The organism is Trichocoleus desertorum AS-A10 (assembly GCF_039962155.1).
Taxonomy (GTDB): Bacteria; Cyanobacteriota; Cyanobacteriia; order FACHB-46; family FACHB-46; genus Trichocoleus.
The window spans coordinates 57,672-110,989 of record NZ_JAMPKN010000017.1 but is presented as its reverse complement, the minus strand read 5'-3'; the positions used below and the strand labels follow the sequence as shown (position 1 = coordinate 110,989).

The following is a 53,318-nucleotide window of genomic DNA, read 5'->3' as shown; positions in this document are numbered from 1 at the left end:
AGAGATGTCCTAGCGAAGCAGTTCTGAACTGCTTCGCTTCCCACCCTACTAGCGATCGCTTCCTATAAGCAATTCAAATATTACCCAATCCATTTGAATATATTATGAATTGGATTGCATTGCTTCTTGAGGGTAAGGGCGATCGCACCTTCGTAGAGTCCTTGTGACTGGCTCTGTATATGGATTTCAGCCTTTTTGGTTATTGGTTGGCATAGGCCGATCGCCTTTTTATTCCAATCCGATTCATTAGATATCCATATCAAATTATAGAAATATCCAATCTAATTATCCATATTCATTTGGATTTGTTATGGATTAGCTTATCCAATTCGTTCTAAAAGATATGGATATAAGCAATCCAAATCAATTGAGTTGGCTGTCAATTTGTGTTGGTAAGGTTAGCTAAATTGTTTGTAGGATTGGGTTTGCAGTACTTAACTTATTTAGTCCGATCGCCCATCCGATCGCTTAACTTATTGGTTTGAGTTGCATAAACTATGGATTGTATATTGATTTTGAATATGGATTGAAATAGAATGAATATGTAATCTAAAAAGGTAGCTACTTCAACCAATTGAATTGGATGGTTTGCCGATGAGGGGTAGTTCCATGCTATCAAGTCCCACGCTCTTTAAATCTGCTGTGAGTTTCTCTCCTTTTGTCTCTTTATTGGTTGCTTTGGTTGAGATGGCGATCGCTAATCTCAGCCTCTTCTATTGTTCTGGCAGTCAGCATTTGACCTTTCAACAGGCGATCGCAAACTTCAATCTCTTCTCTTGTTCTAGAAACCAACGCTTAACCCTTAAGTAGGCGATCGCACCCTCTACAAGCTTCTGTCCTTCTCCTGGGCAGCTACCAACTACTAAGACGATCGCAAACTTCAATCTCTTCTCCTTTTCCACGAAGCAGTCATCAACTACTAAGCGGGCGATCGCTGGCCTTATATTCCTCTGTCTCCCTACTAGCCCACAGTTCGTCCTTGAGCAAGCGATCGCCGCTGTAGTAGGGCAAGGTTATCTCTTTAGGTTCCTGGCTCTCTGTGCTCCTGATAGACGAGTCTTCTGACATCACTTCTGACCGCTCTTTAGGAGATGGTGTCTGTCTCCTTTTCTATCCCTGTCAAATAACAAGCAATGCAATCTGGAGAACGGATATGGGTAAACGTGCTTGGCTCTCTAACTTGATTGATAATGACTATCTCCCAGCGATCGCTCTGCTATCTGATTCTCCTCGGGGCAGGACTAAGGCTCAACAACTGGTTACTCGCATGCGGCAAGAGTGGTCCGATCGCGGGGCTCTAGCTCTCAACCAACAGCAGAGTTTGATGGACCAAACTCGTAGGGCAATTAAAGACCACTTCGGAGAGGACCATTTCTCGCTCGACTATATCAAGTTCTCGACGGAGGAATACACTCAGCTCAATGATGAAAAGCAGCGATCGGTCTCAGAACGCAATGAGGATGTGAAGCCGTTGCACAACCCTGATGGCATCGTGGCCACCGCTGTGCGCTTGCTGGAGTCACCAGAGTGGTCAGAGGTGGCTGCGGCTTTGGCAGTACTAACGGGCAGGCGATCGAGTGAGCTACTCTCGACGGCTAAGTTTGAACCCAAGACGCGCTGGAGTGTGGTCTTTACGGGGGCACTTAAACGTGGGGGAGAAACGCAAACACTCAGTTTTGAGATTCCCACGCTGACCACCTCGGAGAAGGTCTGCCAGGCTTTAGCCAAGATTAGACGTGAATTACCGGAGACGCAGGAGCTACCCGCCAAAGAGGTGAATGCTCGCTTTGGTCCCGCTGTCGCGGCGGCGTGCGATCGCCACTTCTCGGACCTCGTCCCTCCCAGAGCCGGGGGCAACCTCTACACTCACTTGTTCCGTGCGGTCTACGCTACGATCGCTACCTTTTGGTATTGTCCTCCCAAAGTAGACCCAGTGGAGTTTAGAGCGGCAATTCAAGGTCACTATGCGGTCCTGGATGAACACAATCCAGAACTCAGGCGATCGCTCGCTGCTTCTCGTCACTACGCGGATTTTGAGATTGCGGACTCAGTCATTGCTCAGTACGCGGGCAAACGCAAGGGCATTAAGCTGGGCTTGGGTGGTATTCAGCCGATTGCTCCGTTTCAGGATAGAGCGAATGACACTCAAATCGGGGAACGGCGGCGTCAGCAACGCACGAGCCTGCGTATCTGGAAAGATGACCAAGCCGCGATCGCCTCCATTCTCGAACACTTTGACGGCAAACTCCAACCTGACAAGATGTCCGCTTGGGTGGCTTGGTCTCTCCAGCAGTTGACCACGAAAGCTACAGCGGCTGAACTAGAAGAGACGGCAGTTGATGAGGCAATGGAGGTGGAACTCGTCGAGGCGATCGCGACCACTGCAACAGAAGAGAGCGCCGATGAAACAGAAACGATAGAGACGATCACCACGACCTCTGAAACCACTGAGGTTGCACCGGAACCGATAGAGGAGAGCGAAGTTAGTGAACCAATCCAATCTACTAAATCCATAAGCAATTTATCTTTGGAGCAGCCCGTAGCAAATGGATTGGAATCTAAACTCGACAAGCTCATTGATGTCATGGCTCAGTTTGTTCAGTTTCAACTTCAGGCTCAACAGAAGGTTGGTCAGGAGGATAGTCCTCCGCACGCGATCGCTCAAGCAGAGTCAACTAGAGTGGCGGCAGCACCCGAGATAGAGGCAATATCTCAACCCGCGATCGCTCGAGCAGGGACAACTACACTCCCAGCACCAGTACCAGAGCAAGTTCCAATAGCCCAACCCGCGATCGCTAACCTGGATATGGATACTGCGGAGGAAGCTACTGGTGAAAGAAAGCCTCGTAAATACAGAACTGGCGAAGCTGATGCGATCGTCAACCAGGCGATCGATGCAATCATGGCTCACAACAATCTACCCAACCAGCTTCATGACCTCAAGTGGGCTATCACCATTAATGGATTGAAGAACTTCAGCACCAACCAAAGAGTGATTGAACGCATTATGCAGGAACGGAAGGACGAGCTTGATAAGCATCATCAACTCCACCAACTTCTCCCAGGCCACAACAACCGTCACAAAAGAAAACGAAAAATCGGCGATGTCGTCAGGGTTTAGCGATCGCTCTTTACCGCTTTTGAGCTTGAGGTTCTCTTATAACTCTGAAACCTAACCTCTCTCACGCGATCGCCCTCACCAAAATAGCGTATGAACCCATCTGCTTGCAGTGACTCTGGGTTGAAAGTGCGATCGCCACACGTCACAATTTGGACAACTGACCAACGAAGAAGATGAGTGGGAGGCTTGAGGTTGCTTGGCTATTGCTGAGCGATCGCGCGATTGAGACGAATGCTGGGTAACGCTCAGGGGACTGCTAGACCAAATCGCCTATGCCGCTCACCCCAGCTATCATAGAGCTCTGCCTTAGCTAAAAGAGCAAATTTCTCCTCTATGCAGATCATTGAACACAATCCTGACAGGCTCGTTTTGTTCTTTCGACGTTCGTTCCTCCTAGGTTTGCTGCTGGGTGCCAGCTGCACTTTCATCGGTCTTTTTTTCTGCCTATTTGGCTTCATCTTGCTGCAACAAGCTGAGGGAGGGGTCTGGATTTTGCCTACTGGCATGGGTAGCTTGGCAGTGATTACAGGATTTTTCTGGGTCTTCCTATTTCCTACACGCACCACTTTGATCTTTGATAAATCTCAGAACTGCGTCGTGCGCGAGCAGAGTCGCTTCCCAGGTCAAGCCCCAAAACAAACCCTGAAGCTGCCCCTCGATTGTATTGTTGGAGTGTTGCTAGGGAGTTCTAGCGGAGAGACAACGACTTATTATCCAGAGTTGATTCTCGATTTAGTTTACTGGCGGATTTGGTTAAACTCGGATGGTTCTTATCAGACAGCGGTCAAGATCTCCAAAACCATTGCTCAGTTTCTTAATGTGAACTACTTTCCTAAGGAGTCGAAAGCACCTTTAACTAGTTTTGAACAACGCTGGTTAAAGGCTGCAAAGCCGTCCCAGAGCTGGCAGTATCTCGAGGATGAGGTTGAGCGACTTCAACGTCACTTAAGCGAGAATCCCGAAGACGGAGCAGCCCATCAGGAGTTAGGAATTCTACTTCACTCCAAGACGACGTTCGGGACTCTACCTGGCTCACGGCGACAGGAAATACTTTTCCATCTCGAAGCAGCGCAAAAGTTATTTGAGGTGCAGCAGAAACCAGAGCAGGCCGCGATCGCGAGCAAGCTCCAAATGCTTGTGAACGCGACGGCCTAATGTCCTTAGGTAAGAGTTAGCTGTCTCACTCTTGATTTCGCCGGCAAGTTCTAGCTCACTACCCTGCTTCAGCTCATTCAATTGAAAGTTTTAACTGAAACGAAGTTGAGTAGACTGAGCGCCCCTTTGCCCCCTCCGACTCCTCACCAAATCCGATTGCCTACTCAGCCCTCAGCCCAAAATCAGGAATTTTCTGACGCTCAAAGCTGGGCCTAGGTTCTGCGTTACCAGAGCGATCGCCCCTCTACTTCACCAGAGCGATCGCCCTCAAAGACAGTTTCTTGACTGTCCATTCTAAGAAGGAAGTTCAAAGCCGCTGTTTTACACTGAAGCCACTTGCCAGAAGGGAAAGGGGTTAAACTTTGATGCAATTTTGGTTGGCTATCTTGTTAGGGGCCATTTGCGGATCGATCGTTGGAGCTGTGGTCTGGGCTTACCTTGTTGCAGTCTCAGCCGCTGTCTGGGCTAAAACCGATGCTCATTCTGGCTATATACCTGAACCATCCGCTGATAAGGTACCGTTTTCTCTTGAAACAGCTGGTCTCATCGGTTCCATTGTGGCCCCTCTATTGAGCACTTATTTGATTTGGATCGGGATGCCACTCTCTTATGTCGTCATTGGCAGTGTGCTCCTAGCGGCCTGGAGCGTTGTGCTTTGTCCTGACTTCGGAGACCCGCGCTCTTCTTGGTTTATTCCCTCTGCTTTTTATCTTCCCTGGTTGCCGTTATGTACCGTTCTGGTAAGCATCAGAGAGCTGAAATCCAAAATTGCCAAAGGGCTGTAAAGCCACAGATATAGTCTGGTGAAAAGGGTTTCATACTGCAAAGGAATAATTCCTATGAAATCCTTTTCACCAAATATTTACAAGCTTTTGTTCTGTGCCTAAGTTGACTCACAATTGCCGTATGCTCCAACGTAGAAACCATAAGCAAGAATATAGCGTCGTCATCTTTTGGAGCGCGACGGCTGGCATTATAGGAATGTATGTTGGTCAGTTTTTAGCCGATCGCTACATTTCTACTCTTATTCCTGATATCTACCTTGGAGTCGTCGGTTATTATGCGCAGGGCAGATGGCCTGGGCTGTGGGTTGGGGAAATCCTTGGTTGTTGGTTAGGGCTTGAGACCAATCGCTATTCGTACCCCATCAGAACAACTATTTACTTAGCGGTGATACTACCACTTGTCTTTGCGGCCATAGCTTGGATATGGCAGGTAGTTGGCGGTTCCTTAGAATGGTGGACAATACCTCTATTTGTGTTGTCTCAGACGATACTCCTAGTAGCTCCACCCTTCTTAGCTCGATATTTTTCTAATCTGACTTCAAGAGGGGGTTAGTTATCAGACTAGCTGTAGCTCCCGCTGAACGCAGCAAACTCTTTAACTTCGACCAGCAGTTTTCGATGGGTGAGAAGTCAGGAGAATAGGGAGGTAAATAAAGCTCAAAGTCACTCGGAACCGTGCTGCGAGTTGTCGTTGAGAAATGTTGTCTTCAGCGTAGGTATCAATAATCTTTTGCCATAGCTAAGCGAGTATGCTTTCATTGCCCCTGAAACACTGAGAAGTCTCTACACTTTACCCGTACCTCACTGGATTAGGAAACGCTATAAATTGTCATTGATGCAGGGGGATAGCAAGTCTCGTTAACGAGGCAAAACTTAAAGAATCAAGAAAGCGATCGCCCCTCAGTCCCTTTTCACCGCGCCAAACCCTATCGCCCTACCCAGCACTCAGCTCAAAGTCAGAAATTTTCTGAATCTCAAAGCTTGGCCTAGTTTTTGCGCCACCAGAGCGATCGCCTGTTTGCACTTCACCACAGCGACCACCGCTGGTAGTTGCACGGAATCAGGACCTTTTTACTTTCAGTTAGTAGCAATGGCAAGCGTGAGTAGAAGCTGCCCTTCATTCAACGTGGCTCGAATCATAATTTGCTCGTCATCGTGTATCTCGACTTGCAAGGGGGTTGATTTTAATCGGTTTGGCTTCATGACATCATGCTCTCGAACAACAACGCAGTAGGCTCCTGCTCGTAAGCGGACATAAACGCTGTTGGGAGGGGCTAGGTGTGCGAACTTTGCTCCAGTGCCATAAATATTCTGGTTGATATAAACCTTGTAATCCGAGAGTTGCAAAGAGCCATCACCAAGAACGATGATTGTGCTGCGATTTCTGAGATCCCACTCTTGATCGAACTTGTTCCAGAACTCAGCGATCGCCTCACGGTTGTACAGCATATAGGTGCATCACCTAGTAATGAAAACTAGTGTAGCTGAGCCGCGATCGCCCCTCTTCAGCACCCAGCTCTCTGCTACCTTTGCCTCAACTGGCCTGATGGGAAGAGTAGCAATCAATGCTCACGGCCCACGAATTCAGTGAACAAAGCAATTTACGATCGCCGGACTGGAAAATTTCACGGGGGCGATCGCCGTTTTATTGCCGTGCCAAAGTTTTGCGGTTAGTCGATGCGGAGGCAACTCGGCTAGAGACTCGACTGAGCGATCATGCTCGACTGCCGACGCAAGACAAAATTAGCGTGGCAGAGTTTCAATTGAGGATAGCTGAGGATGTCAAGCTCTCTCACCTGAGAATGGCGGCGTTTGTGGCGGGTGGAGAGAAGCAGCTTAATGCGCGTCACTTTGGCACTGCCGGTCAGAAGTTGAGGCGGCAATACAAACATTTGCAAGGGTTTGGAGATGCTGTTGCTCAAGGTGAGCTGAGCGAGAAGCAAATCCTTGCACGTGCCAAGTCCTACGGCGTGAGCGCTAGAACTGCCTTCTTTAAGTCGGAGAAGCTGACCCGTGTGAGCTACGGCGCGAGGGAGGCAAAGCGCAGCCTAGACATTCAATCTCGTCACTGCTCTTCCTGCCTGGGTCACTCAACCGGGGGCTTGTGGTTTCGCATTGATCAGGTTGTTGCGCCGGGAGTTGACTGCGAGTGTCAGAGCCGCTGTCGTTGTCGAATTGTTAGGGAGTCGAACCCAAAGGCAGCAATGCTGCGGGTAGCCCAGTCCGTCCCAGAAGTAATTCTATTTTAGGCGCGATCGCCCACCCTCATAGGTTCGTGTGTAAACCCAGCCTCAACCCACCAACTGCGATCACATAAAGTATCAATAACTAATAATAGTTATGCTGCAAGCTTCTGTGGGGAACCAAACTGTTGCAAGGCCGCAGCCAAATTATCTTTGGAGAGCCAGTAGGTTCTGTTTGTATGGGCATTGAAGCAAGCTATAGGCGTATAACCCCTGATGAGTTTGAGAACCTGCATAATGATGCTGTCTATGCCAGTATCTATTTTGGGGATGATCTCGAAACTGATGAAGAGATTCATGCCTACTTTAAAGCCTTAAGATCCAGTGGCTGCTATCTAGAGCTTGATAAATACTGGCGATCGCTTCACTTTTTATTTACGGGTGATGTCCCCTTTGCCAGTAGAAACAAGAATAAGACTGTATTACATCACGTATTTATGGGTGGTACACCCACGGCTTGGGAAGCGACCTATGGGATGGTTCGTTATCTGCCTATTAATGAAGTTATCAAAATAGCTGAGGCATTAGAGTGCATGCCCGAAGAGACGTTAAAGTTACGTGTAGGAACCTTGCTTGGCTCTTATGAGGGTAGAACTTATAGAGACTGTAAATTATTTTGTGTAAGCGGTCAAAATAACATCCAATGACAGGAGACCGCCCATGAAAGAATCCCATCCTTCTGCTGCCAAAGTCGACCAGTTACTCGATGAACTGCTGCAAGATTACTCCGGACCCGAAGCCGTTCTTGGAGAACAAGGGTTGCTGAAGCAGCTCACCAAACGTCTAGTGGAAAAGGCCCTGCAGGCAGAACTCACTCATCATCTCCAACACCAGCACAACTCCCACATTGCTGAAGCAGAGCCACCCAAGGAGCGCCGCAATTCTCGCAATGGCTTCTCCAAGAAGACGGTGCAAGCCGAACTCGGCACCCTCGAACTTCAGGTGCCCCGGGATCGCTTCAGCCAGTTCGAACCTGTTCTAGTCAGAAAAGGACAACGACGCATCAGCGGGTTGGATGACAAAATCCTCGCCCTCTATGCTCGAGGATTGAGCACAAGGGATATCCAAGCCCAGTTGGAAGAGCTCTATGGGGTGGAAATTTCTGCCACCTTGATTAGTCAGGTCACCGATGCGGTCGCTGAAGAGGTGCGGCAATGGCAAGCCCGACCCTTGGACAAAGTCTATCCCATCGTCTGGTTAGATGCCCTCTATGTCAAAGTCCGTTCCGAAGGACGAGTTAGGTCTCAGGCTGTTTACCTCGTCTTGGGAGTCAACCTCGAAGGGCACAAGGAACTGCTGGGGATGTGGATGTCCCCAGCAGAAGGAGCTAAGTTCTGGCTCTCGGTGCTGACGGAATTGAAAAACCGAGGAGTGGAAGATATCTTTATCGCTTGTGTTGATGGTCTGGTGGGATTTCCAGAAGCCATCAAGACTGTTTATCCTCGTGCTCGGGTCTAGTTGTGCATCGTCCATCTGCTGCGTAACTCGCTCAAGTATGTGCCCTGGAAGTTGCAGCGCGAAGCCGTAGCCGACCTCAAACCCATCTACCAAGCCGCCACGGTTGCTGAAGCGGAGTCAGCCCTCGAAACCTTTGCCCAGAAGTGGGACGAGCATTATCCCTCTATCACTCAGTTGTGGTTGCGGCACTGGGAGCACATCATTCCGTTGTTTGACTATCCGGCAGATATTCGACGAGTGATTTACACTACCAATGCCATTGAGTCACTCAATCGTTCTTTGCGTAAGGTGCTCAAGACCAAGGGGCATTTCCCCAGTGATGAGTCTGTCTTCAAGTTGCTCTACCTGGCCCTGACTAATATTGCCAAGCGATGGACGATGCCGATCCCCAACTGGAAACAAGCACTCTCGCGCTTTGCCATCGAGTTCCCAGACCGCCTATCCCACTGATCCCAACTCTGGCTTACACAAAATTCTTGACACTCTCAACTTATGGAACCGCACCTTCTCAATCTCTGTACCCAGTTAATTGGGTTCTTCAAAAGTGCCGCGCAAGCAGGCGATATCGTACTTTTATCGTTTGACTAACTGGTTCTTACCAAGGCAGTGGACGTACACACATCGCTAGTATCGGGTTCCACCAGATTATTGTTGATGACCAAAGTTGCTATCAAGCCCAATTATTGAGCGGCATCCCCTGAAGTCAAGCATTCTGGAAGACATCTCAGCAAGAAATTCTAAGAAATGAAGGGGTGATCGCACCACCCAGTAATTGCCCCTTAGCCGTGCGGTCGCCTTTCATCTAAGGTGCCCAATCGTGCCCCATGCAGATTCCTTGAAGTACCGTTGTTGCTGCGGTGGTTGCTGGAGCGATCGCGCCTTTCATCAAATTCAATCTAATCCGGTTCTGGGCATCTTAGGCGGAAGGGTGAAGAAAATTAGCCTGAAGCAATGCTGACCACAGATGCTCATGCCGCAGCTGGGGTCAGAATGTAGATTACCTTGCGTAAGGCCAATACGAAGGGAAAGCAGGAGATACGGTAAATCCCCGTGCACTCGATTCTAAAGGGCTACCTGGAAGCGTACCAGGCCGAGGCAGGTAAACAGTAACTCTTCCCCGGACGCCACGGGCGGGGCCACATTAACCCCAAGTCAGCCGGTGAGATTCTGCGGGAGACGTGCGATCGCCGGCTTGATGTAAGATTCCCTCTCTCTCAGCCTCTTCTCCCGAATGCCAATCCCAACTTAGCCCATAAGGAGTCCTACGATCAGAGGCTGCGATCGCTTCACCAAAAAAGCGTATGAACCCATAAAGCGCGAAACACGACAGATACCAACCCTAGAACAACCAACCACTGGTTTTATGAGGCACTGGCGGGGATCGTTTCACTAAAACAGCGTAAGAGCCCAGATAGCACGGAACGCGACAGTAAAGTTTAGGGGCTGAGGTAATCCAGTAGCCTTTCTTTAGTTTGTCAGCTCAGCAACTCCCAGAAAAATACCAGCAGTAACAACAACTACAAGTGAGAGAATAAGTATCTGCCCTGAGCGAGCTAGCGCTTTATTTTTCTCTAGAGCTATTCGAGAAATAACATGATATTGCTCAATTAGTAAATCATGTTGATACCGAATAGATGGCCAGTCTGACCTCAAGTCAAGTAGGCTCATTTTAGCTACATCTATGAAATTAAGAGGATTACCTTGTCCTATAAGGTTAACTCTATCTTTTTTAAGGTTTAGTTTATCTTTTTTTCGCCTTATTCCAACTAAGAAATTAAGCCTTGGAATTAAAACAAGTATAGAGAATATTCCACCAACACAACTTAAAACCAGAGCCAATAAAAGTAAAATAATTATAGATTTTTGCAAAGGGAAAGAAGTTGCTTTAGTTGCTTCAGCTAGCAACAGTCCAATAACTGCTGCTAACAGTGTAGTAGCTGTTAATAAGCCCGTGGCTTTCTCATCCGAAGCTCGAATCCACTCCTCAACCCGAGATAAATGAACAAAAACATCAATTGTTTCAACTGTGTCACTCAAGTTATTAACCTTAGGCAAGTTTGATCCCATATTCATCAAATATATTCTCCATGTAAGTATTCCCATGTTGCTGGCACCACATACTCTTTAAGTGCCATCCTCCTCGCAACCCGTACTTATGAAGATCCTCATGTTCATGGAATTTCCAAAGACGGTTTTTTCTGCCATTCCAAATATCACAATCGCAACTCAAGTTGATAAATTCACACTCTTTAAGAACTTTATATGCCGCTTCAGATGCAATCAGCTCATCTTCTTCACGAGAGGCAATATTTAACAGCTTAGAGGACTGATTAATAGTTGAGTTTAACCAAACATGATTTTGATTTTGAGTACCTCTCTTGCCTATTCTTTTGACATCAACAGTACCTATATGAACGGAAGAGCGAGTCTTAATTGATACATTAGATTTGGTTATTTTCTGAATTTTTGCATCTAAGTACAGATCTACCCAACTACGAAAAACTTCAGCAGCTAGAAATGCCTTAACCACAGCATTTTCACCATCAAATAAAGCAAAACCTCCATCTCCTTTGAGATCAAAAAATCCAACTCCAAAAGCTCTCCAAACATGCACTAAGTTACCTGTGAATGCTTGATAGATTTTGCACGAGGTTACTGGATGGGCTTGATAATCTATCATGCTCGATCCAACCATATCTATAAATGAACAAGCAACATTCTCAATCCTGAACCATTTAGGTGCTTCAAGAAAAGCATCATCACTCTGTGGTAAGCTTTTTCGAGATATAAACTCTATTTCAGAATCACAAACGTTGTTAGCGTCTCGATTAGCTTCGTCATAGAGGCTTTGAAGATTAAAAGCCAAGATAGAATCCCCAAACTTTACAATGTTTTGTTTTTCTGCAAAGGTGCTTATTACACATTTTCGGACATTTAGATCAAGCCCAAAATGTGTAATAACGCTAGAAATCACAGTTTTCCTGTAAGCCTAGCCATACCCTTCAGCTAGTTTTGCCAACTTAGAGATAACAAGAATAGAAGTCTAGTTCTATCGGCGAATGCCGAGTGTCTTGTGAATCCACTGCCATTCTGATTGTGTTAACCAACCCCAACTTGTGTAGCGATCGAATGTAACAACGAGCAAGCGATCATTGTCATCAATATGATGTATAAGGTTTTGGGTCACCTGCTCAGGGCTGAGGTTAGTCTCCACCAACCATGTAGAGAGTAAACAGTGTAAGTTCGGCCCCAAAGCTTGAATAGCCTCAGTAAGCTTCTGGTACTTTTGTCCTGGATTCTTTAGATCGTAAGTAATCAAAATCATGCGTGACCTCTTCTTTAAGGACTTGACGACGGTCGAAAGCCCAGGGTACGCTTCCACTGGTTAAGTAAGGAAGATCCAAGGCTTTCGGTCTTGGGTTTTTAGTGAACGTGCTTCGAGTCCTACCTCAAAGCACGTTCGACATTTTAAGAATAAGTAATCGGTAGTGCACTTTCATAAAGGACGGAAGGAAGTAACCTGTACCCAGCACGCTAACGCTGTCAAGCTTTTGAGATTCCTGGATATTTTCGTTCTTTACAAAATAGGACTACCAAGTAACCCCTGATTTAATACTCAAGAAAATACAACTGATAAAATTTTAGCGTAACAAATTTGAGCTGTGTGTAGCTCTGTATGGGAATTCTGGCATGAAAGAATCTAGAATAAATCAGTAACAAAGTCAAAAGCTAACCAGCTTATCATGGAAAAAACTATATTTCTATAGTCAAAAGATTAAATAAGTAAGGAAATATGACGATGGGGCTAGGTACACGCCTAAAAGAGCGAAGAGAACGTGCTGCAATGACTCAAGAACAAACAGCTCACTCTTTAGGAATACCCCGTGAATTAGTCTCTATGTGGGAGAACGAAAACCGTATCCCTTCCCGGTATCAAGTTGAAGAACTAGCCAAGCTGTACAAAGTTGAGAAGGAATACCTTTTAGGACAGGTAGATCTAAACGAACAATACGAGCGCACCATCCTTTATCGCGGCTTGCAAGACCATTCCGCAATAAAGCCTGTATTTGAAGGCTGGTTAGATTTTTTGGATAAGTGGGCCAGCTTCCTAGAGCAAACAGGATACAGACATTTAGGCCCTGGCAGACCACCTCGCAGTCTAGACGAGGGACAAGTTATTACTGATGCTCGACGAGCTTCAACCTTAGCGATCACTGTCCGCCAGCATTTTAAGCTTGGTCTTGATAAAATGCCTAATCTTTATACGTTTTTGGATGAGCAAGGCATTCTAGTCTACAGAGCACCCTTAGGTTCAATTTCTGGTGATGATGGCGTCTCAGGAGCCTTTTATAATCATCCAAAACTGGGTTATTGCATCATAGTTAACTGCGACACAGCACCTGGGCGTCAAATTTTCACTCTGGCCCATGAATTTGCTCATGCTTATTATCATTACCAACTGCAAGGCATTGTAAGTAGTAAGGACGAGTGTAAAAGATCTGAAGAAGTATTTGCCGATGCCTTTTCAGCACACTTTCTGGTTCCCGGCAAAGAGCTTCGACGCTTGGTAAAAGAACATGAAGAGCAAGGTGAACTTGATCACTATAAAGCCTTATTTCTGGCAGCATGGTTCGGTGTCAGCTACGGCACCTTGCTGGTACGCCTTAAACACGAGCGGCTTATCCAGTTAGAGCAGTATGAAGAGTGGAAGCAGTACAGTCCTAGTGCAATGGCACAACAGATGGGACTTAACCCCGAAGATTTCCGCATACCTCAACGTAAAACTCTCTTGCTTGAGCGCTACCCCTTTTCTATACATAAAAAGGTTAGACAAGCTATTACCAATGGACTCATTACTATAGATGAAGCAGCAGAACTCCTTGACATTGAAACATCAACGATTGAATCTGACTTGCTTGGAAACTTACCTAAACCCACGCCTGAAGAAGAGCAAGAATTTTTAGAGTTTCCTGGGTAAACAGTCTTCAGAATAGAAACTCAATAGGGAACTAGCGAACGATTCAGATTCGCCGTTTCCGTCTCCCAAGCCCACTGATGTACATCCTCGGTAATCCAGTAGTGGTAAATCTTTTTATGCATATTCATTGATTGATCCCTCTGCTAAGCTGCCAACTCACTCGGCATGTTGCACTCAAGCGATCGCGTCATCAGAATTTTTGAGAAGACCCGATTCCCTAAGTCTTTCCCAGGGTCCTTGGCAAGTTAGGTGGCTGGGGAATTACTTCTCCGTTGTAGGTTGCATCCTCTAGATTTGATGGGTTCTCTTCACCGATACACATCACTCCGATGCCCAACTTTGACAACGACAACTAACAGCTGCGTATCTTGAATCTCATAAATGATTCGGTAATCCCCTAGCCGTACTCGATACAAGCTATTAGAGTCTTCTAATTTGACAACACCAGTTGGACGCGGCTCCACTGCCAATTCCTCAAGACGCTTAACAATTGCCAGTTGCAGTGTCGGTGTTAGCTTCTATAATTTGGCGCTTTGCAGCAGGGCGATCTCAACTTGATAAGTCATGCTTTATAAACCAAGCTCTCTTTTGAGATTGCCTAGAGAGGTCGTTCCCTGCTCCTGAGCTTCTGCTAGAACTGCATGAGCATCTCTCAAGTCAACTTCATTCTCTAGCCAATCTCGTTCCTGTTTCATTTTAAGGAATTGCAGGAAATCTAAAACCTCTTCTAAAAGTGGTTCTGGAACTTGCTTTAGCTCCTGGATAATGAGTTCCTTTGCTGTCATTGGTTGGTCTCCAAATGTCTCCTATCAGTCCGCCCTAGTTAATGGCCTTGCCAGGGTTGATGAGCCAAAGTTTTAAGCTTAAAGCTCTAGGCCTAGCACTCAATTCAGTCGGTAACTCCGGTATTACCAGGGCTACCCGCGATCGCGTACACGCTCACTCGGTTACCTGATCACCCAATATTATTATCCGCTAGCGACTGCGGTAGCCAGTGTTAGAGGCCGACTACCGTAGGAGTTGAGTGCGGTATTACGAGCACAGCAGCCAAGCAGGTAGTCAGCTGTACTGGGGTTAACCAGAGCTATCGTAGTCGGCTACCCCCAGCTACCCTAGTTAACTGGGGATAAAGGCTGTTTCTAATTCTGAATGATGGGGCGATCGCGTGGTGGGTCACTTAAACATGCGGATTTTGGGCTGAGTGTTCGGTAAGGCAAGACGAGCGCCACTTTTAGACAACCCGGTTCACCCTTCTCAATACTTGGCTTGCCCCACTAAACGAACTTATGCAAATAGAGTTGTAGAGTGAAGCCTAAGGCACGATGAAAGGAACGCAAAATCGCTTTGGTTGAACTTCCACAGCAGAAGTTCTAAAGTCCGTAAATCAACTAGATTGGCGATCCCATCTAGTTAATTTACCCCAATAAAACAAAAAGCAGGGTAACAGGATGAACGATTTTGAATTTGAAATGTGGCTCCTTGAAAGCGATCGCAGCAGGCATACTGCAATCATCCGCGATCTCAAGCGAGAGCTGCGAGAGGAACGAGAAGGGTCAAAGGAAGGAAGTAAACGTTTAGTGAGAAGTGAGCCGGGTAGGCCAAGAAGATGACCCCAAAAGTGGATTGTGACGCCTACACATGGGTAGCTCTTTGCGGCTCTGAGGCAGGGAATGAGCACTCTATAGGTCCTCAGTCTCGAAAAGAGCAGGGCAAGGCAATCTCCAGTCAGAATGCAAGGCCTGTTAGCTTATTGGATACAGAGTTGACAGATGGACTGCGAAAGATGCGGCATGAACTGAGTGCGATCGCTAAGATGCAGCACAAGCAGCGGATTCATGAGATGTGGGATGGAGTGATTGCATCGTTTAATCCATGAGAATTTGGGAATTGAGAAAAATCTGAAACAAACTATTCAAATTCTTGTAGCTCTGACGCTCAAACCTTCGAGCCAAGTATTTAACTGCTTCGCTGAGTTCGGCTCTAGTGCTGTGCAGAGGCACATTTCCTTAGCTTCTAAAATTTAAAGGCTACAAGTCTTCGCTCTGCCTTTTGAAGGGTACTTCCTAGCACATCTCTAACAGCTCGTTGAGCATCCTGCTTTTGATTGGCTTCAATTTTAGAGACTTTAGCACCAAGCCCCTCAAGCTCAGCCTTTACTTCAGAATTTTCACTTTCAAGCTGGGCAATTTTTGCTTTAAGTTCATTACAGGAAGGGAGTGCCAGCGGATACCCAAAAAGTTTACAGGTTCAGGCAAGTCATCCCTCCAGCCTAGCTAAGCGGTTATAAAAACCTACTCTGGGGTGATTAGGGCAGTCGGGAGAGGCCACTAAACTCAAAATCACGTCTCAAATTCATTTCAGGCATCGGTTTTGTGGATACCTATATTCTGAGTCTTTTGGTCATTGGCTTACTCCTGCTGTTGATCACCTTAGGTTCGAGCTGGATCAACCGTTTGCCTCTCTCCTACGCCTTGATTTACTTAGCTGTCGGTATCTTGCTGGGGCCTGGAGGCGTCAACTTAGTTAAGCTGCGGCCTGATGCGGAGTTTTTAGAACGAGCGACTGAGTTTGTCGTGCTGATCTCGCTCTATAGCTGCGGCTTGAAGATGAATCGTCCGCTTAAACCGTGGGCTTGGGGTTCTACAGCGCGGCTGATTGGCTTTCTGATGCCTATCTGTATTGCCGCGATCGCTCTGCTGGGTCACTGGTTTCTCGGCCTCAACTGGGGCGAGGCCATTCTCTTGGGTGCCATCCTAGCTCCGACCGACCCCGTACTTGCCTCAGAAGTGCAACTATCCGACCGAGATGACCGCAATGAGCTACGCTTTGGCTTAACCTCTGAGGGGGGCTTAAATGACGCGCTAGCCTTTCCTTTTGTCTATTTTGGGCTCCACTGGATCGAAGACAGCAACTGGGAGCATTGGTTCAAAAATTGGGTGGCTGTTGACCTGCTGTGGGCGATCGCCGCAGGGCTCGTGATGGGAATTGTGGTGGCCAAAACAGTAGTTTGGATCGACCAGAAAATCCAACAGTTTCGTCACGTAGACGAGCTCTTCGAAGACTTTACGGCCATCAGTACCATTCTCTTGACCTACGCCCTCACAGAACTTGTCAACGGCTACGGATTTCTGGCAGTTTTTGTTGCTGGAATAGTAGCTCAGCGCAGCTATCGCAATCCAGAGAAACCACGCTCCCAACTCAGTTTCATTGAGCGGCTAGAGAAACTGGCGGAAGTTGGCGTGATTCTGCTGCTGGGATCACTGTTGCGGATAGAACCGATTCTGCGCTTTGCCGACGAAGCTCTTCTGGTGGCAGGCGCGTTGATTTTTGTCGTCCGACCCATTGGCGCTTGGATTAGCACGATTGGGGAAAAATACACCAGCCTCGTCCCTAAAGGTTCAAGACGAAATTTTCGCGAACGGTTTCGCCCCACCACTCGGTGGCTGTTAGGGTGGTTTGGGATTCGAGGGGTGGGCTCCTTGTATTACCTCACCTACGCCTTTGGTAAGGGCTTGGAAGGCGAGACAGGTGAAATGATTGGTTGGATTACTTACCTAACGGTCGTGATTTCTGTGATAGTACATGGCATCAGCTCGACTCCCTTGATGAAGTGGCACGATGAGAGTATTAGCGACATTTTGGAAAACGAAGCCATGACTTCCGAGTCTTCCAGCAAATAAATAAACGAGGGGTTCCTGGAAGCTATGGTGTAGGAAGCTTTTCGGCTGGAGGAGACATTCTACGCAGGTCATGCGATCCCAGGGGTACAGCTACAGGTTGACTGGACTTGTAGCAGCTGTATCAATTCTGTGGAATGACTACTAAATCTGTTGCGCCCTCAAACTCAACCAATCAGCTGGCCCTCGTGGCAATCAAACCTCCCAGGCCCAGCGTTGCTATCCTGCCAGTTTAGGTGAGAACTGCCATCACCTTTGCTGGAACCAAAGCCATTAACGTTGCCATATTTTCTACTTATTTATTTGCCCTGATGGGGGGCAGAAGGGCTTACAAAGTAGAGCGAATCAGGGACATAGCCCGTTGACCTTGTTACTGAAATCATCCCTCGCATCCAAGCTCAGAAGTTGGCGGGTGAACCCATCAGAATTTGAAGTGCGGGATGCGCCTCTGGAGAAGAATCTTACTCCCTGGCGATCGCTCTTGCTGAGGAATTAGGCATGGAGCAGTATCAGAAGCGAGTCCGCATCTTTGCCTCTGATGTAGATACAGAAGCAGTCCACCAAGCTCAGCACGGTCATTACTCTATGATGCAGATGGCTAATATACCTGTAGCAATGCGAGAGCGCTATTTCGAGCCAGATGGAACCTCCTACCGGATGTGCTCAGCGCTGCGATCGCCGTTACGCTTCTGCCAACACAATCTGCTGGAAGACCCCCCGATGAGTCACGTTGACCTGATTGTGTGTCGCAATGTCTTGATGTATTTCAATCAGATGGGTAAAACGAAGGTCCTAAAGCCTTTTTACCGCAGCCTCAACCGCACAGGGGTACTCTTCATTGGCAGTGCAGATGCGCTGCCTCAAGAAAACCGATTGTTCAATCTGCTGAGTGTCAAGCATCGGATGCTGAGCAAAGCAGAGAAGTGGTCTTTTGCTCCCCATCTTCCAGCTTCAAAGCTCACTGATTGCTGTTGAACGGACGATCCCAAGCCTTTTGGGCTTAATCGTTGCTCTTATCATCTGGCCCCGCTGTGGGGGGCTGCGAGTCATAGCTAGCGTTTGAGAACTGCTGCTCTAATTTGATTTGTGCAGCCATGAGGTCGATTACAGCAGTTTTCAGATGAATAGACCACAGTGAGCGAACCAGCCAAGGGCATCATCACCGGAAATGCACTCGTTGATAATCTGGGTTAACGCTTGATCCAGTGCTTCTGTGGTTCGAGCTTTAGCTGATCGCAACAGTTGCTTGAGTTTTGACCAACATAACTCAATAGGTGAAAGGTCGGGAGAGTAAGGTGGCAAAAACACAACTATTGCTCCGACCGCTTCGATTGCCTCTTGAATGACCGAGGCGTGATGAACGGGTAAGTTATCCATCACAATGATTGCTCCTGCCCACAGTTGAGGAATCAGAATCTCTTGGATGTAGAACAAGAACACGTCGGTATTAACACTGCCAACGATGCTCATGGTGGCAATCAAACCATCGATACTCATGCCCCCAATCAATGAGATATTCTTACCCCCATCACTAGGAGCCTCACTGTCATACAAGCGTTCACCAATGGGGGCACGACCGTACAAGCGTGTCATGGTTAGATGGATACCTGTTTCATCGATGAATAAAGTCATCTTTGTATCAAAGGAAGAAGCAAACCGAGTTGAACTTTGGTGATTGATTTTCCAAGCTATTCTTTGCTTTGTTACAGAGATAAAACCTTTGGTGGGTTTAAGTATTAGCGGTCCTACAAGGTTCTATATTCCCAGCAAGGGAGGAGCAAAATGACATCGACAGAAAAAATTGCTCAATGGATGCTTGATGAGTTCAATAAACACGGGCGCTTGACTCAAAGCATAGCGGCTCACCGCATTCGGGTATTGTTTGGAGACAGCCATGTTTATCGGAACAAGAATCGCAACTGGGCTATTCAGAAACCAATCCTTGATGACTTTCGCAGACTTACAGGCAATGGTGTTGTCTGGAGTCGCAGCAATCAATCTTGGCGATCGCGCCGACCAACAGACCCCTTGGGTACACGTATGGTGAAATAAGGTCCTAGCGGGAAGAAAGTATTCTCTCTGCTTGTGGGGTAAAAGATATCGAGGCTGTAATAAAACCCTGCATGGAGATAACCTTCCAGCTAAGAATGAGAGTGACTAAACTCAGTTCAAATTTCAGTTTGCCAAGACCAGCCAAGAGCATCAGCAATCTTGTCTGGTAGAGTCATGGGATTGAAAGGTTTGGCGATCGCGGCAACTACACCGAGCTGCTGAAGTTGTAGAGGTGTAAACCAACGGGCTCGGGCGCTGAGCAAAATCACTGGGATTGAGGCAGTTAAGGGATCGCTGTGGAGCTTATGCATAAAGGTCTTAGCATCCATACCCGGTGTCAAAAAATCGAGGAGAATCACGTCTGGATGCTTCCCCGCTACACATCTTAATCCTGCTTGGGCAGAAGACACCACAACAATATTCCAGCCTGCTAAACCACTGAGGCATGTTTTCACTAATTCTTGAACACTTGCCTGATCTTCAATCAGTAGGATTGATTTGTTAGAGGGGGTTGATCGCATCAAGGTTTGATTAGACCTCTTTCAAGCTAGGCTTAGTAGGAGTAAAGAAAGCGATTGAGGGGCTGTAGGGTGACTAGCCGCAGTTCAGTAGAAAGTAAATTCTCATTCAGTTTGTTCTCAGGTCGGTTCGAGTTTGAGCCACGCTCTTCCTTAAGATGACCTGACGTTCCAAGCATTGATGGATACGATTAGCAATGCGTGGAGGAGTGGTACTTCCCAAGTTAAGATGAACTGATGTCGTGGGGCCGCGTAGCCACGATATCACTCAGAATTCAAGAGTGGCCACACCTAAAGTTCCCTTAATTTTTTCAACATTAAGCATTGGCTAAAAATATAACGATTATGAGCTGCTCGACATTCTGAGAACGCTTCAGGTGAGTCATTCCAACCTACGCCTGCGATCACCAGTGTTTCCCCGCCTTTGTTCTATCTTAAGAAGCGATCGCTTCACTCTCTATAGCTGGGTTTAAGACGATGAAGTGTGAGCTTCTGCCTCAATCGCCTCAATTAACTTCGTCAATGAGACGGGCTTGACCAGGTGACGACGCGCTCCTAAATCCAGCGATCGCTGCTGGTCTGAGTGAAAGGCAAAGCCAGAAATCACAATGACCGGTAGTCGCTGCAAGTCGGGTTGCTGCTGTAGCTCCTCTAGCAGCTTATACCCATCGATATCAGGCAGCTTTAAGTCAAGCAACACTAAGTCAGGTTGAAACTGTTCAATAATCAGAAAAAAGTCTAAGCCCTGGGCCAAGGTGAGAACTTCATAGCCACAGTGACGTAGATAATCTCCAAGCAGTTCTCGATTCCAGTCATCGTCCTCGACGAGGAGAATACGGAGGGCTCTGCTGCCTGGGCCTTCTTCAGCATCCGTCATGGCATCACCCTAACGCTTAGAATCAACCTTTAATCCGTAAAATATTTAGATGAGAACACTCTCTCATAGTTCAGGCTCAAGCAATGGCTCCTTGTCAGTTTTTGGATGAGTCACAGCGATTGCCCTCCCAGTTTCTAGGCCCATTGCCGCTTTCCCTTGCCTCACCTGGCTGCGACCTCAAAAGTTTGTTTTAGAGAATAGCGTGCTGGTTTTCACGAGGCCTAAATTGGACCAATTCTCTGGATGATCCGAGAGGGATGAAAGGACCTGAAAAGGCATGCTCAAAACACAGCGATCGCCTTTTCCTTCGCTAGATTCGTAACCCGCCACCCCTACCTGCGATAGAAGTGAAGCGATCGTCGCAGGAATACTCTTAGTAAGATTTTGAGAAATTCTACGGCATCTACCTCAATACCCTATGCAGTTGTTAAACCTTTTTCGAGCAGCCCTCTCAGACTTCTGGTCACAAATCAGGCGACAGTCGGCCTCCGACTGGTGGGTGGAAATTACAACAATTCATCCGTCCTGCAATTATTACTTTGGTCCCTTTGAAAGCGCAGCAGCAGCACAAGCAGCATCCCCTGGCTATGTGGAAGATCTCGAAGGCGAAGCAGCTCAGGGAATTGCTGTCTCTATCAAACGCTGCCAACCAGAAGTCTTCACTATCTGTTCAGAATCCAGTTAAACCTATTCACTACGCCCATCACAAAGTGGTCCCTTACAGACTCGCCTTTCCAGCTAACCAGGTCGATGCAATTCCAGGGGACAGGCTAAGACCAATTTTCCAATCGGCCCACGTCTCCCTCAACCAACCTGGAGCATTGACCCATTCTCCAGGTTGCAATGGCTCTGGTGACAGAACTAGCTCCACCTCCCACCCTGGCGATCGCGGCAATATCCCCCTCAATCTCCATGCCCCCACTCGATAAACAGCCAAGTCACGCAGAGGTGGAGTTGCTTCATCCCCTCTACTGCTTCTGAGGCTGGTTTAACTCAACCACCGCAGCGACCAGCTCTTTAAGCTCTATGGGTTTGGAGAGGTACTTCTGAAACCTGGCTGCTGTCGCTTGGGCCTGACCCTCTAGCTCTAGTTCTGCCGCATCGTACCCTGTGATAGCGATCGCAGGAATCCTCTGAATTCCTCGTTCTGCCTCCAAAGCTCTCACACGTACTAGCAGCGATCGCCCATCCATGTCAGGCAGTCCAATATCACTGATGAGCACGTGGGGCACAAAAGCAGCTAATGTTTTCAAGGCTGCGGTACCAGAACTGACCGTAATCACTTGAGCCCCAGCATCTTCTAAAACCCAGGTAAATAACTTAGCGATAGAAGGCTCATCTTCTACCAACAGCACCCACACATCTTCCAGTGGACAAGCTTGATCCATTGATCCCCCCCCAGCCTGAGCATCGCAACAATAAAAAGCCCCTAAGCCAAGCGTGAGGGGCAATCGAGGGTAAATTCCATTAAATCACACACGACTGCTTGAGCAGAATATCCTCTTAGGTGCAGAAATTATATTAAGGCAACTTGTGACTTTTGTGACGCAACCGCAGCGATTGCTCCCTCAAGCACAGACTGCACTTGGAGAAGTTTGCAGCCATTATTGCCGAGGCAGCTCTGACTTAGAGGAGTCGTGCAAGAGTTCCACTGAGAATCATTGAGCCTAGCCTTACTTACCTGATTGCAGGTACTGGATCGTCGCAGAGCCTGCTAGGCTCTCAGTCTGTCAGACCTGGAGTTGGAAGGGCGATCGCTCTGTTATTACACTAGAGAAAACTGCCTCAAGTTTCTAGCGTTGATGACATCCCTACTACCGCACCTCATCTTGATGAGTGAGGGCAGTATCCGTCTAGGTCAGCCCACTACTTTTTGTCGGATAGGAATCTCAATCACAAACTTAGTCTCTTTTCCTAGGGTGGAGAAACATCTCAAATGACCCTGATGTTTCTCAGTGATAATTTGATAGCTAATCGACATCCCCATCCCCGTTCCTTTACCCACAGGTTTTGTCGTGAAAAAGGGGTCAAAAATCCTTTGTTTGCAATGTTCTGGTATCCCAGGTCCGTTGTCTGAGATCGCGACTTGTACCCACTTGGCATCCATTAAAGCAGTCTCAATCGTAATCTGACTCGGATGGGCTTGCATCTCGGCGTAGCTGCGGCCAGCATTTGCTTCTTCGAGGGCATCCAGCGCATTGACGAGGATGTTCATAAAGACCTGATTGAGCTGCCCCGCATAGCACTCGACGAGTGGTAATTGGGCGTAGTCTTTGATCACCTCAATCTCAGGTCGCTCCGGTCGAGCTTTGAGCCGATGCTGCAAAATCATCAGCGTACTATCCAAGCCCTCATGGAGGTTGACTGGCTTGATCTCGGCTTCATCCATGCGCGAAAAGTTCCGCAGCGACAGGACAATTTGCCGGATGCGATCGCTGCCGAGTTTCATGGATGTCAACATCTTCGGTAGGTCAGTCTGCAAGAACTCTAGGTCAATCTCCTCCGCTGCGCTCTCGATGTCAGGTCCGGGGTCGGGATAGCGCTGTTGATAGAGCTGAATGAACTCTAGTAGCCCCTCGGTATATTCCTGAGCATGAGTCAGGTTGCCATGAATAAAGTTGATGGGATTGTTAATCTCATGGGCAACTCCCGCTACTAGTTGGCCCAGGCTGGACATTTTCTCACTCTGGATGACCTGAGCTTGACTGCGCCTCAACTCTTCTAGGGTGGTTTTGAGTTCACCCGTGCGGGCTTCGACGCGAGCTTCTAACTCTGTATTACTCTCTTCCAAAGCCGTGAACGACTCCTGCAATTGCCCTGCCATGTAGTTGAAGGAGCTAGCCAAGCCATCGAGTTCTTGAATTCTACTCTCCTTCACAGTTTGGTCTAGCTGACCCGAAGCAATCGCTTTACTCGCCCGATTCAAGACCAGGATGGGCTGTGTGATCCAGCGAGAGGTGAACACGCTGAGCACAGAGGCAACTCCTAAGGCTGCGAAGCAGAGCCAGATGGTGCTCTGAGTGTTGGCGTCAATTTGGGCCATAAAATCACTCTTCGGCACGCTGACCACGACCAGCCAATCCAAGCCGTACTCATCGCGCCAAGGAGTGACTTGCACGTAGTAAGGCTCGCCTTGTAAAGACAGCTGGAGGTTTTGGCTCGTGGCAATCTTTTGAAAACTGTCAAAGCGCTGCTGGAGTTGCTGGCTCACACCGCGAACCACCGGGTTAGGGCTGTCGATCGCCTGCAATCGCTGAATCTCATCCTTTACGACCACAAAAGGTTTCTGGGTCCCGGAGTTGGCAATCAACAAACCATTTCGTTCCAAGATAAACACTTGGCCGTTGCGACTCACTTGCAGATTGCGCAGGAAATCGCTGAGCTTTAACAAGTGAATATCGATTGCCACCATGCCTAACAAACGATTGTTCGCGTCATAAAGTGGACGACCCGCTGAGGCCACCACATAGGGATGGTTCGGGTAATTGATGGTAAAGATTCTCGACCAGACCGGCTTCTTGGCCTTGACAGGCTCGGTATACCAGGTCTCCTTAAAGTTGTTCCAAGTAAAAGTGCTCACTACCTGGGTCCGGTTGCCTTGCTGGTCAGTCCCATAGCTCAAAGCGTTATTGGACCCATTAGAAGAACGCCATTCATCAATCACAACTGTTTTTCCGTCGTACCTTCCTGCACCTCCCCCTGCCCCGGTAGCCAAGCCAAAACCGATGTAGCTCAAGTCATAGGCTTGCATTTGATGCCAGAAGTAACGTTCCAGCATTTTGGGATCTCGCACATCTAAAAACCCCAGACGGATGGCATCGGCATTCATCTGCAAAAGTTTATGGGGCACCGAGAGATACGAGTCGAGATGTTGATCGACCGCCTTGCTGGTTCGATCCATTAACTGACTTGCCAGTGCGTTGATGGCCTTTTGTCCGTTGTAGAAGGACAAGTACCCCACGAGAGACACCGCCCCGAAGATTTGCACCACGAACGGAACAATCAGCAGCAGCAGCTGCAACGAGATTGCCCGCTTCGGGTGGGTATCTTGTGTCTTCATGAGTGAAAGTACGAGAACAAATGGGACTATTTATACAAATGTTCCCACTTATACTTTCGTCGTATCGAACTGATGCCATTTCCAAATCCATAATTTTCAGTCGCTGATGAACTAAAGTGCAATCACGCTTTAGAAGTGGAAGTCCGGACTGCTTATCTTTGAAACTTAGATATTGCAGCAGTAAACCTGCGTTTCTTGATCTACGCCTCTGGTGAATTCAGCGATCGCTTCAAGTAACTCATCAATATTGAAGGGTTTGGCCAAAAATTTTTGAAACCCGCACGATAGCGCCCCTTGATTGTAAGCAGGTTCCGAAAAGGGTGTACTGTGTCCCGTCATCACAATCGCGGGGATTAGCTTTAGATGAACTCGACGGAAGGTTTCTAACCGTGTCCAGCAAAATACAACCGTCGCCATCAGGTAACTGAAGGTCACTAATCAGAATATTTGGGTGTACCTCTGCCGCCATTTTGAGAGCGGCTTTCACCGTTGTCGCTGTGGTGACTGTAGCCCCCATGTGAGTTAAAAACAAATCGAATATCGCTAAGGTGTCTGGGTCATCTTCAACCAAGAGAATTGAAATGCCGCTTAGGAGTGGCATCGACTCTGACTTTTCACCCATTAAATCTCGTTGCATCAGCTACTCCTCACAATGCTGAGCTTAAGACCCAGCCTCTTGATACTTAACAGCAGGAATATTTACCCCTCACGAGGTAATTACTGATAATTTTCACAAATAAAATAAAGCATTACCAAAAAGTAAGTAATATCAATTAAATTTACTTTTTGTATCTGGCTACACTACCCAAGTTGCTCTGCTGTCGGCCTTCGAGTAAAGCTAGCCAGTTTAAGGAAGCTTCCCAGAAGAATGGTAACTACTAATCTGACTGCTACCTCGCACCCTGGAAAAGTGGTAAAGGCTTGAGCTTAACCGTTGCTCCTATCCTCTGGCCTCGCCATGTGGTGCTGCGAGTCAGAGCCAGGGTTTGAGACCGGTACTCTAAGTTGATTTGTGCAACCATTACGTTGATTAAGTAGCGGCTACGCTCGATTGTGGTCCGCATCGTGTCGAGCGTTTGGGTGTGCTCTGCGATCAATTCCTCAAACCTTCTAGCGTGAGTCATCCTTGCGTAACCGGGACGGGGAACTATGCGTTCCACTAGTGGCAGGAATCCTTAGCTTGCCACCCTATCAAAGGACTCAAGTGAAATGAAATTCTTTAAGTAGCATTCACTACAGAGCACCTTCGCGCCTTTGTTTATGTTGCCAAGTTTCACGAGCGATCGCCTCCTTTCATCTAACCAAGGCTAGCACCTCACCTCTAATAGGCGTTGCTAAAGCAGATTTACAGAAAATTGCTCATGCGCTTTTAGGGCTGATTATCGGGTTTACATTAACCTTTTATTTTGTCTGTCTTGACTCCCCTAATCCCAGGCTGAACCGTTTTAGGGTCAACTGCTTCCACAGGAAAACTCTTTTGATAAATGCCCCGTGGGTCATAAAAGCGATCATGAGGTCTCAGAGTAAAGAGACGACGTGTATAGGGACCACGTTCAGGTTTAATTCCTGGCTTCAGGACAGAGTAACCTACGACTGTTTGTCCATAAATTTTGGGTGGAGGACAGTAGGGCTCGGCTGTAAACCAGGTCTCCTCTCGGACATAGTCTATATTGCTGATGTCTTGCAGCCAGACAATTTCGGATTCAGCCTCAATACCTACCACATGCATAGCTTGCCTACTCAATTTCCAACTGAGTTTTATCTTAAGTTCTCAACATGAAAAGCTGGGTCAATTGCCCAGCCTTAATGCTAACTAGAGAGCGCTCCAACTTAAAGCCCTGACACACATGTAGCTGGAGAGGGGCGATTGCCCCTCTTGGCTTCTAGCCACTCTATCTGTTCATCTTTGCGAGCAATGTTTTGCTAGAACAGAGTTTGGTCCTACAGCCAATGACTCTACTTAGAATCACTATGCAAGACGATCGTCAACAAGTTTTGGAGAAAGAAAGACAAGAAACGCCTTCTGGCCTTAGAAGCCATCTATGACCAGACTAAGGGGGTTAAAAATATTCCTACAATCTTTACTATTCTACGACTGCTGGCAGCTTAGTTTAGCCCTGCCGCGATCGCTCCTGCTCCCCATCAATCAAATCTCTCGGGTCCCAATCCATTCGCTGCCTCTGAGTTCTTGCCACTGACCCATAAACAACCAGAACTCGTTGCGCGTCGCGATCGCCCTCAACAACTCCTCAGCCTCAAAGATGCACGGTTCAGAAGCTTAACCCTTGAAATACCTCCTGCTTCCCTCTCTCCCTCAGCCTCCTCTCCCAAATGCCAATCTCAACTCAGTCCACAACGAGTCCTACAATCTATTGGTTGCGCTCGCTTACTGGGTTTCCCGTTTCTACGCTGCTAAACCCTGTACCCGCTCTTGCCACTGTTGAAAGCTAACTTCCAGTTGCTGCTTACGCCCTTCTGTGTGGCGATCGCTAGCTTACGGCGATTTTCAGACTAGTAAGCTACAGATGCATTTGATCCAGCTTGCCGTTTCTGGCGACCGTCAATAGCCACAGCTCGTGCATAGGCACCCAGAGCGATCGCTACGAGTTGCGCTTTCTGAGAAAACTCAAGCCAAAACTCAGACCGAACGCGGCTGAAGCGATCACAATTCGCTTGACTTGCATCCGAGGGGCTTGGTACTCCATCCGGTCTTTGTCTTGTAGACTGCTCTACTGCTGCCAGCTTATCCTAGGGCTTCCAAGATCCGGAAGTGAAAACAAAGACGAAAGGTTGACCTTACAAAAGCTTCTTAAGGGCGAAGTAGGCTGGATGGCGCTACTTGTTTAATCATCGGCTGACTCTGCGGTTGGCTTGCGGGTGGAGCGCAGGGGCGACCTGTAGCATCAACAAAATAGCAATTTTGGGCTCCAAAACTGGTCGAAGCTACCTCCACTCTTGGAGCGTTTTGATTACAAAGTTTCCCTAGGTCAAATGTTTGTCCAGTTTCCGCTTGGAAATAACAAAGGGGTACATCCGTGCTGGGATTGGCGACAGCAGGATAAGATGCCTCAGATGTAGACCATTGGCTGAAGGCAGCTTCTGGCAAAAAGGTGGTTAGGGCCGCAGCGAGTAAGGCGGTTAAGGGTAAAAATTTCAGCATTATATTTGACCTCGTACTTTGCTAAACGTGTTTTTAAAGTGTGTTTTTAAGTTGTCACTAACCCAATTTGCATCAAAGCTCGGACTGTGATTACCGCTCCCAGCAGGGCAATTGCTAGGGCTCCCAGTGTAGGCAGAACCTTAACTAATTGTGTCTGGACGGGCAGCCCTTCAAACAGGCGCTTGGTGCAAACCAGCAGTAATCCCAAGCCAGTCAGCACTCCTGCCAAACCCAAACTAAAGGCTAAAACTAACACGATGCCAAAGCCGACACGACCTAAGGCGATCGCACTCAGCAGCAACACCAAGGCAGAAGGGCAAGGTAACAAACCGCCAGAGATGCCCAAGGCTAGCAAGTTGCGCCAAGTAACTGGGGTGCCATCCGCTCCAGGGGGTAAATGCGAGTGAGTATGCCCTCCATGACTGTGGCTGTGAGTATCTAAGTGAGTCTCATGCTCGTGTTCATGAGGATGAGGGTGGTGCTCGTGTTCATGAGCGTGAGGGTGATCATGATCATGACCATGCAGATGACGGTGAGCAGATTTTTGACTTCTACGCGATGACCCACGACTAAACCATTGGTTGTCGCGCATACGACTGAAGAACAAGTTGAGGCCCAGGCCGACCACAATCAGCCCAGAAATTGCACTCAGCCAAGGATAGAGCTGTTCTGGCAAAATAAACTGAGCAGCAAACAGGGCGACTAACCCTAGGGCGAAGATACCTGTTGTATGGGCGATGGTAGTCGTTAGTCCTAAAAACAAAGCGTGCTGGACCGTGGCACGTGACCCGACTAAATAAGCGCCAACAATGGTTTTGCCATGTCCCGGTGTCAGAGCGTGCATGGCTCCCCACAGAAAAGCCCCGGCGATCGCGATCGGTACACTTGCGGCTAGCTGCCAAGGCGACCCTTGGATTAACGCCGATTCCCGATTTTCAGGACTAAAGATGGCATTTTGCACTTGTCCTTGATGAAAAATGGTCGCTAGACAACGGGCTGTCGGTACTCCTGGTAAAAACAAATCGTAGTAAATCTTCAGGCCTTGAATCGGACGAAGCCAATTGTAGGTCAGGAGTAAAGTGCTATGAGTCCCTGCTGTCGCTTTTAGATTGGATGGCAGAGTAGTCGTGTCGGCGGATTGAACCGTTAAAGTACTGGTTTGGCGCTGGGAATCACTCAGCCGAATGCGATCGCTCAAAAAACGCTGAATCTCACTTTGGTGTTGAACGACTTCCGAGGGGGAAAGCTGGTTATCTTGGTTGTCATCGGCTGAGGCCAGTAGACCTGTGGGAAAGGTCAGGGTGATTTGAGCTTGAGTTTCAGCTACCCTAATCTCTGCCACCGCTAAGTCTGCCCAATGCGATTGACTCGGCGTTGCAGTTACGACCCAAAGCAAGAGAGACCCCAAAAGGGAAAACAGACTGAGCCTGACCAGGCGATACCACTTTCTATTGACAACATTCATAACCATCTCAATCCTGCTTCCTATCAAGAATTCAGCTCAGCCCTAAAAGTCCTACGCCTAAACCCAAAGCCCGCTGAGCTTGCTGATCGAAGGTAGGATCTACTTCTTGGGCTAACTGGAAAAAATGTTGAGCCTTCGCCGAGTTGCCTAAAGCTTGCTCAATTACACCCGCTCGGTGGAATAAAGCTGTATCTCGAATCCCTGGTTGCAGTGCTGCCTGCATTGCTTGCCGCGCTTCTGGCCAACGTCCCGCGCTAGATAAAGCCCAAGCGAAGGTATCTAGAGTTTCAGCATCCTGCCGTGCCTGCACCTCTTGCTGCATCAAGGTTAATGCCTCCGCTATATCCTTTGGTCTGCCTCGCTCTAGCAACAAGTGCGCCAGTTCGCGACGATGACCAAACCCGGTCAGATCTTCCCGTAACCGCGCCTCTGCTCGATCTCGCCAAGATTGGGCCGCAGCCGTATCTCCTAACAGTTCTTTAACGCGGGCCATGCCACGCATCACCACATGATCATGAACCGTAGGAGCTTGTTGAGAAGTCAAAGCAAACTGAGAATAATAACGCTCTGCTGCCCGATAATTTCCCTGCCTTACCTCTAGTTCTGCTAGATTCAGCAGGGCTGGGGGATACTGGGGCAAAATCCGCAACGTTTCTCTGTAAAGTGCCTGTGCTTGCGGAAGTTGACCTCGCTTGAAGTACAACCGCCCTAAGAGGGTACGCGCCCAGACAGAACTCCCGGTTTCCTCGGGTTCTTCTACGGCGATCGCCTGTTGTAAATCTTGAATTGCTGCTTGATTTTGGCCTTGAGCCACCTTCACTAAAGCCCGTTGCGTTAAAGCGCCTAGAGAAGGAGTTTGCTTCACAAGTTGCTCTGCCGCTGTGTTAGCCGCTGCAACATTACCGAGCGCTAAGTGGGCTGTGGTCGCGATAGAGAGTGCATCTGGGCTACCTGGGGCTTGCTTCAACAGCCGCAAAGCTTCAGCAAAATCATGTCTTGCCGTTGCCACTCGCGCCAGCACCAAAACTGCTTCAGAGTTAGAGAAGGATAAGTTAGCCAGCGACTGTTGCGCCGTTTGCTCTGCCAGTAAATACCAACTGCTTTCCCCTGTGGCGCGCGCCATTTTTAAGTAAGTTCTAGCCAAAGCTGCCCGATTCAGCCCTCCTTTTGGGTCTGAGAGAATCCGAGTTTGATAGAAAGCCATCTCTCGTTCCAGCGCCTGCGTCACCTTGCCCGGATCAGGGCGAGAGAACTGATAGCGATACAAGGGATTGAGCTGTGCCCTAGACTGCTGTTGCCACAAGCCCAAGCCAATTGGAATCAAAACAAGCAGGCCCACGACAGGCAGAGCTACCCAACGGGGTGACGATAGAACTGCTCTGAGCCTGTTTTGCCAAGCTGCTGAAGCGTCGTAGTTTATCAGTTTCACAGCTCTTACTCCTTAGTGCGCCCCATCTCATCCCGTCTCATTTATGCTTGCGACGCATCTCAATCCCCTTGTACCCACTTACGGGTAGGTGTTACCGCCAAAGCAGAGAACCGCTTTGAAGGTTTCTTGGGCAAGGAGGATCAAGATGCGATCGCGGTTTGCTTAGTTAGGCAGGGCTAAATAAGGGAATGTAGGCTCAAGCGCCTTGTGACCTTGAGCGGGATTACCAGGTTGACCTTCGTAGGAGACGTTGTCACTCAGGGGTTGCCCAGCCACCACACTCAAGGTGATGTCGATCACGTCATCTTTGATTAAGCGACCCCGAATCGGACTGCCCTTAGCATTGAGAGCATTGGCGTAGCCACTGGGGCCTGTGGTATCAATCCGCATAACATCGGGCAGAAAGGCACCGAGCAAGGCATTGGCTCGTGCTTCTGGATTGCCAAAGGCCAGCAGGGTCTGTTTGACTTCTCCCACAATGGGACCAGCAATATTAGCTGCAGGTTGTCTGCCCGCTAAAGCCGCCGCTTCAAAATCAGGGCCAACGCTGTTTAAGGCATTCAAGAAGTCATTGGTTACAACCAAACCTTCGTTAATTGCAGGTCTGGCTAAGCGCTCCACCTGGGTAAACTTGCCGTTTGGTCCCGCTGCTGAAATGGTTTCCCAAACATCAAAGGTTGTTGTAGCGGTAGCGCCTTGCAGAAACTGGATGGGGACTCGCACTGCGATCGTGTTGACGTTGTAGCCCTTGGCAAAATCAATTGCGGTGCTAGGGTCGCGGAAACCTACTTTGGGGCCAATACCAAGCGCACCTGCCCGAACTCGGAAATATTGCTCCACATCAAAGAAGAAAGGATCTTCTCGTAAACCCGCAAAAACAGAGACCTGGGAACCTCCGAGCGCGACCTGGCTGACTTCGGGAGCAGTATTGAGCGCTGTCGTTTGCAACTGCTGATTTGCGGTCAGGGTCGCCCCATCGCGAATTGCCGTCAGCTTCATGCCCTGTTGGCCTTTAGCATTAGGTTTGTCAAACTCAAATCGTAGCGTTACATCCGGTACGCCTGTGGGAGTCGCATCATTGTTGCCCACTCGCGAGACTTTAAACTCGTATCGAGCTTTGGTGCTGAAGTAGTATTGCTGACGAGCCAGCGATCGCGGGTTTGTATTCATGATCAAGATCAGATCACCGGCTGAAGCGTTGGGATTCTGATCTTGTTCTCGAAAGACAAATAGATCGGTCAAATTCAAATTGCGGCCTTTAGTATCCACCTCACCATCATCGTGGTCGGACGCTTTCAAGTATTGAGGTGCTAAGCCAGCAGTCAAAGCAATCCCTAAAACTAGCAGGCTTAACTGAGCCACAAAGCCAAAGCGCCAACGGCGGGCAGAAGTTTTAGGGGCAGTCGTGGGTTCATTCAATGAGGGGCTAGCCTCATGAAGCGTAGGGGGCTTAGGCATTATAGAGGTCTCCTAAAAAGATCAAAGAGTGACTGTATCCAGCCGAGGTAGGGCGGCATCTGGGCGAGATTAGTAGCGAAATCCAGATGGAAGTCCCTATGTCAGAGGAACTGAAGCGCGTTGCTGTTTTTTGGATTTCCATTGGCTCCAAGTAGCCCCAGCACCCAGCGCCATCAGGCCCAGAGCAGCAGTCGGTTCTGGCACGCTGGCGGGTGGAATGGATTGGGCAGCGGTGCTGGCTCCCGTCAAGGCGATCGCATAAGTGCCACGGGTTGCACTTGTCCCCACAAAACCACTCAGGGGCAATTCACCCCCTGGTCCTGTGGGCTCTAGGACATCATTGGTGCCAGTCGCAAAAATGTCGCCATTGTTACTAACGGGGTTGTAGCCAGCACTCGCGATCGCTAGATAGTAAAGGCCAGATTGGCTAGGAGAGAACTCGCCAGAGAGCAGCGTCGGCTGTAGGGAGCCAAAGCTGTCATCGTTACCATAGATACCTTTACCTTCTGCGTCAAATAGAAATAACTGCGGATCTTCCAGGAGGGCTGTAGGCGCTCCGAGAAGCTGATTGACTGGCAAATCCACCAAGGTTTCTAAACTGATAGTGGTAGCAGAAAAGGTCTGTCCCCCAGTTAAAAAGATTTGAAACAGATCAGCATCGTTGTCTGCCAAGGCTCCACCCAGAAACTCTAGTAAAGCTGGCCCAGAGGGGATGGCTTGAGCTGTGTTGAGGGTCTGGCCGGCATCTTTACTTTCAATCAAAGTGACTGCATGATTAGGGCTAGCAGCCAAAAATACTCCTAACGTAGACAGCAATATTGCTGGTATAAATTTTTTCACTAATTTTCCTCTTAAGGAAGTTTTCTAAGTTCTTTCATTTACCCAAATAGAGAGTGTCTATAGCAACGGTCGCTGGAGTTAGGACGGATTGAGATTCGCTATGTCTTAAGTGGTATATCCTAAGTTAGGTAAACCAATCTCGCTCCTGAAATTCCGCTCCTGAAATCCCGCAAAGAGCAAGTAAAATAGATTACATTGCTTCAAGACGAGGACTGAGACACAGTCTAGTGGTGATTTGGGTGATCTATAGAGGATGCCTGAAATTGCTTGAGTGCAACCCAGACATGCAGAACTTACAGTCATACTGTGTTCGACGAAGCCAGGAATTTCCAGGCCAAAAAGTGCTCATTTTTTGTTCACTTTTGCTGAGCTGTGCTTAGCTGATCTCTTGGTGCCAGAGGATTTCGGTCAGCCGAGCCATACCGTTTTTGAGATGGCGACGAAAGGTACTGAAGGGGACATCGAGTAACTCAGCCACTTGCTCTTGGGTCGGAGTGGGCTGAAGGTAAGTATGATAGAGCGCTCGGTAGAGTTTTGCTTCCCGATGAGAAGCTTGTAACGACTCGGCTGCTTCCTGAACTAAGTGCTGCAAAGCCGCTACTCGCTCAGCTTTACCTGCATTGGTAGGCGATCGCTCCATCACCAGCCGAGATTGCAGCAGAGGATTGTGATAGAGCCGAGCCGGGTGGGTGAAATGGCGCAATAACTCCCACGCCGCGATTGCAAATGTAGGTTGACTTAAGACAACCACCTGCCACGCAGTTGCCACACAAAATTTCCACCCTTATCTATTTGCTGCCAGTCTTTTTAGACTAAAGATGAGGGTGATCGCTCTCCAAACCTTGAACTTCTGGTACAATTCCAGGCTGTAAACTGGCCTCAACTCCTTGCACCTAATGCCATTCAACCTTTTTCAGCACACTCGTCATGCCTGTAAAACCATCTCAACATATCATCTTCTATTCACGAAAAATTTGATGATGATTTGTCGTACGAAGCGTATAGTTTTCTAAAGTCTGCGACCGCCACACCATGAATTGAAGTATGAGGCGATCGCTCAACCATAGGCTATGTAAGCACTGTAAATATTATCTTTGTAAGAGATATATGACAGTGGATAGGGTAAGTCACAAGTGTTGAGTAATAGCCTCTGAAATGACAAAAAAAACGATCGCTCCTCTACATACCCAGAGGGCGATCGCGATTTTTTTAATGGGATGCCATTCATTCAATCAGGAAAATCATGGAATTAAATCAGTATCCCCAAGCGATCGCCACAGCCATTCAAGCAAATGGCCCTTTTTTAATAAAAAACGATCGCTCCTTGATCTACGAAAGAGGCGATCGCCTTATCTATTGGAAATGACTTTCCTTTCTCACTTTACATCGAAAGCTTTTGGACTTAAGTCAGTACCCATAAGCGATCGATTAAACCTCTACTCTCATCAGTAGTGCAATCTTCTGAAGAATACCGAGAAAAAGGTCAAGGCCATTAGGGATATATCGGCTGTAGAACGGATGGCTAAGCCTGCAACCCAGCTTCGGATTCTGCGAGCCATGCGATTAGTGAAATATAGCAAGCAGGGGTACAGTGTTTACTACAGCCTTGTAGAGTGCCATGTGATGAATTTATACCGGGAAGTGGCGGAGTATCTGAAAGAAACAGAAGTATAACTACAACGATGACGTTTCACGAGACACAGGGTGTGAATAGCCCCCTAGAGGCATGAACTTCCTTAAAGACTTTCCTAGCGTAATCGTATGGTGATACGGTTAATTATGAAAGAATTATGAAAGGCTTCTAGTAATGGCATGCTCAGACCACCCTCCCAACCCAATGGGAGTTCATCGTTGTATTGCGATTCCAGTCGAGATCGCCTTGAAACGTTATCAGATTGTATTGTTTAGCTTACTAATTGGGGTTTGGCTAGGTGGATGTAATCCTCAGACAGCTTCTACTCAACCACCGCAGCGTGAAGTCTCTAGCCCCACTGCCGCCACTGATCCGGCTCAAAAAGATAAGAAAGTCATTCTAACGACATTCACTGTGCTGGCAGATATGGCACAGAATGTGGCAGGAGATAAGGCGATCGTGGAGTCCATTACTAAGCCGGGGACTGAGATTCACGGCTATGAACCCACCCCTAGCGATCTGCAACGGGGACAAGAGGCGGACTTAATTTTAGACAACGGCTTGAATTTAGAACGTTGGGCAGAGCGGTTTTACAACAATTTTTCCAATGTGACTCGCCTGACCTTAAGTGAAGGGGTACAACCTGTCACTATTGCTGAGGATGCCTATCAGGGCAAGCCCAATCCCCATGCCTGGATGTCGCCGCAAAATGCTCTAATCTACGTTGAAAATATTCGCAAAGCATTAAGAAACCTCGATCCGGCAAATGCCACAACCTATGATGCGAATGCTAGAGCTTACAGCGAGCAAATTCGGGCGATCGATACCAAACTTAAGCAAGCTATTTCAGCAATTCCGCCTGACAAACGCTACATCGTCAGTTGTGAAGGTGCATTTTCATATATTGCTCGCGACTATGGCTTGAAGGAAGTTTACATCTGGTCCGTTAACGCCGAGCAGCAGGCTACGCCCAAACAAGTAGAACGGGTGATTAACACAGTCAAAGCCAATCAAATCCCGGCAGTTTTTTGTGAGAGTACAGTGAGCAACGAGGCACAGCTCCAGGTAGCGAAGGAAGCAGGTGCGAAGTTTGCAGGTGTGTTTTATGTTGATTCTCTCTCTCCTCCCGACGGTCCGGCATCAACCTATCTCAAGCTGCTCGAATATAACGTTAATACCTTAATAAAAGGGCTACAAAATTAGGAAAGGAAACTTATGAACCCAATCAGCATTGATATTGAAAATGTAACGGTTGCCTATCACGGCAAGATCGCACTACATAGTGCTTCGCTGCAACTTAAAGCTGGAACGATTTGTGGCTTGGTTGGAATGAATGGAGCCGGGAAATCAACGCTGTTTAAGGCAGTCATGGGATTTGTAACTCCCGTCAGTGGGCGAGTGTTGATCAATGGGCTCCCGATTCGTCGAGTGCAAAAAAGCAATTTGGTTGCCTATGTGCCTCAGTCAGAAGAAGTGGACTGGAATTTTCCAGTCAGCGTTCAAGACGTGGTGATGATGGGACGCTACGGCTATATGAATCTGTTGCGAATTCCCCGATCATCTGATAAAAGCGCTGTGCGCGATAGCCTAGAGCGAGTCGAAATGTGGCAAATGCGCGATCGTCAGATCGGAGAGCTATCGGGTGGACAAAAGAAACGTACTTTTTTTGCGCGGGCACTGGCACAGCAAGGAACGGTGCTACTGCTGGATGAGCCATTCGCAGGCGTGGATGTCAAAACCGAAAAAATGATGATCAACCTGCTAATGGAACTGCGACAGGCAGGTTATACCATCTTCATTTCTACCCATGATTTAGCTTCTGTCACTACGTTTTGCGATCAGGTCGTATTAATTAATCGCACGATTCTCGCCTACGGCGAAACTTCAGAGGTGTTTACCGAAGAGAACCTCTCTCGCACGTTTGGTGGTTCGATCAGTGATTTGCCATTTACCAAAAGTCGCTTAACTCGAGGCAATCAGGAGGAACAGTAATGGACTTGGTTCAATGGTTTACAGCTCCTTTGCAGCATGAGTTCATGCTCAAGGCGATTCTAGTCAGTGCCTTAGTAGGAGTCGTTTGCTCTGCGCTCTCTTGCTATATGACATTGAAGGGATGGGCCTTGATGGGAGATGCCGTTTCCCACGCGGTCATGCCAGGTGTGGTGATTGCCTACATGCTGAATCTCCCCTTTGCGGTCGGTGCTTTTGTGTTTGGTGTAGGTTCTGTAATCGCAATCGGGTTCATTAAGGCAAAAACTCGTATTAAAGAAGATACGGTGATTGGTTTGGTGTTTACCGGGTTTTTTGCGTTGGGCTTAGTGTTAGTTTCCAAGATTAAAAGCGAGATCGACTTAACGCACATTCTGTTTGGCAATGTCTTAGGAATCTCAGATGCAGATATTGTCCAAACCGTTGCCATTAGCGTCATTACTTTAGTAACGTTAGCGATTCTACGAAAAGATTTAATCTTATTTTGCTTTGACTCAACTCATGCTCGTTCGATCGGGTTAAACATCACTTTTCTCTATTACACTCTGCTGTCTTTGCTGTCGCTGACCGCTGTGGCAGGACTTCAGACCGTAGGCATTATTTTGGTTGTAGCCATGCTGGTCACTCCAGGAGCAACAGCATATTTGCTGAGCGATCGCTTTGACCACATGCTGCTGATTGCGATGGCGAGCGGCGTGTTTTCCAGCGTTATGGGTACTTATATTAGCTATCACATTGACGGCTCCACAGGTGGCTGTATTGTTGTTCTGCAAACATTACTCTTTGTAGCTGCTATGGTTTTTGCACCTAAGCATGGTCTGTTAGCGCAATCAAGGCAGCAGCGGTTGGGTAATGATACAAAGTCAGCACTCTAGAGAACAGCTTGACTCTCAGTCGTTATTTCAGCACTGACACTGTTGGCGAATTATTTTCTCATGGTTGAACTACCTATTCCGTCGTTGTTCGACTTACAAAACTCAATGAGTTTCAGCCAGGGAACGACAAAGATTCAAGTCTTTCAGGGGTAAAGGTAGCGAAGCTGCAACGAAACGCCATGCGACGCTTGAAACCTTTACTGGGTAGGAATTCCAGAAAAAATTTACGATTTAGCTGAAACATCCCAAGAAATGGTCATTTTCGGGCAAGTTGCTATTTTTCAAGTTTTTTTGCTGAATTCCTTACTGCTCAATTGTTCTAGCGATCGGATGGCACTTCGTTGCAGCTTCGCTACCTTTACCCCTAATTAGAAAACCAGTGCCCGGATTATACGGCCATGATGCTTAGGTTCCACAGAACCAGCAAATCTGACTTGCAAGAAAAACTTAAGAAGAAGCAATCTAGAAGTTGAATGAAGGTAGCAACCCAACGGCTACACTTCAAATGGGGCAGTTTCAATGAGGACGATCGCAATCAAATTACTCTGCTTCTTCTGCTTCAGCGATCGTGCGTTTTGTGGCGAAGCCATTGAGAATAATGCCTCGAATTAGCGATACTTCGGCATCTAGGTTGTTAGCGTGATCTTTATATTTGTTGGCTGCATTTTGTAGATTGTAAGTCTCCATCTGTGTAGCCATTTGACGTGAGAATGTCACCTTTTCTTCCATGGTTCGCACCGCCGACCACAGCGCATTCTCAAGATTCTGAGTTTGCTCTGCCAGGAACACATTCGCCGTAAAAGAGTGCCCGGTGTGACAGCGAAACCGCAACGGATAATCTTGACCAATTTGCCAAATACTGCCATTGCATTCAGGGCAGGTGTAGGTCGTGCGCGTACCGATCGCTTCGACATGCTCTAGAAACTCTTGAGTATTCATTTGCTGTTCGGCAATACTCGATTCAATTTTGATTTCTTCAGTCACGGGGTAGTTCTCCTCGGCGGCGGCGGGTTCTTGAGATAACTGCACGAGCAAGTCTGGAATTTCTGCGAGCCTTAAGCAGTGATCGACCTTCACATATCGCAGAGCACTCTTGGCCATGCTGGGATATTCGGTTTCCTGCGGGTCTTGGACGATCGCCACTCCGCCTCGTTTCTTGATCGCCTGCAATCCCACCGTGCCGTCATCGAGATAGCCCGTCAGGACCACACCGACTACTCTGGGGCCATAAGTCCGAGCGGCGGAACGAAATAGTACATCGATCGCCGGTCGAAATCGGTTTTCTTGCGGCCCGCGCACTACACGCATTGCTCCCTGATTAATCAACAGATGATGGTCGGGTGGTGCGATATAGATGCGTCCGGTTTGAATTGACTCTCCGTCGGTCGGGTGAGACGCCGGAAGCAAGCTCAGATCAGCCAAAATTTGCGGGAGAAGGCTAGGCTTGTCAGCAGCGAGGTGCTGAACGATGAAGATGGCTGCATTCAGATCAGCAGGCAACGCGCCTAAGATTGCGCCGAGGGCTTTGAGTCCGCCTGCCGAGGTGCCAATGACGACGATGTCATGTCCGGGCATAGATTCTTTACTCCTTGCTAACTCGTCCCGTGAGGTTTGCAATTACCTCAAGCAGGTAAGCTGGGTTGATGGGTTTAGCCACATGTATTTGGAATCCAGCCTCGATCGCTCGTTGTCGTTCGCGATCGCTCACATAGGCCGTAATTGCCGCTGCCGGAATTCGTCCTCCTGCTTCCGCATTTAGGGCTCTCACCTGATGAATGAGTGCAAAACCATCTTCATCCGGCATCCCAATATCGGCTAGAAGCGCATCATATCGCCCTGGAGATTCACCCAAAGCGGCGATCGCCGCCCGTGCCGAACGAACCGCAACCACGTCTACTCCAGCGTCTTCCAAAATGTACTGCACCAGCTCCAGAATGCTCACCTCATCATCAACAACTAGAATACATAAGCCTTCTAGAGAAGAAACCGCTTGATTGATAGTTGCCGAAGGCTCAAGGGCTGTTGGTGCTAACGCACTCGGCGGTGTAATTTCTACGGCACTTTTTTGGAGGGGCAGATGCACGATGAGGGTAGTTCCTTGCCTAATACCTGGACTCTCGGCTCGCACCCTCCCGCCGTGAAGCTCCACAAGCTGACGAACGATCGACAAGCCCAACCCCAACCCTTGCTTGCTTTTTGTCGTGCTGGAATCGCCTTGACGAAAGCGATCGAACACGTAAGGCAGCAGATCTGCTTGAATGCCTTGCCCCGTATCGCTAACTCGAATTTCAGCGCAGTCCTGCACAGGGGCTAGCGTCACTTCGATTCGTCCGCCTGCTGGCGTGAACTTAATGGCGTTTGTCAGCAGATTCCACAGCACTTGCTGCAAGCGATCAATGTCGCCTACCACGGTTAGCGAAGTAAGCTGGGAAGTGATTTGAATCGATTTTGCTTCAGCAGCGATTTGGACAGACTCGATCGCGATATTCACAACTGAAACCAGATCAAGCACCCGCATCTTGAGGTGCAGCTTGCCGCTAGTAATCCGAGAAATATCTAGGATATCTTCAATCAGTTGGGCTTGGGCTTGAGCGCTCCGCCCGATCGTTTCTAGGGCACGACTGAGCGTTGCTTCATCAAACTGACGAGTACTGAGCATTTTTGCCCAGCCCAGAATAGTCGTTAATGGGTTGCGAAGTTCATGCGACAGGTTGGACAAAAACTCATCCTTGGCTCGGCTAGCCGCCTCTGCATCTTGCCTGGCAGACTGTTCTTGGCTCAGAAGTTGCGCTCGCTCGGTTTCGAACTGCTTGCGATTGGTGATGTCTTCGATCGCCAGCAAAACCCGATGTGCGCCCCCGTCTTGAATAATTTTCCAACCATTGAGCAGCATCGTTTTTTGCCCAATCTGCTCAAAATGATGCTCCATCTCGAAGTTGTGTAGGGTCGTGTCGTTGGCAAGAATATCTTCTAATAGCGATCGCAGTCCAGGAATATTCCACTGCCCATTACCCAACTCAAAGATCAGCGACTGTGCAGTGTCACTCGGATCAACCTGAAACGTTTCATAGAACGAGCGATTGGCGGTATTCACCCGTAAATCTGACTCCAGTACCAGCAGCGGCACTTGCACCGTTTCCACGATCGCTTCTGCGTAGTTACGAGCGGCTTCGAGTGTGGCGGCACTGCGCTTGAGCGCATCAATATCAAGCAGCACCAGCACTACGCCATCAATCTGATTTTCGATCGTGCGATATGGACGAATGCGGAGCATATACCAATGCCCGCCCTGCGTTTGGACTTCGAGTTCCTTGACGCTCAGCGTTTCGAGAACCTCTACAATCAGTGGCTCTAAATCTGGAATGTTCAAATTTGCGCGGATATCACTGAAGGGTCGCCCAGCATCGCTGGTGATGAAATTGAATAGCCGCTGCGCCATGGGTGTGAAGCGACGAATCCGTAAGTCGTTGGTTAGCATCAAGATGGGGATGTTAATGCTACTGAGCAAATTGGTGAGGTCGTTGTTGACCTGATGCAGTTCTGTATTGCGGCTACGGAGTTCTTCATTGGTGGTATTGAGTTCTTCATTCGTGGCTTGAATTTCTTCTTTGGCCGTTTCTAATTCCTCATTCGTGCTTTGCAGCTCCTCATTGCTCGACAAAATTTCTTCATTGGCGACTTTGAGGTCTTGATTGGTGTGCTCCTGCTCTTGAATGACGGACTGCAAATACTCTTGAGTTGCGGCTCGTTCCTCATTAGCGACGGCAAGTTCTCGCCCCAGGCGCACAATCTCTTGCTCTAATTCGCCTTGCGAACGCTCGAGATCAACAGGACTCAGACTGTGAGTGAGCACTGGAGCGTCTTCAAATAGCACCAAAAAGCGGCGCTCTTCGATGACTGGAACCCTAAAGGGAATGACTTGAAGATTAACGATTCTGGAGTGCTCGCCCTCTACAAGGCGCAGTCCGTTCTTGATCACAGATTCTTCTCGCCGCTGTGCCTGATAGATGGCGGCTCGTAGCTCGACCAGTAGGCCATTTCTAACCAGATTGAACAGATTAAAATTTACGGCTCCAGAAACCAGACGCAAGTAGCGATCGATCTCGCCGCGCAGTTGCAGCACCTGCATCTTGTCGTTGATCACTACACCAATGGGAGCATAACGAGCGGCAATTAGCTGGTCGATTTTGTGCTGTAAATCAAATCCTTCTGAGGGAACGGGCGCGGGCGAAGGATGGCTCACTCGAGAGATTGGGGCATTGCTAGGGGTAAATGAAAATGGCAAGCGAGTCGTGGCAATCTGCTTGGCGTAAATTCTATATTTTTTCTCAACTAAAGTGAATAAGTTTGAAAATTGACCCACACTTTCTGACGTGCCAAGCAGCAAAAAACCATTGGGGCTGAGGCTGTAATGGAAAGTGGACATGATCCGCTTTTGCAGCGCTTCACCAAAATAGATCAGCACATTGCGGCAGGTAATCAGATCTACATTAGAAAAGGGCGGATCGCTGCCTAAATTTTGACGAGCAAACACGCACAGCTCTCGCACTGCCTTGTTAATTTGGAAGCCGCCCCCCTCAAGGACATGAAAAAAGTGGCGGCGACGCTCTGGCGATACCTCCACCATCTGAGTGTCCTGGTAGATACCTAATCGCGCTTTGTCGATCGCCTGTTCGCTGATGTCGGTCGCGAAAATTTGGATCGGTGGCTGAGTGGCTTTGTCTGCTAAAAACTCCAGTAGGCTGATAGCGATCGAGTAAACTTCCTCACCCGTGGAGCAGCCCGCTACCCAAATCCGAATCGGAAATTCTGTTGACTTGTTTTGCGTAATTGTAGGAAAGACCTGAGTTTTAAGCAGTTCAAAGGCGTCCGGATCACGGAAGAAGCTGGTGACGTGAATCAGAATTTCTTCATACAGCGCCTTGACTTCGTTCGGATGGGCTTGCAGGTAGGTTGCGTAGTCCTCCAGCTGATGGAGCTTATAGAGCAGCATTCGCCGTTGAATGCGGCGACCGAGGGTGTTGGGCTTATAGCGGCTAAAATCAACGCCCGTACCCGCTCGTAGCAGGGCACAAATGGTCGCTAAGGCATCTTTAGATTCGGGCGATTCCTCCGTAGCGAGCGACGGCAACGGATGAACCCACAGTGGATTTTGACTGAGATTCGTAAGTTCTTCGGCAATTTTTGCAGGCGGTAACACAAAATCGACGCTGCCCGTCGCGACGGCAGTGTTGGGCATCCCGTTGAACTGAGCGGAGCCTTCACACTGAGCAAACGTCACGCCTCCAGCCGCCTTAATGGCCTTCAGCCCCTGAGAACCGTCACCATCGGTTCCCGACAGGATGATCGCGATTGCTTTGTGGCCGCGATCGGTAGCCAGTGAAGTAAAAAAGGTATCTCCTGGCAGATACTTACCTGCTGTCTTCTCGCGAGGCGACAGGCGCAGTATATCGTCCGAGAGCGTCATCTGGGTATTCGGCGGAATCACATAGACCGTGTTCGGCTTCACCTTCATGCCATTCTGCACCTCGTGCACAGGCATAGGGGTCTTTCTGGTAAGAATCTCAGTAAGCAAACTCTCATGCTCTGGCGACAAATGCTGAATGAACACAAAAGCCATGCCCGTATCGATGGGCAGACCGCTCAAGAGCTGCGTAAACGCTTCTAGCCCTCCCGCAGAGGCGGCAATGCCCACAATCGGAAAAGCAGCTTCAGTCGATCGCGGCATCCCGTTAAGCACACCGTCAACCGGGTCGAACATTGATTGCTGAGAAGATGAGTCAGAAGTCATAAAAATTCAGACACGAAGCTGTGGCAGCTAAGTTTGCGACATTAGAGTGGCGATTTCAATGGATCTGTATCAATGAAAATCGATGAGGATTTGCGGTGCAAGACTCTTAAGGATGAACGAATTGCTCACCACGATTTAGAGAAGGACAAGGTTTTTCGTACCAACCGAGACACCCGTTGTCTCAAGGTATTGGTGAATCGCTCAACGGAGCTGGCTTTTTGCCCGCTTTTGACCTACTCCTTTTGCACGATCGCCATTTTCATTCACTCCCTCTATTTTCTAATTTCAGCCTCCCTCCAGTTCCTTGATCGCCCAACCTCCAAACCAAGAAACTTTCCTCTCCCATTACATTGCTGCGATCGCTCCCGCTTTGCCCTCAGCCCAAAAACTGGCAAAAGGAATGAAATGCTGATTCTCTGGTTGCTCTATTGCATTCTCTGCCATCAATTGAACTCAACCCTCTCATTAGTCCATGTGACTTTGTAGAGCTTTGGGTCCGGCGAGATAGAGAGATCAGTGACCGTTATCCACCAGTGAAAATTTTGATGCTGCAAGCCAAAAAGACACGTCTGACCAAAGGTTGAACGGGCCGCCATTAAGATACTCTGAGGATTTGGATTTGAACTGATTGTGTCTTGTGGCATTGTTCTTGAGAAAGTACTCTGTGCACCCAGGCACTTGGGAAATCGTTGGTGTTGTTAATGAAGCTCTAGCTTGATACTGCTTCCAGGGAACAAATATCCTAGGCAATTCACTAGCGTGCATTACTTACCTAAGTCAGAACCGTTCGTCTTGAAGTGATGAGGCGGAAGGCGTCTTCTCAAGAGCAGGAACAGAGGCAACTACGTGCAAAGTTCTTAAACTGACCCACACCTTGTACTCATGTCTCATGCAAGTAATGCAAACTTGAGCCCCATGCTCTGCTAGAGCGATCGCTAAGCAAAAGGCTTCTTGCCTATGTTGGGCCTGGTATTTGCTGCAAAGGCGATAGATTTCTCTGTTCGAGCACATCCCTTCACAAACTTCGTTGTGATACCAAAACTTAAACAGTTGAACCAAGTCATGAGACAGCACGAGGGGGTACGTATCATACCTCTGAGTTTGTCTTTCAATCATTCTTCAAGATTTGCCAAAGTTCTATGATGGATGGCGACAGGATACGTATAAAAACCTGCAAGATGAGGCTCAATTGCTTACTAGTTGAGCATTTCAGCTTTTGTGACCTTGAGCTATTCCTTTGAAACCTTGCAATAGTACATGTTTGGCCAATCTTGGACTAAGTACTACTCAGAAGCCGCTAGTACAGACCCAATTTTCAGGCCTGCCTGCATCTCAATCCCTGTTTGAAGTGCAGCCGTTGGGTTGTTACCTTCATTCGACTTCTAAATTGCTTCTTCTTAAGTTTTTCTTGCAAATCAGATTTGCTAGTTCTATTGGACCTAAACACCGCGACTGTATCATCTGGGCTAATTTCAATAGGCTCTATCTTTTTAGAAGCAGCAATATTTTCAGAGAATTGGTCGAGTAGCTTTATTAATGCGTTTCTGTCAGTTCTTTTAGGAGATGAAAGAATTTTAGCGAATTCCTTAATGTTCCGTAGAAACATCAGCTCTGCTTTAACTAACTGGTGATTCTCTGCGTTCATCCGTGCCAACTCGTGGTTAGTTTCATGTAGCTCTTGTTCTACCGCTTGCAGCTCCCACGCTTGTTCATACAAATACTGTTGAAGAGAAGCAATCTGCTCACGCAACAACTCAATTTCATCTTGAGCTATTTCAAAAGCAAGTGTTTGATCCCCTGGCTCGCTGAATCGATTCTGATTAGAAGTGCCTGATTGGTCAGAATTGAGTAACTGCATTTTTCAGAAATGATTGATGAATGAAAAACAAATGGATCAGACATCTATTGACATTAAGTAACGCAGTTGATTTGGCGATCGCCATTTCTGTAGTGACAAAAAATTCAATCGGTACAGTCAGTAGGCAAGCTATCTAAAGTTTGAATCATTTCAATCTAATTGGTAGTTTTTCAATGTAAGTTATCTTGACATACTGCTGTTTAAGATCGTGTTTGAGTAAATGTTTTACTTGTGTATAAGTTATACAAGCCTCAGTAAAACATTCAAAAGTTGGAGACAATAGTTTGTTTATTTACCCAAAAAGGTACAAAACTTATCTAATGCCCTCTGGTTTATTAAAGAGTGTCAATCGTGAGCAAAAAGCTTTTTATTCATGAGTGAAACACTAATCGACAGACCTCGATTTCGCCTCAAGCAACGGGTTCGTTTTATGGGTGGAGAAGGCATTGTGCGAAATTACGAACCCGACTCTGGAACGTGGACGTACCTCATCGAGATGCCTTTGGGAACAGAACCTGAATTTGGCAGAGTGGGCGCAGAGACGAGGGTACTTCTCAGCGAGGTGGATTTGTGTGGAGCATACTAAATATTTGGAAAGAAATTTGCGATTGTTTAACCCGTGCGACCGAACTTAACAAGTGACCAACCGCTCGTACTAAGCTGGAGAAATGCTACTTTTTTCGATGTTGTTGATGCTCTAGCACTGCTTGCACCTTGATATTTCCCTGGTCAGCCTCGCCTTTGTATAGCAGACGAGAAAAAATGGTCGCGAAGGATCAACGGTCCCACTGACGGTGTTTGGTCTAGTTGCAGTAAGAGGACTGGACGAACGCAAAATCAGGCTTTTACAGCATCAACTGCTCCAGAAACAGTTAAGACTGGGACAGCTCAAGCTATTATGTGCCAAATTAAGGTGATTGCTGGAAGCTCCAAGCAGCAAGCTTTTCAGCCTTGACGACCATTTTTCTTCCATTGCTATACAAGGACGACCCTGCCTGTGACTGAAAGCGGTAGACTACTCATTCTGAGATGTGTTCTACAAAGAGCCTCTTCCGTACCCACCCTGAGGGCTTTTATGACCGCTGAAAATCAAATCCTGGCTGTGCTCTCAGCGGATGTACTCGATCGCCTGAAGCCTCATCTGAGCCGAGTCACCTTAGCGCTAGCTGAAGTCATTCACCGTCCTGGTGAGCCCTTATCTCATCTCTATTTCCCGATTGACTGTCTCTTCTCTATCACCCTCACCATGCAAAATGGAGCGACCGCAGAGGTCGGAATTGTGGGGAATCGGGACGTGTTGGGCATTAACGCCTTGATGGGCAATCGCGAAATGACTCAAACCGAGTACATGGTCCAAGGGGCAGGCAGCGCCCTGAAAATTGAGGCTCACGTCATGCAACAGGAGTTCAATCGCCATGGTGAACTGCACGACCTGCTTCTACGTTATAGCCAGGCATTTCTGGCGCAGGTCTCGCAAACGGCGGCCTGCAACTCACTCCACAAGCTAGAACAACGCCTACCACGTTGGCTCTTGGAAGTCCAAGAGCGAATTGACTCGGATCATCTGCCGCTGACGCAGGAGTTTATCTCGGTGATGCTGGGGGTGCGGCGTGCCGGGGTAACGCAGGTCGCCCAAAAGCTGCAAGAGCGAAAACTAATTCGATATCGGCGGGGAGATGTCCAAATCCTCAATCAGGGTGGGCTAGAAGCTTCTGCTTGCGAATGCTTCAAAAGAACCAAGGCGGAATACGATCGCTTGTTGGGTAAAAAAAACGTCACCTCATTGCACTTTGCATCATTTCAATGACTCTTAGCCAAAACGATGAATCCACGAGCCGTCCATCCCGGCGAATTTTTGTCTTTGAACCGGATGATGAGGTTCGACCTTTGCTGAAGCAAAACCTCCAGGCCTGGGGCTATCAAGTCACCTTAGCAATCGATGAAGCCGACGCTCTGCAACGAGTGCAAGGAGGCCGCGATCGCTTTGACCTGATCTTGCTCAATCAATACAACCAATCGATCGAGCATTCTATCGCCATTGGGCAGCAGATTCGCCAACACACGGTTCTCGATAGCCGGGCTCCAATTGTCATCTTGGCAGAGCGTTATGGGCCAGACCTTGAAGGTCAAGACATGCAGGTGGGTGACAATGAGTATGTGTCTTATCTGGAAGATGGGCAACAGTTGAGGCTAATGCTTCAACGATTGTGCCCAGTCTAATCGCCAACTATTTAGTTTGTTATGCTGGAAGAGGCGATCGCAATCGTTACCTAAGCCTTAGGTAGTCCTAGAGTAGACTTGTGAAGCATTTCACCACTACCCATGAAACCTCCAACATCTCTGCTGAGGTCTTTAGCGAGTGGGACGCAAGTAGGTCGGGAGATTCTAGAACAATCGCTTGTGGGTACTGATTTAATCCCTGATTTTCCTGATTGAATGAAGGGCATCTCATTAAGAAGTCACGATCGCGCCTCTGGGTATGTAGAGGAGTGATCGTTTTTTTGTCGTTTTAGAGGGCTATTACTCAACACTTGCGACTGTATTCAAGGGCCTTTTCCTAAAAGAATCTTTTAGGAAAAGGCAAATTCAGTCAGGTGGTGGATCACTAGCACGAAGAAAAATTGTAAGTTCATGGGGGTGGGTAGATAAATTCTTGAGGTGAAGGCCAAAGGGTTGATCTCATGGTCAAGCGATCGCTCCAGGCATCTTTGCCCGGAATTCAACAAGCCAAACAGGCTTTTGCCCTAAAGGGATGGACGCAAGAAAACCTGGCGGGGGAAGTTGGCTTAAAGACGCGCCAATCCGTCTGGCGGTTTTTTACTGGGCAGCCGATTGAGCGTCAGGTTTTCCAAGAACTTTGTTTGGTTTTGGATCTCGATTGGCGAGAAGTTGCGGTTGATCCTCCCGCAGAATTTCCGAATGACAAAACTGAGAGCGTTGCGATCGCAGACATTAGTACACTGGTACGACAGGTGCGATCGCAGCGTCAGGACAAAATTCAGGAGCAGTGCGGTATTTTACAGCTATTAGACATGAGCCGCCCTGTCAAAATTGACGACATTTATATTGATGCCAACATCCTGGAGGAGATTCCGAGTCAGCAGTGGCTGGAGTTGGCTGATTTGCAGCACTCTACGCCCCAAGAATTTGATCGAGTTGGCTTGGGGGAAGTCGCTCAAATCCAGATTGAGGGTGTCCAAGCTGTCGAAATTTACTCAAAGCTGCGGGTGCTGGGAAAGCTAGGTGCGGGTAAAACAACTTTTTTGCAACATTTGGCGATTCGGTGCAACCAAGGCTGCTTTGCTGCCAATCGAGTTCCAGTTTTCGTCGGCTTGAGAGATTTTGCGGACGAGTCCATAACAGGCGAGTTTAGCTTGCTGAACTATATCCAGGAAGAATTTCTCACTTCAGGTCTTTCAGATTCGTCCATCCTTGAAACCTTATTGCGTGAGGGCAGAGTATTGCTGCTGCTCGACGGCTTAGATGAAGTCCTCCATCAAGCGCGCAAAGCGGTGGTTAAAGAGATTCGCAGACTTTCTGAAAAGTATCAGAAGAATCTGTTTGTAGTCACTTGCCGCACCACGACGAGAGCGGTTAATCTCGGACGCTTTACAGATGTGGCGATCGCTCCGTTTACGCAAGAGCAAATTGTGGCTTTTGCTCAAAAGTGGTTTACAACTCTATCGAAGACAACGACTCAAGCTGGTCAAAACCAAGCAGCTCAGTTTGTTGAAGAACTCAATTTACCTGAAAATTTGCCCTTTCGGAGACTGACGGTGACGCCGCTGTTTCTTCACCTCGCTTGTTGGGTGTTTCATCATCGGGGCAGGTTTCCCATAAAGCGATCGGAGTTTTACAAGCAATGTTTAGATCTTCTACTCGGCCAATGGGACGAAACTAGAGGCATCGAGCGCGACGAAATCTATCACGGTTTTTCATTGGTTCAGAAGCTCAAGCTGCTGAGTCAAATTGCCTCCATTACGTTTGAGCAAGGAGATTACTTTTTTGCGCAACAAGTTGTTGAACAACAAATTAGTGACTACATCCAAGCGTTGCCGAATGCTGCGCTCGAACTAGAGGAATTGCAGCTAGAAAGTCAAGGCATCCTCAAGGCGATCGAGCTACAGCATGGCGTGTTAGTAGAACGAGGGCAAGGAATTTTCTCCTTCTGTGATCAAGCTTTTCAAGAATATTTGATGGCTCGAAACATTGTTGCGAGTCACAATCTACAAGCTTCTAATCGCTCGTTAGAATGGCTTGTCAGTCACATCACTGAACCACGTTGGCGAGAAGTTTTTTTGTTAACCGTTGCGATGCTGCGGAGTGCAGATTCCCTCTTGCAGTTGATGAAGCAGCACATTGACGCGATCGTAGCTGACGATCCTTACTTGCAAGAGTTTTTAGCTTCGGTCAGCCAGAAGTCGCTGACCGCTCCTCCCCAGCCTGCTGCAATGATCGCCCAGTATTGCCACACTCAGCGGGATTGGCACTTTAGCTTAGAACAGCAAGAAAAATTGCAGCAGTACTACAATGCCAACCAATTGTTGCTTGATTGCCTGAATAGCAACTGTGACGTGACAGCTACCGTGCGGCAGGAGATTGAAGCTACTTTATTATTGCCTTACCAAGAACTGGAGGAGCGGGAATGGAACGAATTAAGTAAAACTTATCGATTAACGACAGAATGAGGGTTTCAGCCTTTTTGGGAAGAGAGCGATCGATAAGCTGGAGTTAACTGCTTCGCTCGGTTTGGATGTAACAACGGTGCATCAATAGTTTGACTGCTTTACCTGAAGAAATTAGGATTACTTCGGGTAACTGTTGAGGCTGCTGGAGTGAAAGTAGACGGTCACGGTCAAGCCAAAGTTTTGACATCTGATGAAATTGGAAAATTGTTCGAGGCGTTTGAAGGCGATCGCGATCGTGCCCTCTTCGGCATCTGCCTCTACACGGGTTGTCGTATCAGTGAAGCCTGCTCAATGCTCACCACCGATGCTTATGATGCAGCAGGTGTAAGGGCAAAGATGACGCTTCGTAAGGCCAACACGAAGGGGAAGCAGGAGACGCGGCAGATTCCGATCAATTTGGTTCTAAAAGGATACCTGGAAACATATCGGGTGGGTGCGGGCAAGCAGTATCTCTTTCCCGGACGGCACGGGCGCGGACACATCAATCCCAAGTCAGCGGATGAGATTCTTAGGGAGACGTGCGATCGCTTGGGGTTAGTGGGAGTTAGCACTCACAGTTTTAGACGAACTGCTTTGGGCTCTTCCGAGCTTTTGGTGATCCTACGACATGATCGAGATATCCCTTGTCTTAGGTTTTCAGAGGTCGTGCAACTCCTTCAACATTTTCTGCCAGACACCCAACACATTCGGCTAAAGCATTGGCATCTGAATGTAGCGGATGCCCATTTGCAGGCCACCGTTGCTTCTACACAAACGACTGCTTCATGCCCAGTTTGCAGGAGTTTGAGCAGTCGTGTTCATAGCCGTTATCAGCGAACATTACAGGATTTGACCTTAGCTCAATATCGCCTCACTCTTCAACTCAAAGTCCGTAAATTCTTCTGCCGCAATTCAGCTTGCATCCGGCGGATTTTCACGGAACGGATTCCAAAGATTGCAGCTCCTTGGGCCAGAAAAACCGCTCGCTTAGTCCAAAGGTTGCAGAGCATTGGTTTAGCTTTAGGCGGGGCCGCAGGAACACATCTAGTTGAGCAACTTGGCTATCAGGCTTGTGGCAGCACGCTATTGAACCATCTGAAACAGTTGCCCTTGCCCCACTTTGAGGTGCCCAAACTGCTGGGTGTAGATGATTTTGCTTTTCGTCGGGGACGGCAATACGGCACCATCCTGGTTGATCTAGAGCAGCATCAACCCATCGCTCTACTCGGAGATCGTAAAGCCGAAACCTTAGCAGATTGGTTGTTACAGCATCCGGGGGTAGAGGTTTTGTCCCGGGACCGTTCCAAGGTCTACCGCAGTGGCATGAACCAAGGTGCACCCAATGCTTTGCAGGTGGCTGACCGATTTCACCTCGTGCAAAACTTAGTTGAGACTCTGGAAAAGGTGCTCAGCAGCTATAGCGCTGAGCTCAAAGCCATTGAGCAACAGCAGCGCCCGCCTGCGACTGCCCCTGAAGTAGTCATCATCAGGGCTAAGCCCACCGCAACGGCAAAGGCTCAAGCTCGCTTCCAGGCAGCTCATGGAAAACGGGTTGAGCAACAACAGCAGGTCAAAAAGTTGCATCAGCAACAATGGTCTCAAATCGCCATTGCCCAAGCCGTCGGAGTCAGTGTAAGAACTGTGAGACGTTACCTGAGGCTACCAGACTTACCTGCCACCTTGCCGCATCGCAAATCGTTTGGCAGAAGTGTCCTGGACCCTTACAAACCGATGCTCTTGAAGTGGTGGAATGGAGGCATCAGGCAACCGACGTTGCTGGTCAACTTACTCCAGCAGCAGGGATACCAGGGCAGTGAGCGGACGCTGACTCGCTACATTAGTCAACTGCGTCAGGCTCAGGGTCTGCCTACCAAACCAGGCCATTCCCCTCAAAGCTCAGTGAAAGTGGTTGATCCGCAGTCTCCGCCCTTGACGGCCCGTCGAGCCAGCTACTTGATTGTGAAGCGACAGGAGAATCGAGCGCGTGCGGACCAGGAACTCATGCAGCAGGTAGTCGCACAGCATCCAGACCTAGCCATTGCAGTGGAGTTAGCAGATGAATTCTTACGAATGCTGCGTCAGCGTCAAGGAGAAGCATTGGAAGCTTGGCTGATGAAGGCGCTCAAAAGCTCATTCAAGCCTTTCCAAAGCTTTGCAGCAGGTCTTTTGGATGACTATGCGGCTGTCAAAGCGAGCATGATGTCGAATGTGAGTAATGGTCCCGTCGAAGGGTTAAACAACCGATTGAAGCTACTGAAACGGCAAATGTATGGACGAGCGGGATTAGAATTACTCAGCAAACGCTTCATCCTGGCATCCTAACTCAGTCGTTAGGGTGCAACGAATCTCAGTCTCCCAACATATCCTTGATCACCAAAAGCTCGGAAGAGCCCTGCTTTGACCCAGATGAGTAGTTCTGGGGTGCCGCTGCGGGTGATTCAGGAAATATCCGGGCACCGCAGCTTGCAGGCGCTTCAACGGTATTTAGAGGTTACGGAGATACAGATGGAGGGGGCGATCGCGGCTCTTAGCTTTTGAGTTGTGATTGTCTGGAATTTTGGCTCACCGACTGAGCCACATCTAGCAAAGGCATGCTCAGAAAATCATGTTTGAAATCAGAAAACCCCTAAGATTCCTATCTTTCTGGCGGAATGCTGATGATACTAAGCGCCGCTGAAATAGGGGGTTTTCCCGTAATTCCTGTTTTGTTCTTCCAGTCAGGATACAAAATAACCCTGGAAACCTCGACCTGCCAACCAGCAAATTGTAAAGTGGCTTAGTTTGTCGAGTAGGGAGGAGTCCTCCCTACTCGACAAACTAAGCCTCATTGATTGGTTCAACCCAGTCTGATAGTTCAACCGTCTCTCTAGACTTACCAGGAAACTTCTTGAAGATTTCAAGTCTAATTAGAAAATCACCCATAACATTCCTTGAGTTATTGCGTCTCTCGGGCAACTACTCGACCTCCGCAAGCCTATTAACAGAAGCGACAAGTTACTCGACTGATGAGCAAATTTGGAAAGCATTTACACTCCCTTAAGTGAGCGACTGATTTTTACATGAGTCGTTGCCAGCCCCCAGTTCCACCCTTTCAAGCCGAAAGTAACTCGTCCTCACAGTGGGCTCCTCGGGTCAGGGGAGTAAAGTCTGACGGAAACTGGGTAGCTTCGTCATAGATTGCTTGCTGAAAATCTGCCTCTGCTAACTCAGCACCCTGCAAATTAGCTCC

At 48.2% G+C, this 53,318-nt stretch carries 52 protein-coding genes and 5 pseudogenes (1 of these 57 only partly in view); 29 read left to right on the top strand and 28 right to left on the bottom strand.

Annotated elements, in window-relative coordinates; genetic code table 11:
• The first annotated feature begins 609 nt into the window (after positions 1 to 609).
• Positions 610 to 810 (top strand): hypothetical protein, encoded by a 201-nt coding sequence (locus NDA01_RS20210; protein WP_348229375.1) that lies wholly within the window; start codon positions 610 to 612, stop codon positions 808 to 810.
• 102 nt (positions 811 to 912) lie between these two features.
• On the opposite strand, the gene NDA01_RS20205 is transcribed toward NDA01_RS20210, so the two are convergent.
• Entirely contained in the window at positions 913 to 1,068 is a 156-nt protein-coding gene (locus tag NDA01_RS20205) for a hypothetical protein (RefSeq protein ID WP_348229374.1), read from the bottom strand.
• An 85-nt stretch (positions 1,069 to 1,153) separates the two neighbouring features.
• Here NDA01_RS20205 and NDA01_RS20200 point away from each other — a divergent pair, with 85 nt between their 5' ends.
• The 4 genes from NDA01_RS20200 (at position 1,154) to NDA01_RS20185 (ending at position 5,614) form a co-directional block, all read left to right on the top strand.
• On the top strand, positions 1,154 to 3,121 hold the full coding sequence (locus tag NDA01_RS20200) for a protelomerase family protein (protein WP_348229373.1): 1,968 nt from the start codon (positions 1,154 to 1,156) through the stop codon (positions 3,119 to 3,121).
• A gap of 333 nt (positions 3,122 to 3,454) precedes the next feature.
• Positions 3,455 to 4,276, top strand: a complete 822-nt coding sequence (locus NDA01_RS20195; RefSeq protein ID WP_348229372.1) for a hypothetical protein — start codon at positions 3,455 to 3,457, stop codon at positions 4,274 to 4,276.
• Positions 4,277 to 4,641: 365 nt separating this feature from the next.
• On the top strand, positions 4,642 to 5,061 hold the full coding sequence (locus NDA01_RS20190; protein ID WP_348229371.1) for a hypothetical protein: 420 nt from the start codon (positions 4,642 to 4,644) through the stop codon (positions 5,059 to 5,061).
• Positions 5,062 to 5,182: 121 nt separating this feature from the next.
• Positions 5,183 to 5,614: a hypothetical protein gene (locus NDA01_RS20185; protein ID WP_348229370.1), complete on the top strand. Its 432-nt coding sequence runs from the start codon at positions 5,183 to 5,185 to the stop codon at positions 5,612 to 5,614.
• A gap of 22 nt (positions 5,615 to 5,636) precedes the next feature.
• On the opposite strand, the pseudogene NDA01_RS20180 reads toward NDA01_RS20185, so the two are convergent.
• A pseudogene (locus NDA01_RS20180) lies at positions 5,637 to 5,714 on the bottom strand (transposase); the annotation flags it as partial.
• A gap of 424 nt (positions 5,715 to 6,138) precedes the next feature.
• Positions 6,139 to 6,510, bottom strand: a complete 372-nt coding sequence (locus tag NDA01_RS20175) for a hypothetical protein (protein WP_348229369.1) — start codon at positions 6,508 to 6,510, stop codon at positions 6,139 to 6,141.
• Between the two features lie 19 nt (positions 6,511 to 6,529).
• On the opposite strand from NDA01_RS20175, the gene NDA01_RS20170 reads away from it, so the two are divergent.
• The 5 genes and pseudogenes from NDA01_RS20170 to NDA01_RS20150 all read left to right on the top strand — a co-directional run bounded on the left by NDA01_RS20170 (position 6,530) and on the right by NDA01_RS20150 (position 9,720).
• Positions 6,530 to 6,652: a hypothetical protein gene (locus tag NDA01_RS20170; RefSeq protein WP_348229368.1), complete on the top strand. Its 123-nt coding sequence runs from the start codon at positions 6,530 to 6,532 to the stop codon at positions 6,650 to 6,652.
• A complete protein-coding gene (locus NDA01_RS20165) occupies positions 6,627 to 7,310 on the top strand; it encodes a hypothetical protein (RefSeq protein ID WP_348229367.1) in 684 nt (227 codons plus the stop codon). Before NDA01_RS20170 ends, NDA01_RS20165 begins: the two co-directional genes overlap by 26 nt.
• Before the next feature lie 122 nt (positions 7,311 to 7,432).
• Positions 7,433 to 7,951, top strand: coding sequence for a DUF1877 family protein (locus NDA01_RS20160; RefSeq protein ID WP_348229366.1), 519 nt, complete (start codon positions 7,433 to 7,435; stop codon positions 7,949 to 7,951).
• Between the two features lie 13 nt (positions 7,952 to 7,964).
• Positions 7,965 to 9,212: pseudogene (locus NDA01_RS20155) on the top strand (IS256 family transposase).
• Positions 9,213 to 9,579: 367 nt separating this feature from the next.
• Positions 9,580 to 9,720, top strand: a complete 141-nt coding sequence (locus NDA01_RS20150; RefSeq protein ID WP_348229365.1) for a hypothetical protein — start codon at positions 9,580 to 9,582, stop codon at positions 9,718 to 9,720.
• A gap of 509 nt (positions 9,721 to 10,229) precedes the next feature.
• Here NDA01_RS20150 and NDA01_RS20145 read toward each other — a convergent pair.
• The 3 genes from NDA01_RS20145 to NDA01_RS20135 all read right to left on the bottom strand — a co-directional run bounded on the left by NDA01_RS20145 (position 10,230) and on the right by NDA01_RS20135 (position 12,087).
• Complete coding sequence (locus tag NDA01_RS20145; protein WP_348229364.1) at positions 10,230 to 10,835, bottom strand: Pycsar system effector family protein; 606 nt, start codon at positions 10,833 to 10,835, stop codon at positions 10,230 to 10,232.
• Complete coding sequence (locus tag NDA01_RS20140) at positions 10,810 to 11,736, bottom strand: hypothetical protein (RefSeq protein ID WP_348229363.1); 927 nt, start codon at positions 11,734 to 11,736, stop codon at positions 10,810 to 10,812. The genes NDA01_RS20145 and NDA01_RS20140 overlap by 26 nt, the downstream gene beginning before the upstream one ends.
• 75 nt (positions 11,737 to 11,811) lie before the next feature.
• Entirely contained in the window at positions 11,812 to 12,087 is a 276-nt protein-coding gene (locus tag NDA01_RS20135) for a hypothetical protein (protein WP_348229362.1), read from the bottom strand.
• 468 nt (positions 12,088 to 12,555) lie between these two features.
• Between NDA01_RS20135 and NDA01_RS20130 the strand changes: the two genes are divergently transcribed.
• Entirely contained in the window at positions 12,556 to 13,740 is a 1,185-nt protein-coding gene (locus NDA01_RS20130) for an ImmA/IrrE family metallo-endopeptidase (protein ID WP_348229361.1), read from the top strand.
• A gap of 308 nt (positions 13,741 to 14,048) precedes the next feature.
• On the opposite strand, the gene NDA01_RS20125 is transcribed toward NDA01_RS20130, so the two are convergent.
• Positions 14,049 to 14,231, bottom strand: coding sequence for a type II toxin-antitoxin system RelE family toxin (locus tag NDA01_RS20125; RefSeq protein ID WP_348229376.1), 183 nt, complete (start codon positions 14,229 to 14,231; stop codon positions 14,049 to 14,051).
• A 78-nt stretch (positions 14,232 to 14,309) separates the two neighbouring features.
• Positions 14,310 to 14,525, bottom strand: coding sequence for a hypothetical protein (locus NDA01_RS20120; protein ID WP_348229360.1), 216 nt, complete (start codon positions 14,523 to 14,525; stop codon positions 14,310 to 14,312).
• A gap of 821 nt (positions 14,526 to 15,346) precedes the next feature.
• Between NDA01_RS20120 and NDA01_RS20115 the strand changes: the two genes are divergently transcribed.
• From NDA01_RS20115 to NDA01_RS20105, 3 genes and pseudogenes are all read left to right on the top strand, one after another.
• Positions 15,347 to 15,616, top strand: coding sequence for a hypothetical protein (locus NDA01_RS20115; protein ID WP_348229359.1), 270 nt, complete (start codon positions 15,347 to 15,349; stop codon positions 15,614 to 15,616).
• Between the two features lie 496 nt (positions 15,617 to 16,112).
• Positions 16,113 to 17,420, top strand: a complete 1,308-nt coding sequence (locus NDA01_RS20110) for a cation:proton antiporter (RefSeq protein WP_348229358.1) — start codon at positions 16,113 to 16,115, stop codon at positions 17,418 to 17,420.
• A 441-nt stretch (positions 17,421 to 17,861) separates the two neighbouring features.
• Positions 17,862 to 18,392 (top strand): annotated as a pseudogene (locus NDA01_RS20105) (CheR family methyltransferase); the annotation flags it as partial.
• Positions 18,393 to 18,533: 141 nt separating this feature from the next.
• Here the strand turns inward: NDA01_RS20105 and NDA01_RS20100 are convergent.
• Entirely contained in the window at positions 18,534 to 19,049 is a 516-nt protein-coding gene (locus NDA01_RS20100) for an IS630 family transposase (RefSeq protein ID WP_348229357.1), read from the bottom strand.
• Positions 19,050 to 19,199: 150 nt separating this feature from the next.
• On the opposite strand from NDA01_RS20100, the gene NDA01_RS20095 reads away from it, so the two are divergent.
• A complete protein-coding gene (locus tag NDA01_RS20095) occupies positions 19,200 to 19,469 on the top strand; it encodes a DUF6953 family protein (RefSeq protein ID WP_348229356.1) in 270 nt (89 codons plus the stop codon).
• A 116-nt stretch (positions 19,470 to 19,585) separates the two neighbouring features.
• On the opposite strand, the gene NDA01_RS20090 is transcribed toward NDA01_RS20095, so the two are convergent.
• Both NDA01_RS20090 and NDA01_RS20085 read right to left on the bottom strand, forming a co-directional pair.
• Positions 19,586 to 19,990 carry a response regulator gene (locus tag NDA01_RS20090; protein WP_348229355.1) on the bottom strand — a complete coding sequence of 135 codons (405 nt, stop codon included), beginning with the start codon at positions 19,988 to 19,990 and terminating at the stop codon, positions 19,586 to 19,588.
• A gap of 466 nt (positions 19,991 to 20,456) precedes the next feature.
• On the bottom strand, positions 20,457 to 20,864 hold the full coding sequence (locus NDA01_RS20085; protein WP_348229354.1) for a response regulator: 408 nt from the start codon (positions 20,862 to 20,864) through the stop codon (positions 20,457 to 20,459).
• Positions 20,865 to 21,282: 418 nt separating this feature from the next.
• Between NDA01_RS20085 and NDA01_RS20080 the strand changes: the two genes are divergently transcribed.
• Complete coding sequence (locus tag NDA01_RS20080; RefSeq protein WP_348229353.1) at positions 21,283 to 21,549, top strand: DUF1816 domain-containing protein; 267 nt, start codon at positions 21,283 to 21,285, stop codon at positions 21,547 to 21,549.
• A gap of 85 nt (positions 21,550 to 21,634) precedes the next feature.
• Here the strand turns inward: NDA01_RS20080 and NDA01_RS20075 are convergent, their stop codons facing one another.
• The 6 genes from NDA01_RS20075 to NDA01_RS20050 form a co-directional block, all read right to left on the bottom strand.
• A complete protein-coding gene (locus tag NDA01_RS20075; protein WP_348229352.1) occupies positions 21,635 to 21,778 on the bottom strand; it encodes a hypothetical protein in 144 nt (47 codons plus the stop codon).
• Positions 21,779 to 21,832: 54 nt separating this feature from the next.
• Complete coding sequence (locus NDA01_RS20070) at positions 21,833 to 22,252, bottom strand: response regulator (RefSeq protein WP_348229351.1); 420 nt, start codon at positions 22,250 to 22,252, stop codon at positions 21,833 to 21,835.
• A gap of 470 nt (positions 22,253 to 22,722) precedes the next feature.
• Positions 22,723 to 24,924, bottom strand: a complete 2,202-nt coding sequence (locus tag NDA01_RS20065) for a sensor histidine kinase (protein WP_348229350.1) — start codon at positions 24,922 to 24,924, stop codon at positions 22,723 to 22,725.
• 241 nt (positions 24,925 to 25,165) lie between these two features.
• The gene (locus NDA01_RS20060) at positions 25,166 to 25,441 is read right to left on the bottom strand and encodes a hypothetical protein (protein ID WP_431193470.1); all 276 of its coding nucleotides are present in this window, start codon (positions 25,439 to 25,441) and stop codon (positions 25,166 to 25,168) included.
• Between the two features lie 373 nt (positions 25,442 to 25,814).
• Positions 25,815 to 26,048 carry a hypothetical protein gene (locus NDA01_RS20055; RefSeq protein ID WP_348229348.1) on the bottom strand — a complete coding sequence of 78 codons (234 nt, stop codon included), beginning with the start codon at positions 26,046 to 26,048 and terminating at the stop codon, positions 25,815 to 25,817.
• Between the two features lie 269 nt (positions 26,049 to 26,317).
• Positions 26,318 to 26,653 (bottom strand): DUF6009 family protein, encoded by a 336-nt coding sequence (locus tag NDA01_RS20050; RefSeq protein WP_348229347.1) that lies wholly within the window; start codon positions 26,651 to 26,653, stop codon positions 26,318 to 26,320.
• Between the two features lie 459 nt (positions 26,654 to 27,112).
• Between NDA01_RS20050 and NDA01_RS20045 the strand changes: the two genes are divergently transcribed.
• Entirely contained in the window at positions 27,113 to 27,340 is a 228-nt protein-coding gene (locus NDA01_RS20045) for a hypothetical protein (RefSeq protein WP_348229346.1), read from the top strand.
• A 393-nt stretch (positions 27,341 to 27,733) separates the two neighbouring features.
• On the opposite strand, the gene NDA01_RS20040 is transcribed toward NDA01_RS20045, so the two are convergent.
• The 6 genes from NDA01_RS20040 to NDA01_RS20015 all read right to left on the bottom strand — a co-directional run bounded on the left by NDA01_RS20040 (position 27,734) and on the right by NDA01_RS20015 (position 34,045).
• Positions 27,734 to 28,084 carry a hypothetical protein gene (locus NDA01_RS20040; protein WP_348229345.1) on the bottom strand — a complete coding sequence of 117 codons (351 nt, stop codon included), beginning with the start codon at positions 28,082 to 28,084 and terminating at the stop codon, positions 27,734 to 27,736.
• A 46-nt stretch (positions 28,085 to 28,130) separates the two neighbouring features.
• On the bottom strand, positions 28,131 to 29,549 hold the full coding sequence (locus NDA01_RS20035; protein ID WP_348229344.1) for a nickel/cobalt transporter: 1,419 nt from the start codon (positions 29,547 to 29,549) through the stop codon (positions 28,131 to 28,133).
• Positions 29,550 to 29,580: 31 nt separating this feature from the next.
• On the bottom strand, positions 29,581 to 30,978 hold the full coding sequence (locus tag NDA01_RS20030) for a tetratricopeptide repeat protein (RefSeq protein WP_348229343.1): 1,398 nt from the start codon (positions 30,976 to 30,978) through the stop codon (positions 29,581 to 29,583).
• Between the two features lie 162 nt (positions 30,979 to 31,140).
• A complete protein-coding gene (locus NDA01_RS20025; RefSeq protein WP_348229342.1) occupies positions 31,141 to 32,436 on the bottom strand; it encodes a DUF4331 domain-containing protein in 1,296 nt (431 codons plus the stop codon).
• Between the two features lie 96 nt (positions 32,437 to 32,532).
• Complete coding sequence (locus NDA01_RS20020; protein WP_348229341.1) at positions 32,533 to 33,276, bottom strand: PEP-CTERM sorting domain-containing protein; 744 nt, start codon at positions 33,274 to 33,276, stop codon at positions 32,533 to 32,535.
• A gap of 376 nt (positions 33,277 to 33,652) precedes the next feature.
• Entirely contained in the window at positions 33,653 to 34,045 is a 393-nt protein-coding gene (locus NDA01_RS20015; protein WP_348229340.1) for a hypothetical protein, read from the bottom strand.
• A gap of 474 nt (positions 34,046 to 34,519) precedes the next feature.
• On the opposite strand from NDA01_RS20015, the gene NDA01_RS20010 reads away from it, so the two are divergent.
• The 5 genes from NDA01_RS20010 (at position 34,520) to NDA01_RS19990 (ending at position 37,773) form a co-directional block, all read left to right on the top strand.
• Positions 34,520 to 34,642, top strand: coding sequence for a hypothetical protein (locus tag NDA01_RS20010; RefSeq protein ID WP_348229339.1), 123 nt, complete (start codon positions 34,520 to 34,522; stop codon positions 34,640 to 34,642).
• A 152-nt stretch (positions 34,643 to 34,794) separates the two neighbouring features.
• Positions 34,795 to 34,950, top strand: a complete 156-nt coding sequence (locus NDA01_RS20005) for a hypothetical protein (RefSeq protein ID WP_348229338.1) — start codon at positions 34,795 to 34,797, stop codon at positions 34,948 to 34,950.
• 133 nt (positions 34,951 to 35,083) lie between these two features.
• On the top strand, positions 35,084 to 36,112 hold the full coding sequence (locus tag NDA01_RS20000; RefSeq protein WP_348229337.1) for a metal ABC transporter substrate-binding protein: 1,029 nt from the start codon (positions 35,084 to 35,086) through the stop codon (positions 36,110 to 36,112).
• A 12-nt stretch (positions 36,113 to 36,124) separates the two neighbouring features.
• Positions 36,125 to 36,901: a metal ABC transporter ATP-binding protein gene (locus NDA01_RS19995; RefSeq protein ID WP_348229336.1), complete on the top strand. Its 777-nt coding sequence runs from the start codon at positions 36,125 to 36,127 to the stop codon at positions 36,899 to 36,901.
• Positions 36,901 to 37,773 (top strand): metal ABC transporter permease, encoded by an 873-nt coding sequence (locus NDA01_RS19990; protein ID WP_348229335.1) that lies wholly within the window; start codon positions 36,901 to 36,903, stop codon positions 37,771 to 37,773. Before NDA01_RS19995 ends, NDA01_RS19990 begins: the two co-directional genes overlap by 1 nt.
• A gap of 540 nt (positions 37,774 to 38,313) precedes the next feature.
• On the opposite strand, the gene NDA01_RS19985 is transcribed toward NDA01_RS19990, so the two are convergent.
• The 4 genes and pseudogenes from NDA01_RS19985 to NDA01_RS19970 form a co-directional block, all read right to left on the bottom strand.
• Positions 38,314 to 39,348, bottom strand: coding sequence for a chemotaxis protein CheB (locus NDA01_RS19985; protein ID WP_348229334.1), 1,035 nt, complete (start codon positions 39,346 to 39,348; stop codon positions 38,314 to 38,316).
• A 7-nt stretch (positions 39,349 to 39,355) separates the two neighbouring features.
• Positions 39,356 to 43,564: a chemotaxis protein CheB gene (locus NDA01_RS19980; RefSeq protein WP_348229333.1), complete on the bottom strand. Its 4,209-nt coding sequence runs from the start codon at positions 43,562 to 43,564 to the stop codon at positions 39,356 to 39,358.
• Between the two features lie 134 nt (positions 43,565 to 43,698).
• Positions 43,699 to 43,773 (bottom strand): annotated as a pseudogene (locus tag NDA01_RS19975) (IS1 family transposase); the annotation flags it as partial.
• 1,106 nt (positions 43,774 to 44,879) lie between these two features.
• Positions 44,880 to 45,422, bottom strand: coding sequence for a hypothetical protein (locus NDA01_RS19970; protein WP_348229332.1), 543 nt, complete (start codon positions 45,420 to 45,422; stop codon positions 44,880 to 44,882).
• Between the two features lie 373 nt (positions 45,423 to 45,795).
• Here NDA01_RS19970 and NDA01_RS19965 point away from each other — a divergent pair, with 373 nt between their 5' ends.
• The 7 genes and pseudogenes from NDA01_RS19965 to NDA01_RS19940 all read left to right on the top strand — a co-directional run bounded on the left by NDA01_RS19965 (position 45,796) and on the right by NDA01_RS19940 (position 52,627).
• The gene (locus NDA01_RS19965) at positions 45,796 to 46,008 is read left to right on the top strand and encodes a hypothetical protein (protein WP_348229331.1); all 213 of its coding nucleotides are present in this window, start codon (positions 45,796 to 45,798) and stop codon (positions 46,006 to 46,008) included.
• 489 nt (positions 46,009 to 46,497) lie between these two features.
• Positions 46,498 to 47,229 carry a Crp/Fnr family transcriptional regulator gene (locus tag NDA01_RS19960; protein ID WP_348229330.1) on the top strand — a complete coding sequence of 244 codons (732 nt, stop codon included), beginning with the start codon at positions 46,498 to 46,500 and terminating at the stop codon, positions 47,227 to 47,229.
• Positions 47,226 to 47,642 carry a PleD family two-component system response regulator gene (locus tag NDA01_RS19955; RefSeq protein ID WP_348229329.1) on the top strand — a complete coding sequence of 139 codons (417 nt, stop codon included), beginning with the start codon at positions 47,226 to 47,228 and terminating at the stop codon, positions 47,640 to 47,642. The genes NDA01_RS19960 and NDA01_RS19955 overlap by 4 nt, the downstream gene beginning before the upstream one ends.
• 461 nt (positions 47,643 to 48,103) lie before the next feature.
• A complete protein-coding gene (locus NDA01_RS19950) occupies positions 48,104 to 50,110 on the top strand; it encodes an NACHT domain-containing protein (protein ID WP_348229328.1) in 2,007 nt (668 codons plus the stop codon).
• Between the two features lie 147 nt (positions 50,111 to 50,257).
• Positions 50,258 to 50,671, top strand: a pseudogene (locus tag NDA01_RS31945) (tyrosine-type recombinase/integrase); the annotation flags it as partial.
• An 84-nt stretch (positions 50,672 to 50,755) separates the two neighbouring features.
• Positions 50,756 to 52,411, top strand: coding sequence for an ISL3 family transposase (locus NDA01_RS19945; protein WP_431193469.1), 1,656 nt, complete (start codon positions 50,756 to 50,758; stop codon positions 52,409 to 52,411).
• Positions 52,412 to 52,495: 84 nt separating this feature from the next.
• Positions 52,496 to 52,627 (top strand): hypothetical protein, encoded by a 132-nt coding sequence (locus NDA01_RS19940; protein WP_431193468.1) that lies wholly within the window; start codon positions 52,496 to 52,498, stop codon positions 52,625 to 52,627.
• Between the two features lie 553 nt (positions 52,628 to 53,180).
• On the opposite strand, the gene NDA01_RS19935 is transcribed toward NDA01_RS19940, so the two are convergent.
• Positions 53,181 to 53,318: the end of a pentapeptide repeat-containing protein gene (locus NDA01_RS19935; protein ID WP_190558173.1), read on the bottom strand. 714 nt of this gene lie beyond the right edge of the window; only the last 138 of its 852 coding nucleotides appear in the window; its start codon lies off the right edge, out of view; it ends in the stop codon at positions 53,181 to 53,183.

Coding starts and splice junctions, on each gene's coding strand:
- NDA01_RS20210 (WP_348229375.1), top strand. CDS start 610: ATGCTATCAAGTCCCACGCTCTTTAAATCTGCTGTGAGTTTCTCTCCT.
- NDA01_RS20205 (WP_348229374.1), bottom strand. CDS start 1,068: ATGTCAGAAGACTCGTCTATCAGGAGCACAGAGAGCCAGGAACCTAAA.
- NDA01_RS20200 (WP_348229373.1), top strand. CDS start 1,154: ATGGGTAAACGTGCTTGGCTCTCTAACTTGATTGATAATGACTATCTC.
- NDA01_RS20195 (WP_348229372.1), top strand. CDS start 3,455: ATGCAGATCATTGAACACAATCCTGACAGGCTCGTTTTGTTCTTTCGA.
- NDA01_RS20190 (WP_348229371.1), top strand. CDS start 4,642: ATGCAATTTTGGTTGGCTATCTTGTTAGGGGCCATTTGCGGATCGATC.
- NDA01_RS20185 (WP_348229370.1), top strand. CDS start 5,183: ATGCTCCAACGTAGAAACCATAAGCAAGAATATAGCGTCGTCATCTTT.
- NDA01_RS20175 (WP_348229369.1), bottom strand. CDS start 6,510: ATGCTGTACAACCGTGAGGCGATCGCTGAGTTCTGGAACAAGTTCGAT.
- NDA01_RS20170 (WP_348229368.1), top strand. CDS start 6,530: ATGAAAACTAGTGTAGCTGAGCCGCGATCGCCCCTCTTCAGCACCCAG.
- NDA01_RS20165 (WP_348229367.1), top strand. CDS start 6,627: ATGCTCACGGCCCACGAATTCAGTGAACAAAGCAATTTACGATCGCCG.
- NDA01_RS20145 (WP_348229364.1), bottom strand. CDS start 10,835: ATGAATATGGGATCAAACTTGCCTAAGGTTAATAACTTGAGTGACACA.
- NDA01_RS20135 (WP_348229362.1), bottom strand. CDS start 12,087: ATGATTTTGATTACTTACGATCTAAAGAATCCAGGACAAAAGTACCAG.
- NDA01_RS20130 (WP_348229361.1), top strand. CDS start 12,556: ATGACGATGGGGCTAGGTACACGCCTAAAAGAGCGAAGAGAACGTGCT.
- NDA01_RS20120 (WP_348229360.1), bottom strand. CDS start 14,525: ATGACAGCAAAGGAACTCATTATCCAGGAGCTAAAGCAAGTTCCAGAA.
- NDA01_RS20115 (WP_348229359.1), top strand. CDS start 15,347: ATGACCCCAAAAGTGGATTGTGACGCCTACACATGGGTAGCTCTTTGC.
- NDA01_RS20100 (WP_348229357.1), bottom strand. CDS start 19,049: ATGACTTTATTCATCGATGAAACAGGTATCCATCTAACCATGACACGC.
- NDA01_RS20095 (WP_348229356.1), top strand. CDS start 19,200: ATGACATCGACAGAAAAAATTGCTCAATGGATGCTTGATGAGTTCAAT.
- NDA01_RS20090 (WP_348229355.1), bottom strand. CDS start 19,990: ATGCGATCAACCCCCTCTAACAAATCAATCCTACTGATTGAAGATCAG.
- NDA01_RS20085 (WP_348229354.1), bottom strand. CDS start 20,864: ATGACGGATGCTGAAGAAGGCCCAGGCAGCAGAGCCCTCCGTATTCTC.
- NDA01_RS20080 (WP_348229353.1), top strand. CDS start 21,283: ATGCAGTTGTTAAACCTTTTTCGAGCAGCCCTCTCAGACTTCTGGTCA.
- NDA01_RS20075 (WP_348229352.1), bottom strand. CDS start 21,778: ATGGAGATTGAGGGGGATATTGCCGCGATCGCCAGGGTGGGAGGTGGA.
- NDA01_RS20070 (WP_348229351.1), bottom strand. CDS start 22,252: ATGGATCAAGCTTGTCCACTGGAAGATGTGTGGGTGCTGTTGGTAGAA.
- NDA01_RS20065 (WP_348229350.1), bottom strand. CDS start 24,924: ATGAAGACACAAGATACCCACCCGAAGCGGGCAATCTCGTTGCAGCTG.
- NDA01_RS20060 (WP_431193470.1), bottom strand. CDS start 25,441: ATGGGGGCTACAGTCACCACAGCGACAACGGTGAAAGCCGCTCTCAAA.
- NDA01_RS20055 (WP_348229348.1), bottom strand. CDS start 26,048: ATGACTCACGCTAGAAGGTTTGAGGAATTGATCGCAGAGCACACCCAA.
- NDA01_RS20050 (WP_348229347.1), bottom strand. CDS start 26,653: ATGCATGTGGTAGGTATTGAGGCTGAATCCGAAATTGTCTGGCTGCAA.
- NDA01_RS20040 (WP_348229345.1), bottom strand. CDS start 28,084: ATGCTGAAATTTTTACCCTTAACCGCCTTACTCGCTGCGGCCCTAACC.
- NDA01_RS20035 (WP_348229344.1), bottom strand. CDS start 29,549: ATGAATGTTGTCAATAGAAAGTGGTATCGCCTGGTCAGGCTCAGTCTG.
- NDA01_RS20025 (WP_348229342.1), bottom strand. CDS start 32,436: ATGCCTAAGCCCCCTACGCTTCATGAGGCTAGCCCCTCATTGAATGAA.
- NDA01_RS20010 (WP_348229339.1), top strand. CDS start 34,520: ATGGAATTAAATCAGTATCCCCAAGCGATCGCCACAGCCATTCAAGCA.
- NDA01_RS20005 (WP_348229338.1), top strand. CDS start 34,795: ATGGCTAAGCCTGCAACCCAGCTTCGGATTCTGCGAGCCATGCGATTA.
- NDA01_RS20000 (WP_348229337.1), top strand. CDS start 35,084: ATGGCATGCTCAGACCACCCTCCCAACCCAATGGGAGTTCATCGTTGT.
- NDA01_RS19995 (WP_348229336.1), top strand. CDS start 36,125: ATGAACCCAATCAGCATTGATATTGAAAATGTAACGGTTGCCTATCAC.
- NDA01_RS19990 (WP_348229335.1), top strand. CDS start 36,901: ATGGACTTGGTTCAATGGTTTACAGCTCCTTTGCAGCATGAGTTCATG.
- NDA01_RS19985 (WP_348229334.1), bottom strand. CDS start 39,348: ATGCCCGGACATGACATCGTCGTCATTGGCACCTCGGCAGGCGGACTC.
- NDA01_RS19980 (WP_348229333.1), bottom strand. CDS start 43,564: ATGACTTCTGACTCATCTTCTCAGCAATCAATGTTCGACCCGGTTGAC.
- NDA01_RS19970 (WP_348229332.1), bottom strand. CDS start 45,422: ATGCAGTTACTCAATTCTGACCAATCAGGCACTTCTAATCAGAATCGA.
- NDA01_RS19965 (WP_348229331.1), top strand. CDS start 45,796: ATGAGTGAAACACTAATCGACAGACCTCGATTTCGCCTCAAGCAACGG.
- NDA01_RS19960 (WP_348229330.1), top strand. CDS start 46,498: ATGACCGCTGAAAATCAAATCCTGGCTGTGCTCTCAGCGGATGTACTC.
- NDA01_RS19955 (WP_348229329.1), top strand. CDS start 47,226: ATGACTCTTAGCCAAAACGATGAATCCACGAGCCGTCCATCCCGGCGA.
- NDA01_RS19950 (WP_348229328.1), top strand. CDS start 48,104: ATGGTCAAGCGATCGCTCCAGGCATCTTTGCCCGGAATTCAACAAGCC.
- NDA01_RS19940 (WP_431193468.1), top strand. CDS start 52,496: ATGAGTAGTTCTGGGGTGCCGCTGCGGGTGATTCAGGAAATATCCGGG.